This is a genomic window from Halosubterraneus shenae (assembly GCF_050510935.1).
Classification (GTDB): Archaea; Halobacteriota; Halobacteria; order Halobacteriales; family Haloferacaceae; genus JBDGPU01.
In genome coordinates this window covers 332,415-385,016 of the sequence record NZ_JBNLVO010000005.1, presented here as the reverse complement: position 1 = coordinate 385,016, position 52,602 = coordinate 332,415, and the positions used below count along the sequence as shown (strand labels likewise).

The 52,602-nt window shown below is 68.2% G+C and carries 56 protein-coding genes (1 of these 56 cut by a window edge); 26 read left to right on the top strand and 30 right to left on the bottom strand.

Features of this window, described 5'->3' with window-relative positions:
* Positions 1-492: 492 nt before the first annotated feature.
* Positions 493-1,371, top strand: coding sequence for a DUF7504 family protein (locus ACQE3M_RS13425; protein WP_430506136.1), 879 nt, complete (start codon positions 493-495; stop codon positions 1,369-1,371).
* A gap of 20 nt (positions 1,372-1,391) precedes the next feature.
* Here the strand turns inward: ACQE3M_RS13425 and ACQE3M_RS13420 are convergent, their stop codons facing one another.
* Positions 1,392-1,667: a hypothetical protein gene (locus ACQE3M_RS13420; protein ID WP_430506135.1), complete on the bottom strand. Its 276-nt coding sequence runs from the start codon at positions 1,665-1,667 to the stop codon at positions 1,392-1,394.
* Between the two features lie 199 nt (positions 1,668-1,866).
* Here ACQE3M_RS13420 and ACQE3M_RS13415 point away from each other — a divergent pair, with 199 nt between their 5' ends.
* Complete coding sequence (locus tag ACQE3M_RS13415) at positions 1,867-2,772, top strand: DMT family transporter (protein WP_430506134.1); 906 nt, start codon at positions 1,867-1,869, stop codon at positions 2,770-2,772.
* A gap of 24 nt (positions 2,773-2,796) precedes the next feature.
* Here ACQE3M_RS13415 and ACQE3M_RS13410 read toward each other — a convergent pair whose 3' ends face one another.
* A complete protein-coding gene (locus ACQE3M_RS13410) occupies positions 2,797-3,258 on the bottom strand; it encodes a VOC family protein (protein WP_430506133.1) in 462 nt (153 codons plus the stop codon).
* Positions 3,259-3,378: 120 nt separating this feature from the next.
* Positions 3,379-3,894 carry an SRPBCC family protein gene (locus tag ACQE3M_RS13405; RefSeq protein ID WP_430506132.1) on the bottom strand — a complete coding sequence of 172 codons (516 nt, stop codon included), beginning with the start codon at positions 3,892-3,894 and terminating at the stop codon, positions 3,379-3,381.
* Between the two features lie 120 nt (positions 3,895-4,014).
* Here ACQE3M_RS13405 and ACQE3M_RS13400 point away from each other — a divergent pair, with 120 nt between their 5' ends.
* Positions 4,015-4,941, top strand: a complete 927-nt coding sequence (locus tag ACQE3M_RS13400) for a DNA-3-methyladenine glycosylase family protein (RefSeq protein WP_430506131.1) — start codon at positions 4,015-4,017, stop codon at positions 4,939-4,941.
* Between the two features lie 120 nt (positions 4,942-5,061).
* A complete protein-coding gene (locus ACQE3M_RS13395) occupies positions 5,062-5,472 on the top strand; it encodes a DUF555 domain-containing protein (protein WP_430506130.1) in 411 nt (136 codons plus the stop codon).
* Positions 5,473-5,602: 130 nt separating this feature from the next.
* Here ACQE3M_RS13395 and ACQE3M_RS13390 read toward each other — a convergent pair whose 3' ends face one another.
* Positions 5,603-5,836: a UPF0058 family protein gene (locus ACQE3M_RS13390; protein WP_430506129.1), complete on the bottom strand. Its 234-nt coding sequence runs from the start codon at positions 5,834-5,836 to the stop codon at positions 5,603-5,605.
* A 148-nt stretch (positions 5,837-5,984) separates the two neighbouring features.
* On the opposite strand from ACQE3M_RS13390, the gene ACQE3M_RS13385 reads away from it, so the two are divergent.
* Positions 5,985-6,389 carry a translation initiation factor IF-2 subunit beta gene (locus ACQE3M_RS13385; protein ID WP_430506128.1) on the top strand — a complete coding sequence of 135 codons (405 nt, stop codon included), beginning with the start codon at positions 5,985-5,987 and terminating at the stop codon, positions 6,387-6,389.
* Positions 6,390-6,502: 113 nt separating this feature from the next.
* On the opposite strand, the gene ACQE3M_RS13380 is transcribed toward ACQE3M_RS13385, so the two are convergent.
* The 5 genes from ACQE3M_RS13380 to ACQE3M_RS13360 form a co-directional block, all read right to left on the bottom strand.
* A complete protein-coding gene (locus tag ACQE3M_RS13380; RefSeq protein WP_430506127.1) occupies positions 6,503-6,682 on the bottom strand; it encodes a DUF7836 family putative zinc-binding protein in 180 nt (59 codons plus the stop codon).
* An 85-nt stretch (positions 6,683-6,767) separates the two neighbouring features.
* The gene (locus ACQE3M_RS13375; protein WP_430506126.1) at positions 6,768-7,760 is read right to left on the bottom strand and encodes a transcription initiation factor IIB; all 993 of its coding nucleotides are present in this window, start codon (positions 7,758-7,760) and stop codon (positions 6,768-6,770) included.
* Positions 7,761-7,848: 88 nt separating this feature from the next.
* The gene (locus tag ACQE3M_RS13370) at positions 7,849-9,867 is read right to left on the bottom strand and encodes a DUF7282 domain-containing protein (RefSeq protein ID WP_430506125.1); all 2,019 of its coding nucleotides are present in this window, start codon (positions 9,865-9,867) and stop codon (positions 7,849-7,851) included.
* A 1,140-nt stretch (positions 9,868-11,007) separates the two neighbouring features.
* Positions 11,008-11,313, bottom strand: a complete 306-nt coding sequence (locus ACQE3M_RS13365; protein WP_430506124.1) for a DUF8036 family membrane protein — start codon at positions 11,311-11,313, stop codon at positions 11,008-11,010.
* Between the two features lie 150 nt (positions 11,314-11,463).
* On the bottom strand, positions 11,464-11,745 hold the full coding sequence (locus ACQE3M_RS13360; protein WP_430506123.1) for an ArsR/SmtB family transcription factor: 282 nt from the start codon (positions 11,743-11,745) through the stop codon (positions 11,464-11,466).
* A gap of 183 nt (positions 11,746-11,928) precedes the next feature.
* Here ACQE3M_RS13360 and ACQE3M_RS13355 point away from each other — a divergent pair, with 183 nt between their 5' ends.
* A complete protein-coding gene (locus ACQE3M_RS13355; protein ID WP_430506122.1) occupies positions 11,929-12,459 on the top strand; it encodes a GNAT family N-acetyltransferase in 531 nt (176 codons plus the stop codon).
* 13 nt (positions 12,460-12,472) lie between these two features.
* On the opposite strand, the gene ACQE3M_RS13350 is transcribed toward ACQE3M_RS13355, so the two are convergent.
* Positions 12,473-13,738 (bottom strand): M20 family metallo-hydrolase, encoded by a 1,266-nt coding sequence (locus tag ACQE3M_RS13350; RefSeq protein WP_430506121.1) that lies wholly within the window; start codon positions 13,736-13,738, stop codon positions 12,473-12,475.
* 216 nt (positions 13,739-13,954) lie between these two features.
* On the opposite strand from ACQE3M_RS13350, the gene dacZ reads away from it, so the two are divergent.
* Together dacZ and ACQE3M_RS13340 are read left to right on the top strand one after the other, a co-directional pair.
* Positions 13,955-14,767 (top strand): diadenylate cyclase DacZ, encoded by an 813-nt coding sequence (dacZ, locus tag ACQE3M_RS13345; RefSeq protein ID WP_430506120.1) that lies wholly within the window; start codon positions 13,955-13,957, stop codon positions 14,765-14,767.
* On the top strand, positions 14,767-15,639 hold the full coding sequence (locus ACQE3M_RS13340; RefSeq protein WP_430506119.1) for a mechanosensitive ion channel family protein: 873 nt from the start codon (positions 14,767-14,769) through the stop codon (positions 15,637-15,639). Before dacZ ends, ACQE3M_RS13340 begins: the two co-directional genes overlap by 1 nt.
* 28 nt (positions 15,640-15,667) lie before the next feature.
* On the opposite strand, the gene ACQE3M_RS13335 is transcribed toward ACQE3M_RS13340, so the two are convergent.
* On the bottom strand, positions 15,668-16,204 hold the full coding sequence (locus ACQE3M_RS13335; protein WP_430506118.1) for an acyltransferase: 537 nt from the start codon (positions 16,202-16,204) through the stop codon (positions 15,668-15,670).
* A gap of 187 nt (positions 16,205-16,391) precedes the next feature.
* A complete protein-coding gene (gene purD / locus ACQE3M_RS13330; protein ID WP_430506117.1) occupies positions 16,392-17,675 on the bottom strand; it encodes a phosphoribosylamine--glycine ligase in 1,284 nt (427 codons plus the stop codon).
* A 129-nt stretch (positions 17,676-17,804) separates the two neighbouring features.
* On the opposite strand from purD, the gene ACQE3M_RS13325 reads away from it, so the two are divergent.
* Positions 17,805-19,937, top strand: a complete 2,133-nt coding sequence (locus ACQE3M_RS13325) for a thioredoxin domain-containing protein (protein ID WP_430506116.1) — start codon at positions 17,805-17,807, stop codon at positions 19,935-19,937.
* A gap of 97 nt (positions 19,938-20,034) precedes the next feature.
* Positions 20,035-21,024 (top strand): acetamidase/formamidase family protein, encoded by a 990-nt coding sequence (locus tag ACQE3M_RS13320; RefSeq protein ID WP_430506115.1) that lies wholly within the window; start codon positions 20,035-20,037, stop codon positions 21,022-21,024.
* Between the two features lie 29 nt (positions 21,025-21,053).
* Here the strand turns inward: ACQE3M_RS13320 and ACQE3M_RS13315 are convergent, their stop codons facing one another.
* The 4 genes from ACQE3M_RS13315 to ACQE3M_RS13300 form a co-directional block, all read right to left on the bottom strand.
* Entirely contained in the window at positions 21,054-21,914 is an 861-nt protein-coding gene (locus ACQE3M_RS13315; RefSeq protein ID WP_430506114.1) for a hypothetical protein, read from the bottom strand.
* A gap of 312 nt (positions 21,915-22,226) precedes the next feature.
* Positions 22,227-22,688: an aspartate carbamoyltransferase regulatory subunit gene (gene pyrI / locus ACQE3M_RS13310; protein ID WP_430506113.1), complete on the bottom strand. Its 462-nt coding sequence runs from the start codon at positions 22,686-22,688 to the stop codon at positions 22,227-22,229.
* Positions 22,685-23,599 carry an aspartate carbamoyltransferase gene (pyrB, locus tag ACQE3M_RS13305; protein WP_430506112.1) on the bottom strand — a complete coding sequence of 305 codons (915 nt, stop codon included), beginning with the start codon at positions 23,597-23,599 and terminating at the stop codon, positions 22,685-22,687. Before pyrB ends, pyrI begins: the two co-directional genes overlap by 4 nt.
* Before the next feature lie 136 nt (positions 23,600-23,735).
* A complete protein-coding gene (locus ACQE3M_RS13300; protein ID WP_430506111.1) occupies positions 23,736-24,416 on the bottom strand; it encodes a ferritin family protein in 681 nt (226 codons plus the stop codon).
* 103 nt (positions 24,417-24,519) lie between these two features.
* Here ACQE3M_RS13300 and ACQE3M_RS13295 point away from each other — a divergent pair, with 103 nt between their 5' ends.
* Positions 24,520-25,782, top strand: coding sequence for an MBL fold metallo-hydrolase (locus tag ACQE3M_RS13295; protein ID WP_430506110.1), 1,263 nt, complete (start codon positions 24,520-24,522; stop codon positions 25,780-25,782).
* Between the two features lie 21 nt (positions 25,783-25,803).
* On the opposite strand, the gene ACQE3M_RS13290 is transcribed toward ACQE3M_RS13295, so the two are convergent.
* Positions 25,804-26,163 carry a 2Fe-2S iron-sulfur cluster-binding protein gene (locus ACQE3M_RS13290; protein WP_430506109.1) on the bottom strand — a complete coding sequence of 120 codons (360 nt, stop codon included), beginning with the start codon at positions 26,161-26,163 and terminating at the stop codon, positions 25,804-25,806.
* Positions 26,164-26,304: 141 nt separating this feature from the next.
* Here ACQE3M_RS13290 and mvaD point away from each other — a divergent pair, with 141 nt between their 5' ends.
* The gene (gene mvaD, locus ACQE3M_RS13285) at positions 26,305-27,300 is read left to right on the top strand and encodes a phosphomevalonate decarboxylase MvaD (protein ID WP_430506108.1); all 996 of its coding nucleotides are present in this window, start codon (positions 26,305-26,307) and stop codon (positions 27,298-27,300) included.
* Positions 27,301-27,338: 38 nt separating this feature from the next.
* On the opposite strand, the gene ACQE3M_RS13280 is transcribed toward mvaD, so the two are convergent.
* Together ACQE3M_RS13280 and ACQE3M_RS13275 are read right to left on the bottom strand one after the other, a co-directional pair.
* Positions 27,339-27,692, bottom strand: a complete 354-nt coding sequence (locus ACQE3M_RS13280) for a hypothetical protein (RefSeq protein WP_430506107.1) — start codon at positions 27,690-27,692, stop codon at positions 27,339-27,341.
* Between the two features lie 272 nt (positions 27,693-27,964).
* Positions 27,965-28,912: an alpha/beta hydrolase gene (locus tag ACQE3M_RS13275; protein WP_430506106.1), complete on the bottom strand. Its 948-nt coding sequence runs from the start codon at positions 28,910-28,912 to the stop codon at positions 27,965-27,967.
* A 50-nt stretch (positions 28,913-28,962) separates the two neighbouring features.
* Here ACQE3M_RS13275 and ACQE3M_RS13270 point away from each other — a divergent pair, with 50 nt between their 5' ends.
* Positions 28,963-30,303 carry a DEAD/DEAH box helicase family protein gene (locus tag ACQE3M_RS13270; protein ID WP_430506105.1) on the top strand — a complete coding sequence of 447 codons (1,341 nt, stop codon included), beginning with the start codon at positions 28,963-28,965 and terminating at the stop codon, positions 30,301-30,303.
* Between the two features lie 31 nt (positions 30,304-30,334).
* Here the strand turns inward: ACQE3M_RS13270 and ACQE3M_RS13265 are convergent, their stop codons facing one another.
* Positions 30,335-30,754, bottom strand: a complete 420-nt coding sequence (locus ACQE3M_RS13265) for a hypothetical protein (protein WP_430506104.1) — start codon at positions 30,752-30,754, stop codon at positions 30,335-30,337.
* Positions 30,755-30,837: 83 nt separating this feature from the next.
* On the opposite strand from ACQE3M_RS13265, the gene ACQE3M_RS13260 reads away from it, so the two are divergent.
* Positions 30,838-32,358 carry a DUF790 family protein gene (locus ACQE3M_RS13260; RefSeq protein WP_430506103.1) on the top strand — a complete coding sequence of 507 codons (1,521 nt, stop codon included), beginning with the start codon at positions 30,838-30,840 and terminating at the stop codon, positions 32,356-32,358.
* Positions 32,359-32,505: 147 nt separating this feature from the next.
* Here the strand turns inward: ACQE3M_RS13260 and ACQE3M_RS13255 are convergent, their stop codons facing one another.
* From ACQE3M_RS13255 to ACQE3M_RS13240, 4 genes are read right to left on the bottom strand one after another with little or no spacing between them, the layout of a single operon-like run.
* Positions 32,506-33,108 carry a DUF7122 family protein gene (locus tag ACQE3M_RS13255; RefSeq protein WP_430506102.1) on the bottom strand — a complete coding sequence of 201 codons (603 nt, stop codon included), beginning with the start codon at positions 33,106-33,108 and terminating at the stop codon, positions 32,506-32,508.
* Positions 33,105-34,025, bottom strand: coding sequence for an RsmB/NOP family class I SAM-dependent RNA methyltransferase (locus ACQE3M_RS13250; protein WP_430506101.1), 921 nt, complete (start codon positions 34,023-34,025; stop codon positions 33,105-33,107). Before ACQE3M_RS13250 ends, ACQE3M_RS13255 begins: the two co-directional genes overlap by 4 nt.
* A 51-nt stretch (positions 34,026-34,076) precedes the next feature.
* Entirely contained in the window at positions 34,077-35,438 is a 1,362-nt protein-coding gene (locus ACQE3M_RS13245) for an isochorismate synthase (RefSeq protein ID WP_430506100.1), read from the bottom strand.
* Between the two features lie 44 nt (positions 35,439-35,482).
* The gene (locus tag ACQE3M_RS13240) at positions 35,483-36,076 is read right to left on the bottom strand and encodes a sulfite oxidase-like oxidoreductase (protein WP_430506099.1); all 594 of its coding nucleotides are present in this window, start codon (positions 36,074-36,076) and stop codon (positions 35,483-35,485) included.
* A 191-nt stretch (positions 36,077-36,267) separates the two neighbouring features.
* Between ACQE3M_RS13240 and ACQE3M_RS13235 the strand changes: the two genes are divergently transcribed.
* The 4 genes from ACQE3M_RS13235 to ACQE3M_RS13220 all read left to right on the top strand — a co-directional run bounded on the left by ACQE3M_RS13235 (position 36,268) and on the right by ACQE3M_RS13220 (position 39,441).
* Entirely contained in the window at positions 36,268-36,483 is a 216-nt protein-coding gene (locus tag ACQE3M_RS13235) for a DUF7120 family protein (protein ID WP_430506098.1), read from the top strand.
* Between the two features lie 136 nt (positions 36,484-36,619).
* Complete coding sequence (locus tag ACQE3M_RS13230; protein WP_430506097.1) at positions 36,620-36,898, top strand: UPF0058 family protein; 279 nt, start codon at positions 36,620-36,622, stop codon at positions 36,896-36,898.
* Between the two features lie 143 nt (positions 36,899-37,041).
* Complete coding sequence (locus tag ACQE3M_RS13225; protein WP_430506096.1) at positions 37,042-37,695, top strand: DUF6517 family protein; 654 nt, start codon at positions 37,042-37,044, stop codon at positions 37,693-37,695.
* A 72-nt stretch (positions 37,696-37,767) separates the two neighbouring features.
* Positions 37,768-39,441: a rhomboid family intramembrane serine protease gene (locus ACQE3M_RS13220; RefSeq protein WP_430506095.1), complete on the top strand. Its 1,674-nt coding sequence runs from the start codon at positions 37,768-37,770 to the stop codon at positions 39,439-39,441.
* Positions 39,442-39,485: 44 nt separating this feature from the next.
* Here ACQE3M_RS13220 and ACQE3M_RS13215 read toward each other — a convergent pair whose 3' ends face one another.
* Both ACQE3M_RS13215 and ACQE3M_RS13210 read right to left on the bottom strand, forming a co-directional pair.
* On the bottom strand, positions 39,486-40,109 hold the full coding sequence (locus tag ACQE3M_RS13215; RefSeq protein WP_430506094.1) for an METTL5 family protein: 624 nt from the start codon (positions 40,107-40,109) through the stop codon (positions 39,486-39,488).
* A gap of 1 nt (position 40,110) precedes the next feature.
* Positions 40,111-40,518: a DUF7961 family protein gene (locus ACQE3M_RS13210; protein ID WP_430506093.1), complete on the bottom strand. Its 408-nt coding sequence runs from the start codon at positions 40,516-40,518 to the stop codon at positions 40,111-40,113.
* Between the two features lie 166 nt (positions 40,519-40,684).
* Here ACQE3M_RS13210 and ACQE3M_RS13205 point away from each other — a divergent pair, with 166 nt between their 5' ends.
* Complete coding sequence (locus ACQE3M_RS13205) at positions 40,685-41,635, top strand: transcription initiation factor IIB (RefSeq protein WP_430506092.1); 951 nt, start codon at positions 40,685-40,687, stop codon at positions 41,633-41,635.
* A 106-nt stretch (positions 41,636-41,741) separates the two neighbouring features.
* Here the strand turns inward: ACQE3M_RS13205 and ACQE3M_RS13200 are convergent, their stop codons facing one another.
* Positions 41,742-43,364, bottom strand: a complete 1,623-nt coding sequence (locus tag ACQE3M_RS13200) for a flippase activity-associated protein Agl23 (protein WP_430506091.1) — start codon at positions 43,362-43,364, stop codon at positions 41,742-41,744.
* A gap of 203 nt (positions 43,365-43,567) precedes the next feature.
* Between ACQE3M_RS13200 and ACQE3M_RS13195 the strand changes: the two genes are divergently transcribed.
* The 5 genes from ACQE3M_RS13195 (at position 43,568) to ACQE3M_RS13175 (ending at position 47,751) form a co-directional block, all read left to right on the top strand.
* Positions 43,568-43,969, top strand: coding sequence for a DUF7964 domain-containing protein (locus ACQE3M_RS13195; RefSeq protein ID WP_430506090.1), 402 nt, complete (start codon positions 43,568-43,570; stop codon positions 43,967-43,969).
* A 73-nt stretch (positions 43,970-44,042) separates the two neighbouring features.
* A complete protein-coding gene (locus ACQE3M_RS13190) occupies positions 44,043-44,477 on the top strand; it encodes a universal stress protein (RefSeq protein WP_430506089.1) in 435 nt (144 codons plus the stop codon).
* 98 nt (positions 44,478-44,575) lie between these two features.
* On the top strand, positions 44,576-46,603 hold the full coding sequence (menE, locus tag ACQE3M_RS13185) for an o-succinylbenzoate--CoA ligase (protein WP_430506088.1): 2,028 nt from the start codon (positions 44,576-44,578) through the stop codon (positions 46,601-46,603).
* Positions 46,604-46,629: 26 nt separating this feature from the next.
* The gene (locus tag ACQE3M_RS13180) at positions 46,630-47,292 is read left to right on the top strand and encodes a helix-turn-helix domain-containing protein (protein ID WP_430506087.1); all 663 of its coding nucleotides are present in this window, start codon (positions 46,630-46,632) and stop codon (positions 47,290-47,292) included.
* Between the two features lie 114 nt (positions 47,293-47,406).
* Positions 47,407-47,751: a rhodanese-like domain-containing protein gene (locus ACQE3M_RS13175; protein ID WP_430506086.1), complete on the top strand. Its 345-nt coding sequence runs from the start codon at positions 47,407-47,409 to the stop codon at positions 47,749-47,751.
* Between the two features lie 12 nt (positions 47,752-47,763).
* Here ACQE3M_RS13175 and ACQE3M_RS13170 read toward each other — a convergent pair whose 3' ends face one another.
* Both ACQE3M_RS13170 and ACQE3M_RS13165 read right to left on the bottom strand, forming a co-directional pair.
* Positions 47,764-47,976 carry a glycine zipper 2TM domain-containing protein gene (locus ACQE3M_RS13170; protein WP_430506085.1) on the bottom strand — a complete coding sequence of 71 codons (213 nt, stop codon included), beginning with the start codon at positions 47,974-47,976 and terminating at the stop codon, positions 47,764-47,766.
* A gap of 93 nt (positions 47,977-48,069) precedes the next feature.
* Positions 48,070-49,329 (bottom strand): MFS transporter, encoded by a 1,260-nt coding sequence (locus tag ACQE3M_RS13165; protein ID WP_430506084.1) that lies wholly within the window; start codon positions 49,327-49,329, stop codon positions 48,070-48,072.
* A gap of 188 nt (positions 49,330-49,517) precedes the next feature.
* On the opposite strand from ACQE3M_RS13165, the gene ACQE3M_RS13160 reads away from it, so the two are divergent.
* Both ACQE3M_RS13160 and ACQE3M_RS13155 read left to right on the top strand, forming a co-directional pair.
* A complete protein-coding gene (locus ACQE3M_RS13160) occupies positions 49,518-49,823 on the top strand; it encodes a UPF0058 family protein (RefSeq protein WP_430506083.1) in 306 nt (101 codons plus the stop codon).
* A 153-nt stretch (positions 49,824-49,976) separates the two neighbouring features.
* Positions 49,977-51,746 (top strand): DNA mismatch repair protein, encoded by a 1,770-nt coding sequence (locus tag ACQE3M_RS13155; protein WP_430506082.1) that lies wholly within the window; start codon positions 49,977-49,979, stop codon positions 51,744-51,746.
* Between the two features lie 4 nt (positions 51,747-51,750).
* Here ACQE3M_RS13155 and ACQE3M_RS13150 read toward each other — a convergent pair whose 3' ends face one another.
* Positions 51,751-52,602, bottom strand: partial view of an adenosylcobalamin-dependent ribonucleoside-diphosphate reductase gene (locus tag ACQE3M_RS13150; protein WP_430506081.1) — the 3' end only. The gene runs 918 nt beyond the window's last position; the window shows 852 of its 1,770 coding nt (coding positions 919-1,770); the start codon falls outside the window, past its right edge — the gene reads right to left on this strand; its stop codon occupies positions 51,751-51,753.

The window sequence follows — 52,602 nt, the reverse complement described above, 5'->3', positions numbered from 1 at the left end:
GCGTTCCGGGCAGTACTGGAGTGCGCGAGCCTCTGGGAGTGCCGGTTCGCCGCCTACCATTCATACTTACATTCATATTCGGTAGTCGGAGGCGTGGCGATTGTCGCGTCTCGCAGTGCGTTTTTATTCCGACGAGCGGCGGCGCTGTCGGCTGGTCGCACGTCGCACGGACGTTAGTTCGTCGCTAGCGACAGCGCAAGTGGAGTCGACGTGACCGCTGTCGTGGTCGATAGTTACGTCGCCTGATCGGGACGAGATCGCCAGTGCCGGTAGCAGGGTAGCGACGGCGTTGGCGGCCGAAACGGACAGCTGCAGCGACCGCGACAGCCATGCCGCGGCAGGGCGGCGCCGGCACGGACGCCCGCGGCGACACCGGTAGCGCTACTCGCACCGGTGGATCGGTAGCTCATGCCGCTCGCCGTTAGCCAGGAATCAGCGTTGATTTTCTCACCAGTATGTTTATGTCATATGGTCTCTGTATGACGGTACAAGATGCAACAGTCCCCCTTCGCGTCGGGCCGGAGCCACCTCCTGCTCGAACCGGACGATCCGACGAGCAGGGTCCAGCAGACTGGCGGCAGCCCAGGGGACCTAATCGCGGTACTGTACGGACAAAGCGCCGACGAGTGGCAACGACGCCAGCGGAACGAGGCAACGACGGATCCACGTCGAGAGGTACTGATCGACGTCGTGGACGTCGCGCGCGGGGCCGCGGCCGCGGGATCGCCGGCGACGCAGATGATCCCCGGCCGCGACATCGCCCTTCGCACCGTAGAGCGTCCGGTCGATCCGACGGACGTCATCGAATCGATCTGCTCGTATCTGGACACCGAGTCGACGAGCGAGGCAACCATCTACGTCGACGACCTCGGCGGCCTCGTAGAGGACGTCGGCGCCGACCGGGCCGTGAAAACGATAGCGTCGGTGACGGACCGTATCCGTGAGGTCGGCGCTCGCGGGGTCTTCGTTCTCGACCCCGAAACGGTACCGTCGGAAACCGTCGACCGCCTGAAGGCCGCCGTCGACGACACCCACGGTGACGAGAACGACAACCCGGACAGGGCTGCTATCGAACGGCTGCGAGAGGAGGAACCGACGAACTTCGGCTACGCACGCGGTCACTGGCGCGAGGCGCGCGCCGGGTTGGAGCGCTGTAACCGAAACTATCCGCAGGCTCGCCAGATCCACGAGGCGATCGACGACCCGGATACGTCGCCGCGGACCCTCGGGGCTGCGCTCAAGGCGCTCGTGACGCTCGGCGTGCTCGACACCTGGTCGGAGACCGTCGCCTCGACGCGATACGACCTGACGGCCTACGACCCGAAGCGGATGGAGAAGGTCGGGGCAGCACTCGACGCCGCGGACGAGTGACGACGACTCGTTCTCGCGACTTACGCCGTCGGATCTTCGAGCGCGGCGTCGACGACGGTTTCGTCCGGCCGAAGCGTCACCGTTCCTAACGACACGGTGTCGCCGGTTTCGTGTTCCTCGGCGATAGTCGACAGGACGGCTTCCTGATTCAGGCGCTCCCAGACGACCTCCTCGACCAGCGATTGAAACGCCTCCGGGTCGGTCCAGCCGGAGTCGACGTCGGAGGGAACGCGCACGACGAACCGCAGCTCGGTGTCGGTGAGGTGGACCCCGACGCCGAAGGTGTCTCCGCTCATAGTCATGCTACTGGACGCATGGGCAAAGGCGCACCGAACCGCTGGCTTCGAGGCGTCGCGGCCGGCGGCGACGACGCTGCCAGCGATGTTGCCGGCGACGTTGCCGGCAGTGGCAACGGACGCCACGGTAGCTCGCTGCTCACACGCCATGCGGGACGCTCCCGAAAGAGGTTAGTCGCCGAGGGCGAAGCACGGAGACGTGACGACGGCTTCTCCGGACGACGCGTCCTCCCCGGTCATCCCACCGTTCGCCGGGCTGTTGCTGGCGGTGATCGCGATCAGCACGGGCGCGATCCTCGTCCGGCTGAGCGAGGCACCGAGCGCCGTCGCCGCCTTCTATCGCGTGCTGTTCACGACGGTCCCGCTGCTCCCGGTCGCAGTCTGGCGATACCGCGAGGATTTCGCGAGGATCACGCGCCGGGACTTCGGATTTGCGACGCTGTCCGGCGTCGCGCTCGCGCTTCACTTCGCGGCGTGGTTCGAGAGCCTCGCCTGGACGAGCGTCGCAGCGAGCGTGACGCTGGTGCAGGCCCAGCCGGTCTTCGTCGCGCTGGGCGCCTGGCTCCTCCTTCGCGAGACGATCACGCCCCGAATGGTCGCGGGCATCGCGGTCGCCGTCGTCGGCATGGTCGGGATGTCCTTCTACGACCTCGCGGGCGGCGTGCTCGTCGGGCCGAACCCACTGCTCGGCAATGCGCTCGCCCTTTTCGGCGCGGTCATGGCCGCGGGCTACGTCCTCGCCGGACGGTCGCTCCGCCAGCGCGTCGCGCTCGTCCCCTACGTCGTCGTGGTGTACGGCGTCTGCACCGTGGCGTTGCTGGCGATCGTGCTGTGGCAAGGAGACCCGCTGACCGGCTACCCGGCCCGCGAGTGGTACGTCTTCGCCGGGCTGGCGCTCGGCCCGGGACTGTTCGGCCACACCGTCATCAACTGGGCGCTCGGCCACCTCGAGTCGAGCGTCGTGTCGGTCTCGCTGCTCGGCGAGCCCGTCGGCGCGACGCTGCTCGCCTTCCTCCTGCTCGCGGAGGTACCGACGGCCGCGACGGTCCTCGGCGGGGTAGTCGTCCTCGCGGGCATCTACCTGACGGCCGCGAGCCGCGCCTGAGCTCCGTGGCTGCCAGCAGTGTCCCTAGTGGAGCTTGAGCTCGACGCGTCGACCGTCGGGGTCACGAACGTAGGCTGCCCAGTCCCGGCCGTACGCCCCGTATCGCTTGTATGGTTCGTCGGCTTCGACAGCGTAGCCGGCCGCTTCGATCTCGTCGAGGAGGGCCTCAATCTCGGCCTCCGTCTCCATCTCGTCGGAGCGAACGAGCAGACAGATGTGCTCGCCGCCGATGTCGAAGGAATCGCGGTCGGCGGCGCGGTCGCCGCCGCCGTCGCCGTCACTTCCGCCGTCGTCCTCGTCGTCCGTCGGCACCAGGTGGAGGTGGCGACCGCCGGCGACGACGGCGACGTAGGGGACTTCCCCGGCCTCGTAGCGGTCGCGGTCGCGGACGGGTAAGCCGAGCAGGTCCCGGTAGAACGCGAGCGATTCCTCCAGGTCGGTGACGCGCAGGGCGACGTGATCGAGGTCGACGACGTCGATGGACATGTCGGTGTGCAACGGCTGAACCCTGATAAAACCGGAGTCGAGATCGGCCCCCGCGAGCCGCAAGACCGTCCCCGGGTCAGCCGTCGGTAGCGTGCCCGGGGCCTCACCGGATCTCGGCGGTCAGTCGCCGCCGACGCCGTCGTCGACGCCGCCGTCGCCCTCGAGCAGTTCCTTCGTGCTCGCGTGTCGCTGCCTGAACATCCCCTCGAAGCCGACCTTGGCGACGGGGCCGACGGCGTCGCCGAGGGCGCCGAACGGGAGGCGGTACTCCACCCTGTCCCGGAGGATCGTCTCGTCGCCGTCGGCGTAGAAGGAGTGGGTGTGCTCCCAGTGCCGGAACGGGCCGTTCTCCATGCTGTCGACGAAGTAGGCGGCCCCGGGCGGCGTCTCGCGGTCGAGGATCCGCGAGGTCCAGCGCTGTCGCGGGCCCACGCCGAACGGCCGGATCGACATCCGGATCGCGGTCCCCTCGACGAGCTCGTCGGGGTCCGGCTGCTCCTCGGGCCCGTGGACGGCCTCGACGCGGAGGTGCAGCCAGTCCGGCGTGAGCTTCTCGAGGCCCTCGATCTCCGCGTGGAACGCCCAGACCGCGTCGAGCGGTGCGGCGATACGTGTCTCGCGGGAGTACGTTGGCATACGTCATGTACGGTCCCCGGCGGCAAAAACCCACCCACGAGTCGATGGAACCGGCCGGCGGATTCCGCCGACGGCGAGGCATCGAAACGTCGAAACGGCGTCGGCCCGTCCACACGGGTAATGGAACGCGGCGAAATCGACGTCGCCGATCTGGCGGGGCCGTTCGACCTGCAATCGACCGTCGAAAGCGGCCAGAGCTACCTGTGGGACCGCACGGACGGGGAGATGTACGAGGCGCCGTACGCGCACGGCGGCGACGCCTGGTACGAGACGGTCGTCCCGCCGATCGAGGGCGTCAGCGACGAGCGCGCGGTCGTCCGCGTGCGCCAGACCGGCGGCGTCGACGACGGCACGCTCGAGTGGGAGTCGACGACCGACGCCGTCCCCCTCCTGACGCACTTGCTCAGGCTCGACGACGACCTCCCCACGATCCTCGGCGACACCTCCGACCTCGCGCTCTTGAACCGGGCGTACGACGAGTACCGGGGCATGCGACTGGTGCGCGACCCGCCGTTCCCCTGCCTGATCTCCTTTATTTGCTCGGCCCAGATGCGCGTCGGCCGGATCCACGGGATGCAAATGCGGTTGGCCGCGGAGTACGGCGACACGCTCGCACTCGACGGCGAGGAGTACGACAGCTTCCCGACCCCTGACCAGCTCGCCGAGCGGACCGAAGCGGAGCTCCGGGACCTCTCGCTCGGCTACCGGGCACCGTACGTCCAGCGGACCGCCGAGATGGTCGCGTCGGGCGAGGCCGACCCGGCTGACGCCAGGGACCTGGCCTACGAGGGCGCCCGCGAGCACCTGACCCAGTTCGTCGGCGTCGGCGACAAGGTGGCGGACTGCGTGCTCCTCTTCTCGCTCGGCTTCCTCGAGGCGGTGCCGCTCGACACCTGGATCCGGACGGCTATCGCCGACTACTACCCGGAGTGTGAGGCCGACGGCTACGCCAGCACCTCGGCGGCCATCCGCGAGCGCTTCGGCGGCGAGTACGCGGGGTATGCCCAGACCTACGTGTTCCACTACCTCCGCTCCGGCGGGGAGTAGGCGCCGCGTGCCGGCCGGTCCCGAACGCTCGCCGTGTGCGAGACGCCGCTTCGTCGCCGCACCGGGGCCGTCGCCCACGGGGGAACCTTCATACTCGTCGGTGCGGTACGTTCTCACACGATGGACTGTCGAGTTGACGTCGAGGCAGCCGTCCCCGTGTACGACGTGGAGACCGTCGACGAGGCCGTTCGCATCGCCATCTCGAAGACCGGCGAGATGCTGAATCCGGACCTCAACTACGTGGAGATCGACACGGGCACGCGGACGTCGCCGAGCGGCGAGGAGCTGGAACCCGCGTTCGTCGCCGCCGACGAGGCTCTCGTCGCACTCGAACTGGAGATGACCGTGTTCAACGTCGACCGCGAGGAACACGCGTCACGCATCGCCCGGAAGGAGATCGGGCAGCGACTCCGGAACATTCCGCTGAAAGTGCTGAACGTGGAGGAGTTCGACCGGGACGCAGCCGAGGAGGAGCTCCCGGAAGCGGCGACCCCGAACGCCGACGGCGACGGCGACGTCGACGGGGAGTAGGTCGCCTCCGGGTCGACGGTCGCGTGGCTGTTGGAAGTTGTACTGGTCTGAGGGAGGTTGTACTGGTCCGAGGAGTGAACGCGTAGCTACGCGGCTACAGCTTCGCGAGGAGTGTTGCAGATTCGAAGGCTCAGTCGGCGGTGGGAGCCAGCGGCTCCGATTCTTCGTCCTTCATCGGGGCCGTGATTCCCTTACTCAGTTTAAAAACAGCAGCTTTGTGGTCGGTTTTCGACTTGTGAATCGATGTCGGCTTTACTCCCATTTCCTCGTATGGTCCGAGTTCGAGGTCGTTGTCCCAGTGTTCACACTGCTTTCGTACTTCTGCGAGGAGGCCGTGTAGGTGAATGAGCTCCTGCTTCTTCATAACCAATCAGTCATAGCGACCGGAGGTTTATATTATTATCTTGAGAGAGGTTACCACGCACTCCTCGCGAGATGGCTCCTACCGGCCAAATCCGGGCCATTCCCGACGGGCCATCAACACTTAACAGCGTCCACGCGTATCCTCCGGCATGGAGTACGACGATCAGCTCGACCGTGCGCTCGAGGAGACGCCCGACATTCAGGGGGAAGAGAGCCGGTTCGAGGTTCCCGATCCCGAGGTCCGGACCGAGGGCCACGCGACCGTCTTCGAGAACTTCCAGGACGTCGTCGACCGGCTCGACCGCGATCCCGACCACCTGCTCCAGTTCCTTCAGGGTGAGTTCGGCACGAGCGCGAGCATCGACGAGAGCGGCCGCGCCCGACTCACCGGTGACTTCCGGGAGGACCGGATCGGCGAGGCCGTCGACGACTACGCGGGCGACTTCGTGATCTGTCCGGAGTGTGGCCTGCCGGACACGAAGCTCGAGACGGAACAGGGCGCCACGGTGATGCGCTGTGAGGCCTGCGGCGCGGTATCGCCGGCAGGCGAGTAACGAACTCGAACCGCAGAATCGACCGCAAAACGCGTTTTTCAACTCGTTCGACCGACGACCGGTCGTGGCGTGACGACGAGTCCGAGAACCGTCTGTCAGCGACGCGTCCGCCCCTACTGGAACTGCCGGACAGCTTCGAGGTCGCGCTCGCTCCGCATGAACTCCTTCAGTTGGCGGGTCGCGTGACAGTCGGGACAGCTGAAGTTCTTGCCCAGATCAGGAAGGTCGGCCGGGTTCTCTTCCCAGTCTTTGGTACACTCGGGACACTGGAGATGAACAAACGCTTCGGGCATACAGGGAACCAACTGCGGCATCCCTAAAAGATGCACCGGCTGTTTCGGGTCGCGTCGACCGCGCGACCGTGACCGCCCGCCGCGGTCAGGCCGGTGCCTCGACGTCGCCGTACTCGTCGCCCAGCAGCTCGCGGTAGCGGTTCCGGATCGTCACCTCGGAGACGTCCGCGACGGCGGCGGCCTGCTTCTGGGTTACCTCCTCACTCGTCAGCAACCCGGCCGCGTACAGCGCGGCGCCGGCGAGCCCGACGGGCGATTTCCCGCTCGTGATGCCCGCGTCCTTCGCCTCGCGGAGGAGGTTGCGGGCGGCGCGCTCGAGCTCGTCCGAGCAGTCGAGCCGCGAGACGAACCGCGGCAGGTAGCTCTCGGGGTCCGCGGGCGCGACCTCGAGCCCCAGCTCCCGGACGACGTAGCGGTACGTCCGGGTCAGCTCGATGCGCTCGACGCGACAGACCCGGGTCACCTCGTCGAGGCTCCGGGGGTTGCCCGCCTGTCGACCGGCCGCGTACAGCGCCGCCGTAGCGACGCCCTCGATGGAGCGGCCCGGCAGCAGGTCCTCGTCCAGCGCGCGGCGGTAGACGACGGAGGCCGTCTCGCGGACGTTCTCCGGCAGCCCGAGCGCGGAGGCCATCCGGTCGATCTCGCCCAGCGCCTGCTTCAGGTTGCGCTCCTTCGCGTCCCGGGTGCGGTAGCGCTCGTTCCAGGTCCGGAGTCGCTGCATCTTCCGTCGCTGGCGACCCGAGAGGGGCGTCCCGTACGCGTCCCTGTCCTGCCAGCCGATGTCCGTCGAGAGCCCCTCGTCGTGCATCAGCTTCGTCGTCGGCGCGCCGACGCGGGACTTCCCGTCCGGGTCCGCGGCGTCGAACGTCCGCCACTCGGGGCCGTGGTCGATCGTCTCCTCGTCGACGACGAGGCCGCACTCGGTACAGGAGGTTTCCCCGCGCGCCTCGTCGGCGTCGAGCCGGCCGTCACACTCCGGGCAGGTCCGCGTTCGCCCGCCGGACGTTGCCGGCTGCTCGATCGATTCGGGCTGTCGGTCCCGGTCGGTGCGTCGGTCGGTGGTTTCGAGTTCGGTCATGGGTATGAATGGCCGCGTTGTTCGGGGTCGGTCCGGGCGAGTCGTCGGTCGTGTCCTGAATAAAAACGCGACGAGGGCCGAAGCGGGATTACTGGCGACGCGTCGCGATCAGCGCCGCGGCCAGCAGGGCGACGAGGCCGAGGATGGCGCCGAAGCCGGGCGCGCTACTCTCGGTCTCGGTCGTCATTTCGGTCTCTTCCATGGTTTCGGTCTCCATTTCGGTGTCCTCCATCGTGTCCGTCGACGTCTCGGTCATCTCCTCCACGTTGACGTCGGCGGTGGTGATGACGGCGCCACCGGCCGCCACGTACGGCCCGTCAGCCTGGCCGTCCGAGCTCAGGAAGTCGTACGCCTGATTGCCGTTGGTGTCCTTGTGCGCCATCGGGATCACCGTCTCGTCCTCCTCGAGCGGCTCGTCCAGCGTGATCTCGACGTTCTCGTGCGTGCCGGGGCCGAGGTACTCGCTCGTGCCGCGGACGCTGTCGAAGACTGCGCCGTCGAGCAGGCTGGAGTCGTGAATCGTCACGAAGCCGCCGTCGTGCAGCGTCACTTCGTCGACGACGATGGTCTCGCCGTCGGGCGCGTCCTGGTTGGACGCGGAGACGAAGGCCGTGACCTGCGCGGTCGCCTGCGTCATCACGATGTTGCCGTTGGCCGTGTACGGGCCGTCGGCCTCACCGCCGGAGTCGACGAAGTCGTACTCCTGGTTGTCGTTGGTGTCCTGGTGCGCCATCGCGAGCAGCTGGTTCGTCTCCTGGATCGGCTCGTCCAGGGTGACGACGACCTCCTCGTGGTGGCCGGCCTCGAGGTACTTCGAGGTGCCAACGACGGACTCGAGCACGGCGCCCTCCTTGAGCGAGGCGTCGTGAATCGTTACGAAGCCACCCTCGCTCAGGTCGACGTCCTCGACGACGACGGTCTTCCCGTCGCTGGTCTGGTCGGCGAAGTCGACGGACGCGGAGACCGTGACGTCGTTCTGCTGCATCACGATGTCACCGCTGTCGGTGGTGTACGGGCCGTCGTCCTCGCCGTCGGAGCTCGGGAAGTCGTACGCCTGGTTGTCGTTCGTGTCCTGGTGCGCCATCGCGAACGGCTGGTCGTCCTCCTCGAGGGGCTCCTCGAGGGTAACCTCGACGTTCCGGTGAACGCCGGGCTCGAGGTACTCGCTCGTGCCGCGGATGCTCTCGATCACGGCGCCGTCCGCCAGCGTCGAGTCGTGCACCGTGACGAAGCCGCCGTTCGGCAGGTAGACCTCGTCGACGACGACCGTGTTACCGCCGGACGCCTGGGTGTCGAACGAGACGCTTGCCTCGTCGCTCAGCTCGACCTGTGCGGAATCGAGCACGGCCTCGTTGTCGGCGTTCAGGAAGGGCCCGTCCTCCTGCCCCTCCGAGGTCTCGAAGTCGTACGCCTTGTTATCGTTCGTGTCCCTGTGCGCCATCGGGATCAGCGTGTCGTCGTTCTGGAGCGGCTCGTCGAGCTGGACGCGCACGTTCTCGTGCACGCCAGCTTCGAGGTACTTCGAGCCGCGGATGCTCTCGAACGTCGCGCCGTCGAGGAGGCTGGAGTCGTGAACCGTCACGAAGCCGGCCTCCGACAGCTCGACGCGGTCGACGATGACGTACTCGCCCTCGCTCGGCTGCCCGCTGAACGAGACGCTCGCGGAGACCGTCACGTTCGCGGCGGACATTACGATGTCGCCGTCGGCCGTGTAGGGCCCGTCGACCTCACCGTTCGAGGAGACGAACTCGTACGCGCGGTCGTTGTCCGTGTCCTTGTGGGCCATCGCGTGGTACTGGCCGTCGTCGACGCTCTCCTCGAGCGTGACCTCGACGTTCTCGTGCGTGCCCGCCTCGAGGTACGTGGACGTGCCGACGACGCTGCCGAGCACGTTGCCCTCGGTGAGGGAGTTGTCGTGGATCGTCACGAAGCCGCCCTCGGGGAGGGTGACCTCGTCGACGACGATCGTGGACCCCCCGGAGGTTCCGCCGGAGAAGCTCACGGACGCCTGTTCCTGCGTCGATGCGGCGGCTACGCCTGCCGGGCCGGCCAGTGCCGACACGACGAGGACGAAAGCCATCGTCAATGTGAATGCGCGTTGGCGCATACTCAGGTGGATGAGGGTAACTTAAAAGAGGATTTTCCGAACTCCGGCCGTACTCTCACCCAATTTCGTTCCCAAAGTCGACCACGTCTGGGATTTTTGCTCCTTTGCGAGCGGATCTGCAGACCGGTTGCTGGCTCATTAGTGCAGTATATAAATGGAACCTGGCGAGCGGAGTGATCGCTGCCATGGGGTCCTGGTCATTCGAAGAAGGGTAAACAGGTGCAACCGCTGCTGCAGTTGATAGCAACGCGGACTCCTCGAAAGCCCTGATCGCTTTTTATATGCGGGTTTGCACAGGTGATTCGTTCTTGCTCTTACCAGCACCGCAAACACCCAGAAAGCCCTCCGCCGCTCGCGGTCGCTGTCCTCCAAATCGGAGATTTTCGGGCTCCGAGAAATCTTTGATTTCTCGCGACGCGACATATCTGCGGCTCTCCGCGGCGAAAGACGGTCCGGGCTGCCTGCAGTAGCGGGCTGCCGGGCTGCAACTTCCAGCCCTCCGTTCGCTTCGTCGCCGGCGCGCGACGCGCGCCGGCTGCCCGAGAGACCTCCGGTCTCTCGCTGCTCACGGAGACACCCCGCGGCGCGCCCATGCCCTCCCTCGCACGCGTTACTCGCGCGCGCCGGTCGCCCCGCACCGCACGCCGGCCAGCTGGCGATCGACGCCGGCCAAAGAACCGCCGCGAGCGACGCCCGGCCACCACTCCCGGGCGGGACTGAAAGGGGCAGTCGCTGAGCGGGACGCCCTGCGAAGCAAGCACTGAGCCGACGAACGAGCGAAGCGAGTGAGTCGGCGAGGCGCGCAGCGAGCAGCGCGACCGCTCAGCGGCTGGGGCTTTCTGGGCATGGTGAGTGGTGTCGCCAGCACCGATAGCCAACTTTGTTTATAAATACTAACGCTCGTGGGCCGGAACGTCCCGGGCATGCCGAGTGGTGTCTCCACCGACGCCAGCCGAATTTATTTATAAAGCGACTGTCTCAGCGACTGGCACTTGTCAAGCTGGCCGAATGGTGACTGTTGGTTTTGTGGGGAATGCCGAACGCTGTCGCTCGCAACCAGAACGCATCACACGAACACGGAGACGCCGACAGTCAAACACCAGGCCGGATGGAATCGAAGGACGCCGAAATCAAAAAGCCTCAATCCCAGGTGATCCAGACCAGTGCAGCGAGCCCGAACGTCTCCAGAACGTGGAGCAGCATCATCGCGCGCCACGCGACCGCGGGGACGGACGAGGAGAACCACGAGGATAGCATGGGATCCATCAGGTAGATGTACAGCGACAGCGCGTTCTCCGCAAGCAGGAAGGACCCGAACATGGCCAGCCCGAGCGAGTGTTTCGAGCGGAACTCGTAGTAGTTGCGGCCCCAGATCGCAACCAGAACGAACAGGAGGACGACGTTCACGCCGACCGCGAGGCGAGCGATATCGAACCAGAGACTCATCGTACTCTCCCTATCCTGTTGTCGGGTATAACGACTTTCCCAAATTCGTTCCGAATACGTTCCCAAATCGACCGATCTCGAACCCGCTTGCGGGCACGCCGGTCGACGGGCGCGCTATGCTCCACCCCGCCGGTTCTCGGTTGTCTAACCTTAGTCATCGTCCACCTGTTCGAAGATATCCTCGACCGTCTCCCAGTGCTGCCGGACCTGCTCCGTGGGCAGATAGACGGCTCCGTACTCCTCGCCGCTGTTCTCGACGACGCCGTTCTCCATTAGAACGTCGAGATGATGCCGGACCGTCTTGTAATCGAGGTCCAGATCCTCGGCTAGCTGGTTTGCGTTTCGCGGACGCTCCGCGACGGCACGAAGCAAGCGGACGCGGTTTCTGCCGCCACGCGTCCCGGTCAGCACGTACCAGAGCGCCGCCTCCATCTATGTACTACTCACCACGATGTAACGTAATTCCACCGCTTCCCGCGGTCGCGACCGACCGACTGACCGGCGGTTCCAACCGTGACCAACCGACTAGCCCAGCTTCGTTCGGTTCGTGAATCGACACGCGTGCCGTGGGGAGTGGCCACAAATCACGACCTGATCGGGGTTCTACGGGGGCTTATGACCGACGACGACGCGGAAGTAGCGGAGCTGACGGTTCGCAGAGCGAACGGGACGGACCTAGACGCGATCAGGGAAATCGCGAAGGCGGCCTGGCAGGACACCTACGAGGCGTTCGACGAGGCCGAGGTCGCGGCGATCGTCGACGACTGGTACGACCCCGCGGACCTCGAGGAGCGATTCGCGGCGCCCGACGAGCTGTTCCTCGTCGCCGAGATCGCCGATGGGCTCGTCGGCTTCTGTCACGGGTACGTCGGCCAGGAGGAGGCCGACGTCCTCCGGATCTACGTCCACCCCGACCACCAGCGCGCCGGCGTCGGGCAGTCGCTCCACGACGCCTTCGCCGACCACTGCCGCGAGGAGGGCGTCTCGGACCTCTACGCGTTCGTCCTCGCGGACAACGACGTCGGCTGCGGCTTCTACGAGGCGCTCGACTTCCGGGAGGTCGACACGGAGACGACGGAGATCCTCGGCGAGGAGTACGAGGAGACCGTCTACGAGCAGGCGCTCTGGCCGCCCGCGGAGAAGTAACCGGTCCCGGTAGCTACGTTTCGGTCGCGACGTCCGCCAGCGCGCCGGCGAGGACGCGCGTCGTGGCCGCGCAGTCCGCCCAGTCCGTCCACTCGCGTGGGTTGTGCGAGATGCCGTCCTGAGAGGGCGCGAACAGCAGCGCCGCGTCCGTCACGCTCGCGACGTGCATCGTGTCGTGGGCCGCGCCCGAGTGGAGGTCCATCGTTTCGAGCCCGGCGTCGTCGCCGGCGTGATGGGCCGCCTCCCGGAGGCGGTCGCTCATCGGTGTCGGCCGCAGGTCGAACGGGCGCTCGAAGCTCGTGTCGACCCCACGACTCGCTTCCAGCAGGCCGAGCGAGTCCCTGGCGGCCGCGACGATGGTCTCCATCGACTCGTACTCGACGTCGCGGACGTCGACGCCCATCTCGACGGCCCCCGGCACCACGTTCGTCGCGTTCGGCGAGACGTCGAGGGAGCCGACGGTCCCGACGGCCGACTCCGAGGATTCCGCGACCACGTCGTTGGCCGTGGCTTCGACGTCCAGCACGAACTCGCTGGCGGCCGCGAGCGCGTCGGTCCGTTCGTCCATCGCCGTGGCTCCGGCGTGGTTCGCCTCGCCCTCGATGGTGACCTCGCAGTGCGTGATCCCCGTGATCGTCGTGACGACGCCGGCGGCGGCACCCGCCGTTTCGAGGGTCGTGTCCTGCTCGACGTGGATCTCGTAGAAGGCGTCCCAGCTGCTCGCGTCGAGCGCCCCGGTGCCGCGGTAGCCGATGCGCTCCAGGGCGGCTTCGAGCGTCTCGCCCTCGTCGTTTTCGAGCGCGAGCGCCTCCTCGACCGTTCGCTCCCCGACGGCGACGGAGGAGCCGAGGAGGCCGTCGGCGAACGATTGCCCCTCCTCTTCGGTGAAGTTGACGACGAGGACCGGGCGGTCGGGCTCGACGCCGGCCTCCTGCATCGCGCGGACTGCCTCCAGGGCGCCGTAGGTCCCGAGCGGGCCGTCGAAGATGCCACCCTCGGGGACGGAGTCGACGTGGCTCCCGGTGGCGACCGGGGCGGCGTCCGGGTCCGCCGAGGGCGGGCACCACTCCCCGGCGACGTTGCCGACGGCGTCGATGCGAACGTCGAGGCCGGCGTCCTCCATCCGCTCCACGAGGTAGTCGCGGGCGCGCTCGTTCGCCTCGGTCCCGGTGAGGTTCGTGCGGCCGCGCTTTTCGGGGTCGTCGAACTCGACCTGACCGAACTCGGCGTTGGCTTCGAGGTCCGCGCGGAGACGGGCCTCGTCGACGGGTACGTCCATACCGGGACTGAGTCGGCCACCTAAAAAGGCGTGTCCGTCGCGGCCGTCGACGCGGGTCGGCTATTCGTTACGGTCGCCTCCGCCCGCGCCCGTCTCCGCCCCGCCTCCCCTCCGTCTCCCCCGCGTCCATTTCCAACCCCTCGGGCAGTCCTCCCGGAAACTGTTCGCCTATGACACAAATCCTTTATGAGCGCCCCTTGGTGTATCTAACCAGTAATGGCGTCACTACCCGACCTCCTCGGCGATATTGTCACGAGCGTCGACGCGGTCTTTCTCTTCTCCCCGACCAGCTCGCTGTACGATCGGTTTCAGGACTCCGAGGAGGAGGAGGTCGTTGTCGTCGCGCCCGACAACGACGTTGGTGCCGACGACTTCGTCGAGCTCCCGCTGGAGTTCGACAACGTGCGCGACCGGATCAAGTTCGGCATCCAGGGCGCAATGGACGCCGAGTACGTCAGCGAGGGCGACGACGTCGCCTGCAGCGTCTCCGTCTTCGGCGGCAACCAGGACTCGGTCATTCGCGTTCGGGTGGACGAAACGGTCGAATCCGGCATCTACGACCTGTTCGTCAACTCGCGCGCGGAGCCGGGCGTCATCCGCAACGTCTTCGAGGTCGCCGTCGAGCTCGGGAAGAAGGGGCAGAAGGGCAAACCGGTCGGCGCGCTGTTCGTCGTCGGCGACGCGGGCAAGGTGATGAACAAGTCCCGCCCGCTGAGCTACAACCCCTTCGAGAAGTCCCACGTTCACGTCGGCGACCCCATCGTGAACGTGATGCTCAAGGAGTTCTCCCGGCTCGACGGCGCCTTCGTCATCTCCGACTCCGGGAAGATCGTCTCCGCCTACCGCTACCTCGAACCCGCGGCCGAGGGGGTCGACATCCCGAAGGGGCTCGGCGCTCGCCACATGGCCGCCGGGGCGATCACGCGGGACACGAACGCGACGGCGGTCGTTCTCTCGGAGTCCGACGGCCTCGTTCGGGCATTTAAAGGTGGGAAACTGATCCTGGAGATCGATCCGGAGGAGTACTGATGCCCGTCCCGACACACCCGGCGGCCGCGTTTGCGCCGCTCGAACCCGCATCCGCTGCGCTTGCACTCGACCTGCCCGAATCCGGCGGCCTACTGCAGTCGACGGTCTGGGAGTATCTCGGCTTCGTGTCGACCCGCGTCTGGCTCGCGCTGTTCGTACTTCTTTTGGGACTCGTGTTCGGGTACGTCGTCGGCATCGTCAACCGCCGATTGCTCGAGCGAGCCGGCGTGCCGGACGCGATCGAGGGGACGGCGTTCGAGCGCACGGCCCGGGAGTTCGGCACCTCGACGGTGAACATCATCGCGAAGCTCACCAGCTACTTCGTCGTCGGCATCGCCATCGTCGTCGCGCTCACGGTCGCGGAGATCCAGTACGTCCAGCTGTTCTGGAGCGACGTCGCCACGTTCGTCCCCAGGCTGTTCGTCGCCGTCTTCGTCCTGATCGTCGGCATCGTCGTCGGCGACAAGGTCGAGCTGTACGTCACCGAGCGCCTCCGCGGGGTCAAGGTCCCGGAGATCGGCGTCGTCCCGACCGCCGCGAAGTACAGTGTGGTCTACGTGGCCGCGCTGATCGCGCTGGCCCAGATCGGCGTCGCCACGCTCGCGCTCACCGTCCTGCTGGCGGCCTACGCGTTCGCTGTCGTCCTCCTGACGGCGCTGGCGACGAAGGACCTGCTCGCGTCGGCCGCGGCCGGCGTCTATCTCCTCTTGAACCAGCCGTACAGCATCGGCGACGAGGTCGAGATCGACGGTCACCGGGGGATCGTGCAGGAAGTCGACCTGTTCGTCACCCACGTCGAGACCGACACGGAAGAGCACGTGTTCCCGAACCACGTCGTGTTCCGGCACGGGATCGCTCGCGTTCGGAGCTGAGCAGCTGGCTTGCCCCCGGGAACCCCGCTCAGCTGTCGGCGGCGTCCGGCTCCTCGGCGGCCTCGGACACGACTTCCGCCGGGACGCCCGCGACCGTGGTGTGGGCCGGCACGTCGTCGGCGACGAGCGAGTTCGCCGCCACCTGTGCGCCCTCGCCAACGGTGACGCCAGGCAACACGATCGCGCCGGCGCCGACCATCGCTCGGTCCTCTAAGACGACGTCGCCGAGTCGATACTCGTCCTGCAGGAACTCGTGACACAGCAGGGTCGCGTCGTAGCCGACGATCACGTCGTCGCCGACGGTGATCCGCTCCGGCCAGAACACGTCGGGCGTCGACTCCAGCCCCCAGGCGACGCCGGTTCCGACCGTGACCCCGAGCAGCGAGAGCAGCCAGTTCTTCAGCCGCAGGCTCGGCGAGATCCGCGCGAGAACGATGACGACGTAGTTCCACATCACGACCAGCGGCGATTTTGCGTCCGGCCACGACCAGAGCGAGTTCCGGGGGCCGCCGGTCCGCACGCTATTCAGTCGCTCACGTCGCCGCTCGTCGCGTTCGTCAGTCACGCCTCCTGCTTCTCGCTCGGGTAATAAAAGGATTGAGCGACCGGCGGTCGCCACGAACCCTCTCGGCCAACCATTTATCCGGGATGACGAAGCAAACGGCCCGTGACCCGACCGTCGCCCCGCGGGAGACGAGGTGGGAGCGCGACGCCCTCCCGTGGGACCCGAAACGTTTCACGTCGCCTGCTCGCTACTCGCGAAGTTCGGCCATATGGTCGATCCGCTGCTGGACGAGCTCCGGCTTGCCGATGTCGTGGCGGATCCGGAGCCCGTCGCCGGCTGCTGTGAGACCATCTTCCGCGACCTGCTCGGCCTCGGTGATGGTGTCGCCGAGTCCCACGACCGCGAACGACCGCGAGGTCGTCGTGTAGATGCCGTCCTCGCGCTCGTCGACGCTGGCGTAGAAGAGCCCGGCGTCGCCGACGTTCCCCTCGTCGACCTCGATGCGAGTCCCGGCGTCCGGGTCCGTCGGGTAGCCGTCGGGGACGGCGTACTTGCAAACGGTGGCCTGCTCGCTGAAGGAGAGCGACGGCAACGGGTCGCCGTCGCGCGCGGCCGTGATCACGTCGAGCAGCGGTGTCTCCAGCACCGGTAGCGTGTTCATCGCCTCCGGGTCGCCGAACCGCGCGTTGAACTCGACGACGCGCGGCCCCTCCGCGGTCAGCATGAACTGGCCGTAGAGGATGCCCTTGTAGTCGTCGAGGGCCGCCACGACCTGCTCCATGATGGCGACGGCGTCCCTGTAGTTGTCCGGGGTCATGAACGGGAGTTCCATCGTCGTGTCCGAGTACGAGCCCATCCCACCGGTGTTCGGGCCCTCGTCGCCCTCGTAGGCGCGCTTGTGGTCCTGCACTGCGGGGGTCGTTCGCACGTCGCCGTTGGCGACGAACGCCTGGATGGTGAACTCCTCGCCGACGAGTCGCTCCTCGAGGACGACGCCGTCGTAGTCGGCTCCACGGAGGTACTCCTTCGCCTCGGCAGCGGTGACCTGGTCGCCGATGACGCGGACGCCCTTGCCGCCCGTGAGGCCGATGGGTTTCACCGCCAGGTCACCGTCGTAGTCGTCGATGTAGTCGCAGGCGGCGTCGAGGTCCTCGAACACCGCGTAGTCAGGGCTGCCCGGGATGTCGTTGTCCGCCATGAACCGGCGCTGGAACGCCTTGTCGGTCTCGATGCGCGCGTCCGACTCCTGCGGGCCGAACGTATATATCCCGGCGGCGTCCAGCGCGTCGGCAACCCCGGCCGCCAGCGCCGACTCCGGGCCGATGATCGCCGCGTCGGCATCGACCTGCTCGGCGACGGCGACGATGTCGTCGACCGCGGTCTCGTCGACGTTCTCGAACGTCTCCGCGAGGGAGGCGATGCCCGGGTTGCGGTTGCTCGCACAGGCGTGCAGGTCGCAGTCGTCCGCCAGCGCCCGAGCGATCGCGTGTTCCCGGCCGCCGCCGCCGACCAACAGGACGGATTCCGTCATGTCTCCCCGATCTACGCACGGTAGTGTAAACCTTGCTCTTGTGTGGTGAAGATATATACACGATCGTGTCCTACACGACGTTCGTTCCCGAAGCGTCCTTTTTCATGGCCGGCACGATTACGATCCACCATGACAACGCCGACGGACCGGAATCGACTGGCCGACGAGGCCAGCCCGTATCTCCGGCAGCACGACGACAACCCGGTCAACTGGCAGCCCTGGGACGACGAGGCGTTCGAGAAAGCCAAGGAGCACGACGTCCCGGTGTTCGTCTCGATCGGCTACTCCGCCTGCCACTGGTGTCACGTCATGGAGGAGGAGAGCTTCGCGGACGAGGCGGTCGCCGAGCTGATCAACGAGGAGTTCGTCCCGATCAAGGTCGACCGCGAGGAGCGCCCGGACGTCGACAGCGTCTACATGACCGTCTGTCAGCTGGTCTCCGGCGGTGGCGGCTGGCCGCTGTCGGCCTGGTGTACGCCCGACGGCGACCCGTTCTACGTGGGGACGTACTTCCCGCCGGAACCCAAGGGCAACCGCCCCGGCTTCAAGCAGCTCTGCGAGCAGATCGCCGACTCCTGGAAGGACCCGGAGCAGCGCGCCGAGATGGAGAACCGGGCGGATCAGTGGGTCGCGGCCGCGAAGGACCAGCTCGAATCGGTTCCGGACCAGCCCGGCGAGGCCCCGGGGTCGGAGATCGTCGACGAAGCGGCCGCCGCCGGGATCCGCGCATTCGACAAGGACCACGGCGGGTTCGGCTCCTCCGGACCGAAGTTCCCCCAGCCGGGGCGGATCGAGCTGCTGTTACGGACGTACGCCCAGACGGGCCAGGACGCCGCCCTCGACGCAGCACTCGGCACGCTCGACGGCATGGCACGGGGCGGCGTCTACGACCAGGTGGGCGGCGGGTTCCACCGCTACGCCACTGACCGATCGTGGACCGTCCCACACTTCGAGAAGATGCTGTACGACAATGCCGAGCTGCCCCGAGTATACCTGGACGCGTACCGGCTCACCGGCGATCCGAGGTACGCCCACGTCGCGCAGGACACGCTTACGTTCCTCACCCGGGAACTGCAGCACGCGGAAGGCGGGTTCTTCAGCACGCTCGACGCGCGCAGCCTCCCGCCAGAATCCCGCGGTGCGTCCGGGGACGACCCCGAGGAGGGAGCCTTCTACACCTGGACGCCGAGCGAGGTCGACGCGGTCCTCGACGACCCCGACGCGTCACTCGTGAAGGACCGGTACGGTGTGACGAAGCGCGGGAACTTCGAGGGCGGCACCACCGTTCTGGAGGTTTCGGAAACCACCGACTCGCTGGCCGAGGAGTACGACCTCTCGCTCGAAGAGGTGAACGAGCGACTGATGGCCGCTCGAGCGAAGCTGTACGACGCACGCGAGGAGCGACCTCGCCCGGCCCGCGACGAGAAGGTGCTCGCGAGCTGGAACGGCCGAACCATCTCGGCGTTCGCGGCAGCCGGGCAGGTGCTCGGCGCCGAGTTCACCGACGTCGGCGAGGACGCGCTGGCGTTCGTGCGCGACCACCTCTGGGACGGCGAGCAGCTCGCCCGTCGCTGGCTCGACGGCGACCTGCAGGGGCCTGGGTACCTGGAAGACTACGCCTTCGTCGCCCGTGGCGCCTTCGACCTCTACCAGACGACCGGCGACGTCGACCACCTCGGGTTCGCGCTCGACCTCGCGGACGGCATCGTCGCGGAGTTCTACGACGAGGACGCCGGCACGATCTACTTCACGGCGGCCGACGGCGAGGAGCTGATCGCCCGTCCGCAGGAGCTGACGGACCAGTCCACCCCGTCCAGTCTGGGAATCGCAGTGGACCTGTTGCTGGACCTCGACGGCTTCCACCCGGACCGCGACTATCGCGAGGTGGCCGAGGCCGCGCTCGACACGCACGCGGACCGTATCCAGGGGCGACCGCTGGAACACGTCTCGCTATCGATGGCGGCCGACAAGGCTGCCCGCGGGAGTACAGAGCTCACCCTCGCGGCGGACGAGCTGCCGGAGGACTGGTGGGAGACGCTGTCGCGAACGTACCTGCCCGGTGCAGTACTGGCCCGCCGGCCGCCGACTGCAGCTGGGCTCGACGCCTGGCTTGAAACGCTCGGGTTCGATTCGGCGCCGCCGGTCTGGGCCGAGCGGGACGCCCTCGACGGCGAGCCGACCGTCTACGCCTGTCGGAACTTCAGCTGCTCCCCGCCGCGAACGGACCTCGCGGAAGCGCTCGACTGGTTCGGCGGCGAGTAAGTCGGCGGCTGCCACGTTACAGCAGACCGTCGTCGACGTGTTCTCAGGAGTTGAGCCAACGACCCATTTATATTTCAGCATCGCTATGTGGTCCTGTATGACACACCACAATACGGACGCCGAGGAGGCGTCCGACTACACCGTCGACTACCGACTCTCCGACAAGGAGTCGAACATCCACCGAGTCTGGGACAATTCGCTGGACCCGGTCCTCGAGGTCGAGGACGGCGACGTCGTCCGCTTCGAGTGTCGGGACGCCGTCGACCGACAGATCGACGTCCAGTCAGGCGTCGACGACTTCGCCGACGTCAGCTTCGACCCGGTTCATCCCCTGACCGGCCCCGTCGCCGTCGAGGGTGCCGAACCCGGCGACGTACTCGAGGTCGAACTCCTGGACTTCCAGCACAAGGGCTGGGGGTACACCGGCTACCTGCCGGGCGAAATGGGCCTCGGCCTGCTCCCCGAGGAGTTCCCGGAGGCGGGCGTGCACATCTGGGACCTCGAGGGCGACGTCGGCAAGTTCGTCAACGGGATCGAGGTACCGCTCGATCCTTTCCCGGGTGTCATCGGCGTCGCGCCGGGTGAGGACGGCGAACACGACACGCTCCCACCGCTCTCGACCGGTGGCAACATGGACGTGAAACAGATGACTGCGGGGTCGACTGTCTACCTCCCGGTCGAGACCGAGGGAGCGCTCTTCTCGACCGCTGACTGCCACGCGGCCCAGGGCGACGGCGAGGTGTGCGTGACGGGCATCGAGGCGCCGATGTTCGTGACGGCCCGGTTTAGCGTGCGAAAGGACATGGATATCGAACAGCCGCAGCTGGAAACGTCCGGCCCGTTCACGGCGACCGGCCACGACGAGCCGATGTACGCGACGACGGGAATCAGCGACGACCTGATGGACGCGACGAAGAAGGCGACGAGCCACATGATCGACCACCTTCACGAGAACCGGGACCTGACGCGTGGTGAGGCCTACATCCTCTGTTCGGCGGCGATGGACCTGAAGATCAGCGAGGTCGTCGACGCGCCGAACTGGACCGTGACCGCGTTCATTCCCGACAGTATCTTCCCGGACGAGTAGGACCGCGGTCGACGGGCCCGCTTGCGTCGCTACTCCGGGCGGTGGACTTCACCGCTCCGGGAGTCGGCGTCCTTCCGGCGGAGCGCGGCCGCCGCGTTCGACGCGTCGTAGCCGAGGAACACGTCCTTTGCGTACGTCTCGACGACCTCGACGGCCTTGACGAGATTGTCGAGGTCGACGTTGACGGCGTACAGTTCGACCGAGAAGGGCGTCTGCGCCGGGGCACCGTGGACGTCGTAATCGCCGCCGAGCAGCGTCCGGAACCCGCGGGTGATCGTCTCCAGCCAGTAGGTCGTGCTGTACTCCATGTCGTACAGCGGGATCACGAACTCGTCGACGTGCTCGCTGAGCGCCTCGACGTCCAGGCCGGCGCGCTCGTAGAGGTGCTCCGGGTAGGGGTCGGGGTACAGCGTGAGGAACGTGCGTCCGGGGATCCGCTCGTTCGCTTCGGCGACGAACTCGGTGATGACGTCCGCGCGCCACTCGTTGCGGTCGTCGAACTCGCTTTCGGCGAACAGCCGCTCGCAACGGTCGCAACGACAGTACCCCTCTCGCGGGAACCCGACGTCGTCGAGGCGCACGTCCTCGTTCTCCGTGGCACAGTCCTCGATGATCTCGAAGAGTCCCTCGCGGTACTCGGGATGGGTCGGACAGATGTACGCCCAGTCGAAGTAGTCGCGGTCACGGGTGGCCGGCCGGCCGCGCGCGTCGACCGGCACCAGGTCCGGGCTCTCCTCGGCCGCCGCGTTGTCGCCGAAGCAGGAGACCATGTTCACGGCGTTCGGTAGCGGCGCGGCCGCCCGCCCCGTGACGTCTTTCACCTCGTAGAAGCCGAGATCGAACTCGCCCATCTCGACCTCGTCCGCGTTCCGCGTAACGACCCCGTACATGCGTCGCTGTTCGTGACGGTCGCGGTTAAAAGAGGCGTCTCGGTGGGCGATCCGTCGGCATCGACCCCCGAAACGGAGACGCTACACCCAGGGATGTCGAACGCGACGACGGTTATTCGACTTCGACCGGTTCGTCGCCCTTGCTGAACAGGAAGTACACCAGAACCAGGAACGCCAGTACGAGGATTAGCTTGAGTTTCGAGCTCATACCCGTCATAACGAGCGGCGAGAGCTAAAAACTACCGCCGGGCGGCGGGTGGGGTGTGGTTCGAATGGGAGCGGTCGCGCGGTCGAACCGCGAGTTTCAGCCTCTCAGACGTCGATGTGCTCCGCGATGTCCTCGCGGATGATCTCCGAGCAGTAGCCACAGCGGACGCCCTCGGAGACGACGTCGAAGCGGGGACGGACCGGCTCGTCCTCGTTGGTGATACAGTTATGGTTCGGGCACGACAGCACGCCGGTGACCGAATCGGGGCGCTCGACGCGGTTCTTCTCGACCACCTCGTAGTCGCGGATGATGTTGATCGTCGCCTCCGGCGCGATGAGCGAGAGTACGTCGACCTCGGACTGGGAGAGCTCTCGTTCCTCGACCTTCACCACGTCCTTGCGGCCGAGTCGGTCGGAGGGAACGTTCATCCCGATCGAGACGCCGAACCCTTCGGATCCGTCGATGCCGAGGATCGCGAGCACGTTCAGCGCCTGTCCCCCGGTGACGTGGTCGATGACGGTGCCGTTGCGGATCTTCGAAACGCGGAGTTCTCGGTCTGGGCTCATTGGGTACCTCCGAGGAGAGTATCGAGCAGGGCCATGCGAACCGGGACGCCGTTGTGGGCCTGCTCGAAGTACCTGGCGTACTTCGTCTCGTCGACGTCGGGCGCGATCTCGTCGACGCGGGGCAGTGGATGCATCACGGTGAGGTCGTCGCTGGCGGCCTCGAGCGTCTCCGCGTCGATCTGGTACTCGCCGGCGACTTTCCGGTACTCGTTCTCGTCGGGGAACCGCTCGCGCTGGATCCGGGTGACGTACAGCACGTCCAGCTCCGGCAGGACCTCCTCGAGCTCGGTATGCTCGCGTACCTGTGCGCCGGCCTCGTGGAGGTCGAACCGTACCGAGCGCGGCAGTTTCAGCGACTCCGGGCTGATGAAGTGCTGGCGCGCGTCGAAGTTCGTCAGCGCCGCGGCCAGCGAGTGCACCGTGCGGCCGTACTTCAGGTCGCCCATGATCCCGACGGTGAGGTCGTCGAGGCCGTGGTCCTCCCGGATGGTGTGTAAGTCGAGCAGCGTCTGGGAGGGGTGTTGGCCGGCGCCGTCGCCGGCGTTGACGACGGGGACGTCGACGAACTCCGCGGCCAGCTTCGCCGCGCCCTCGCTCGGATGCCGGAGGACGATGGCGTCGCCGTATCCCTCGATGACGCGGACGGTGTCCGCGAGGCTCTCGCCCTTCTTCACCGACGAGGACTCCACCGACCCCATGTCGACGGTGTCGACGCCGAGGCGCTTGGCCGCGGACTCGAAGCTCATTTTCGTCCGCGTGCTCGGTTCGAAGAAGCAGAGCGCGAGCACCGACCCGGCGTGTCGCTCCCGGAACTTCCCCGGGTCGGCGGCGACCTCGCGTGCCCTGTCGAGTACCGCCTCCACGTCCGCTCGCGACAGCTGTGTCGCGCTGATGAGGTGGTCCTGACGCATTACCGAAGTAGCCGTCTGGCACCACCTTGAATCCCGCGGGTCCGGCCGCCCTCCGGGATATTCAGTATCGTGATCACCGGACGACGGTCGATTTCGAATATCGCATTCCGTCGCCAACTCCGCTCGGACGCCCCGCTCAACACACCGGCTTCGGGTCCATTCCCAGCTCCGTGAGCGCGGCCTCGTACTCCTCGTAGGCTGCGTCGATCGTCGCCACGGCCGCCGCTTCCGCACCCTGCCAATCGTCCTCGTCGCAGTGTTCCGCCAGCAACTCCAGCCCCGTCTCGACGTCCGCCTCGACGTCAGCTTTCAGCTCGCGGAAGAGGTCTGCCCGCGTCGAATCCGCCTCGTTGACGAAGAAGCTCACGTACTGGGTGTGTGTTCGCAGGCTCACGAGCCCCCGGCCAATCATCCCCGCGGCCACCCGCTCGACCGTGTCGGTTCGCTCCCGGAGCGACTCGTGGACGGCGCCGTCGCTCGCGGCGTCGTCGGTAACGTCATCGTCACCGTCTCCGTCTGCTTCCTCGACGTCGCCGCCGACGACTGCCTCGAGCTCGGCCCGAACGCGTTCGAGGTGCTTCCGTTCCTGGTCGGCGACGCGTTCGAAGACGGCTCGAACGTCCGGGTCGGCCTCGGCGTCGGCCCACTCGGCGAACGTGTCCCGCGAGGCGCGTTCGGCCGCGGCGGCGGTTCGCAACACTGCTTCCGTCGTCAGATCTGCCCCCGTCACCGCCAGTAGCAGCTTGTTCGAGCCGAGCCGGGCGAGCTCGGTGTCCGCGGCCGACTCGACCTGCTCGCGAAACGTGTCCGGGTCCATAGTCGGCGTCCGGCCGCGAGCGGGTTAAAACACGTCCCCGGAGGCGCCACCGAACGAGGCGTGCCGGGAGCAGGTTTTAGCCTGCCGGGTTCGTGCTCGACGTATGAGCGACACCGCCGCGATCTCCCCCGACGAGCTCGGCGACTTGCTAGCCAGCGAGGAAGGGTTCAGCGTGCTCGACGTCCGCGATCGGGACGAGTACGAGGAGTGGCGGATCGAGGGCCCCGGCGTGACCTCGAAGCAGGTGCCCCACGTGAAATTCCTCCAGGCGCAAGTCAACGGGGACCCGACCGAGCACGTGGAGGGACTGGCCGAGCCGATTGTCGTCGTTTGCGGCCGTGGAGCGGCCAGTGGGGAGGTCGCCGAGCAACTCCGCAAACACGGCGTTGACGCGCGAAATCTGGCCGACGGGATGGCGGGCTGGGCCCGGGTGTACCGGATCCGTGAACTCGGGCCGTCGCTGTCGGCCGCGGACACCGACTCCTCACAGCAGCCCGCCATCGCGGCCGCCGATACGACTGACTCCGGATCAGGCGCCGTAACCGACGCTGCGGTCGACGCCACGAACGATGCAGTCACCGTGTTGCAGTGTGACCGGCCGGCGTCCGGCTGTCTCGCGCACGTCGTTATCTCCGGCGACGAAGCCGTGGTGATCGACCCATTGCGCTCGTTCGCCGACCAGTACGCGGATATCGTCGCCGACCACGGAGCAGCACTCACGGGTGTCGTCGACACGCACGTCCACGCCGACCACGTGAGTGGGCTCCGGGCCGTCGCCGAGACGACCGGGGCGGCGCAATATCTCCCGTCCGGCGCCGTCGACCGGGGGCTCGATTTCGAGGCGTCACTGCTGTCGGACGGCGACAGCATCGCGGTCGGTGACCACGAACTGCGGGCGGTTCACGCCCCCGGCCATACTTCCGAAATGACCGCGCTGCGGCTATCGACGGCCGACCGTGAGCTGTTGTTCGGCGGTGATCTCCTCCTCCAGCATTCCGTGGCACGGCCCGATCTCGAAGCCGGAGCGGAGGGCACGAGGGAGCTCGCACGCGACCTGCAAGCGACGCTGCGGAACCGGATCTTCGCCCTGCCGGCCGAAACGCTCGTGTTGCCTGGCCACCGCGCGGTGGGTGAGCGGCCGGACGTCGGTGACATCTTCGGAGTGAACGTCGGCGACGCCCGCGAGCGGATCACCGTCGAAGCTGACCCCGATGCCTTCGCCGATCGGATCCTCTCGAACCTCCCGGAGCGGCCGACCAACTACGACGAGATCGTCGAGACGAACCTGGGACGCAAGGAACTGGACGAATCGGCGGCCTTCGAGGTCGAACTCGGGCCCAACAACTGTGCAGCGAGCGGGAACTGATCGCGACGGAGCGTCGTTCCGTCAGTCGTCGGCGGCGACGTCGGATCCGGGCTCCGCGTCGCCCGCGCCAGCCTCTTTGGCGACGGAGTCCTCGATCGTCGGCGGGTACTTGCCGCGATCGAGCTTCAGGTCCGATTGCGGCTGTGCCATACAGGTGAGCACGTAGTTCTCGCCTTCCTCCTCGGTCAGCCCGCGCGCCGTCGCGGCCGGCTGGTTCACCTCGCCCTCGACGACCTCCGCACAGCAAGCGAGACACATCCCGACGCGACAGGAGTACTCCTGGGCGATCCCCTCCTCGATGCATCGCGACAGGATGTTCTCCTTGTCGGTCACCTGGATCTCCTCTCCGGTGCCGACGAACTCGACGGTGAACTCGGTCATGTTCCGTCACTTCCGGACCCCCGAGCAAAACGTTTACCATCAGTTACGGCGCTCACGCGGTGTTTCGTCGCCCCAAGAACGACTGGTTCGACGGACTCGCGTTCCGCAACGACTAATCCGCCGCCGCTCAGTTGCGAGTGTATGAAAGCCACTGCGCGAGCCCATCCGATCCAGGGGCTCGTCAAGTACCACGGCATGCAGGACCCGGAGCTTCGGCTCCCCTACCACGACAGCATCAGCCTCTGTACGGCGCCGACGTCGTCGACGACGACCGTCGAGTGGCAGCCCGACGCCCGCGAGGACACGTTCGTCATCGGCGGCGAGGAGCTCGAAGGCCGGGAGGCGGAACGCGTCGAGATCGTCACCGACCACGTCCGCGAGCTGGCCGGCTTCGACCACGCGGTCCGGTTCGAGAGCGTCAACTCCTTCCCGTCGAACATCGGCTTCGGCTCCTCCTCGTCGGGCTTCGCGGCCGCGGCGATGGCGCTCGTCGAGGCAGCCGGCCTCGACATGACGCGCCCGGAGATCTCGACGGTCGCCCGCCGCGGGTCCTCGTCGGCTGCGCGCGCCGTGACGGGCGCATACTCGCAGCTCTACGCCGGGCTGAACGACGAGGACTGCCGGTCCGAGCGGCTCGACGTCGCCGAGGGGCCGGACGGCTTCCACCCGGAGGAGGACCTGCGGATCGTCGCCGCGCACGTGCCCGCGTACAAGGAGACCGAGGAGGCACACCGCGAGGCGGAGGCTAGCCACATGTTCGACGCGCGGATGGCCCACGTCCACCAGCAGCTCCAGCAGATGCGCGACTCGCTACGGGACGGCGACTTCGACGGGATCTTCGAGCTCGCGGAGCACGACTCGCTGTCGCTGACGGCGACGACGATGACCGGTCCCTCGGGCTGGGTCTACTGGCAGCCCGAGACGATCGCGGTGTTCAACGCGGTCCGTGAACTCCGCCAGGAGCAGGACGTTCCGGTGTACTTCTCGACGGACACCGGTGCCTCGGTCTACGTCAACACGCATGCCGACTACGTCGACGAGGTGCAGGCCCGCATCGACGAGATCGGGATCGAGACCGACGTCTGGGAGGTCGGCGGCCCGGCCGAGGTCCTGCCCTCGTCCGACGCGCTATTCTGATCGGCCTCGACGGCCTTTCGAGAACCGGAGCTCTCGGATCACCCGACGATCGAGCCGAAAACGGCTCCGCTACCGGAGCGTGACAGCAGGAGGATCGCGAGGAGTACCGACGTCCAGGCGACGAAGCCGATGCTAGCGGCACGAGGCCAGCTCTCACGATACCGCCACTTGACGACGGCGACCCAGACCAGCAACGGGACGAGCCGGCTTCCCAGTGACCCTGCTCCCAGCAGCAGGACCACGACGCCCCAGCCGCTCGCCCCAAACAGCGCCGTCACCGCGGCGTACGCGTAGCTGCGAGCACCAGCGACGACTCTCGCGGCGACGTACGTCGCGATCCCGCCAACGAGTAAGCCGACGGCAACGGTGACGAACGGCCCAGCGTGGGTCATGGCCACTGCTGCGTCGCCCGGACGCTTCAGCGCAGGGGCCGTCACAGCAGCGATCCGCCGGCACCGTCGGAGCCGTCGGACCCCCGTCGGCAACGGTCGGCAACGATCAGAAGAAATTGGCGTGGCGAGCAGGCGACGACAGCGACTCCGAACCGGCGTGTCGCACTCCCGCGAACCGGTCCGGAGCGAGACTCAGGTCATGGGGTACCTGGCTCGCTATCCGGTTTAAGGCTCCGTCCGTTGCGGGTCGGTCCCGACCGGTCCGGGTCCGACTACAGCAGCTCGCGGACGTCGGCGGCGACGGTGTCCAGGGCCTCGTCCGCGACGCCGACGTCGTCGCCCAGGCTGAGGAACCCGTGGGCCATCGCCGGATAGTGGCGATGCCTGACGTCGACGCCGTCGCCGTCGAGCGCGCTGGCGTAGGCGACGCCGTCGTCCCGCAGCGGGTCGAACCCCGCGGTGACGACGGTCGCGGGCGGGAGGTCCTCGTGTGAGTCCGCGCGCAACGGGGAGACGTACGGGTTGTGTCCGTCGACCGGGCTCCGGAGGTACTGCTCGAAGAACCACTCCATGTCCGCCCGGGTGAGCAGGGGGCCGTCCCCGTTCGCTGCGTACGAGTCCGTGTCGAACGCGTGGTTCGTGATCGGATAGAGGAGGAACTGCCCGTCGATGCTCGGGCCGTCGGTCCCGGCGCTGCCGTGGTCGCGAGCGCGAAGACAGGCGACGGCCGCGAGGTTGCCGCCGGCGCTGGTGCCGGCGACGCCGACCCTGTCCGGATCGCCGCCGAAGGCGGGGGCGTTGCCCCGCACCCAGTCGACCGCGGCCGCCGCCTCGTCGACGGCGACGGGGAAGGGGTGTTCGGGCGCGAGCCGGTAATCGACGGAAACGACGACGGCGCCGGCCCTGGTTGCGAGTTCCCGGCAGACGCCGTCGATGGAGTCGAGCGTCCCGAGCGTCCAGCCGCCGCCGTGGAAGTAGACCAGCGTCCGGGTCGGCGTCGCGGTCTCCGGACGATAGACGCGGACTGGGACCTCGCCGTGCGGGCCGTCGAACGAGAGATCGCGAACGAGGTCGACGACGGGGACGTCACCGCCGGCGAACACCTCGTCCTCGACGCGACGGGCGGCGGCGACGGAGAGCTGGTGCCACTCCGGGACGCCGGCGGCCTCGATCTCGTCGATCGCGGTCGCGAGCTGTGGGTCCAGTTCGGAAGCGCGCATGCGGCCACCGAGGCGGTGGGTCTTTAAAAATGGGCCGCCGATCTCCGGCGATGGCGGTGACTCTCCGGTACGAGGACGGCACGATCCGCGTCGACGCCGACGAGCCGCTGCCACCGCTACCGGGTGTCGAAACCGACCCACGGTCCGGAACCGCTCGCGCGCCCGGGTTTCGCTACGCCGAGATCGCAAAGGCGCTCGAGGTCGCTGGCGTCGAGGTCGACGACCGGGTGCTGGACCTCCCGAGCCTGTCGCTGTCGACGGCCTACGACCTGCGAGAGTACCAGGAGGCGGCCCTCGACGCGTGGCACGAAGCCGACGACCGCGGCGTCCTCGAACTCCCGACCGGCGCGGGCAAGACGGTCGTCGCCATCGGGGCGATGGTCGAACTCGGCGTCCCGACGCTGGTCGTGGTGCCGACGGTGGACCTGCTGGACCAGTGGCAGCGGGAGCTGGAGACCGAGTTCGACGTCCCGATCGGGCGGTTCGGCGGCGGCGAGCAGCGTCAGGAACAAATCACGGTGTCGACGTACGACTCCGCCTACCTGAAGGCCGGGGACGTCGGCGACGACTTCGGCCTCGTCGTGTTCGACGAGGCGCACCACCTCGGTGGCGAGGGGTACCGCGACGTGGCTCGCCTGCTCGCCGCGCCGGCCAGACTGGGGCTCACGGCGACGTTCGAACGCCCGGACGACGCCCACGAGGTCGTCGCCGACCTCGTCGGGCCGAAGGTGTACGACCTCGCAATCGACGACCTCGCCGGCGATCACCTCGCGCCGTACGACATCCGCCGCGTCGAGGTCGAGCTCACCTCGGCCGAGCGCGAGCGATACGAAGAACAGCAGGAGACCTTCGTCAGTTACCTCCGGGAGTCGGGCATGACGTTCACGAGCGGGAGCGACTACCAGAAACTGGTCAAGCGCTCCGGGTCGGACCCGCGAGCTCGCGAGGCGCTGCTGGCGAAGCAGGAAGCTCGCGAGATCATGATGAACGCGGACAACAAGGTCGCCGAGCTGGCCTCGATACTCGACCGCCACGCCGACGACAGGGTGATCGTCTTCACCGCGCACACGGACCTCGTCTATCGGCTCTCCGAACGGTTCCTGATCCCGGCGATAACGAGCGAAACCGGCGCGAAGGAGCGCCGGGAGATCCTTCGCCGATTTCGCGACGGCACCTACAGCCGCGTCGTCTCCGCCAACGTCCTCGACGAGGGCGTCGACGTCCCGGACGCGAACGTGGCGGTGCTGCTCTCCGGCTCCGGCAGCGAGCGCGAGTTCACGCAACGCCTCGGTCGGATCCTCCGCCCGAAAGACGACGGCGGCCGCGCGACGCTGTACGAACTCGTAAGCGCCGAGACTGCGGAGGAACGCGTCGCGAGTCGGCGACGGTAATTATCAGGGCTCGTCGCTCGTACCTGGGCGGTCAGTTCGACTCCACGTCGACCGAGAGCTCGCCGTCCCGCACGAACGCTTCGTGTTCGAGGTCGGTTCGAACATTCACGTCGGTCGTCTCGTCGGGAGCGACGGTGACGTCCTCGGTCGCCTCGACGCTCCGGTCCGGGCCGGTTGCGACCACGACGACCGTCCCACTCAGTTCCGTTTCCGCGTCGTTGCCCACGACGGCCTCGACGACGAGCTTTCCGGCCTCGCCCTCGAAGAAATCCCACTCGAGGATGAACAGCCCCGGCGTGTCCTCGTCCCCGTCTCCGGACCCTCCCGTCCCCGGCTCGCTCCGCGCGTCGTCCGCGCCCGGCGGCGTGCGGGGCCCCGACGGTGCGTACTCGGAGGTACACCCGGCGCTGACCGCCATGGCGACGCTCGCGAGCAGCGCACGTCGTCGCATACCCCTCCCTTCCCGCGAACCCACAAATGCGTTGTCCTCGTGGCTCCGTCGCCTTTTACCGGAGCGACCGCCAAGGGGCGTCCGTGCTGCGCAAGGACCACCTCCGCGTGTCCCGGGCTGGCGGCGGCTACCATCCACAGTTCGTCGACGAGGCCGCGGAGCCGCTCGCGACGCGCGTCCTCGACGTGTTTCGCGATCACGTCGGCGAGCGCCGCGGCGACCTGGACGACGCCCTCGACGCGGTCGAGGCCGACGTCGACGACTTCAAGCTCGTCAGGGGGCTGGCCGCGCTCCTCGAGCGCGAGGCGACCTTCGAGACGAAAGCGCCTCTCCCGCCGACCCGCGCGCGCCGCGTCGCGTTCGAGGCCGCGGAGGCGGTCGGCGTCGCCTCGTCGACGGACCGCGAGGGAGCGCTGGAACGAGCCGCCGACGGGCTCGGCGTCACCCCCGCTGCGGTCGACGACTCGCTGTACGCCGACCGGGACGAGAACCAGGTCCTGACCGGGTTCGATCCGCGCTGGGAGTCGCCGGAGCTCCTCCTCGAGCGGTACAACCTCTCGCTCGCCCAGACTGCGCTCTTCGACGCGACGGAGTTCCGCGTCCGCTCGGCCGACCCGAAACGCCTGGTCTCGGCGGTCAAGCGGCTGGGCCTCATGTACGAGATCCGGACCACCGACGCCGGTCGCGAGGTCGTCGTCACGGGCCCGGACGGGCTCTTCCGGCGAACCCGCCGGTACGGGACGGCCTTCGCCCGCCTGCTCCGCACCGTCGCGGAGGCCCCGGACTGGCGGATCGAGGCCACGATCGACGACCGCGGCACCGAGCGCACCATGACGCTCAACGACGGCGACGTGACAGTCCCCGGCGTGGAACCCCTCGCGGAGCCGAGCTTCGACAGCGGCGTCGAGGCCGACTTCGCGGGGCGCTTCCGGGCGCTCGACCTCGACTGGACGCTGGTGCGCGAGCCGGAGCCGCTCGAAACGGGGACGAGCGTGATGATCCCGGACTTCGCGTTCGACTACGACCACGCCGACTTCCGGGTGTTCTTCGAGGTGATGGGCTTCTGGACGCCGGAGTACGTCGAGAAGAAGCTGGGGCAGCTCGCGGACGTCGAGGACGTGGAGCTGATCGTCGCCGTCGACGAGAGCCTCGGGGTTGGCGAGGACATCGCTGCCCGCGACCACCGCGTCGTCACCTACTCGGGGACCGTCCCCATCAAGGACGTCGTCGCGGTCCTCCGTGAGTACGAAGCCGACCTCGTCGCCGACGCGTCGGCCGACCTTCCGGAGACGCTTGCCCCCGATGCCGACGTCGTCACGCTCGAAACGGTCGCGGCCAACCACGGCGTCGCGGTCGAGGCGATCGAGGACCGGACGTTTCCCGACCACGAACGCGTCGGGCGGACGCTCGTTCGCCCGGCCGTGCTGGAGGCGGTCGACGAGGCGATCAGCGCCGGCGACGCGCTGGCCGACGCGGAAACACTTCTCGACGAGTACGGAATCGAGGACACGAGTGCGATCCTGTCGGCGCTCGGCTATCGCGTCGAATGGGAGGGTCTCGGCGGCGGAACGGTCCGGACCAAGGACGCCTCCTGGACTTTTTAACTGATTCCGCACCACCCGGCGTATGCCCTGACGGACTGCCGCGCGGCGGGCTGCGGGTGCGCGACGCGTCGCCGCGCGTCACGGAGCGTCGCCTGTTCGCCACTCGAAAGCGACGGTGCTCCGGCTGTCGCCGAAACCCTGTCCGGCTTATTCCAGCGTTCCCAGCTCCTCGCGGCTGCCCTTCGGGATCCGGGATCGAAGCTCGCCGTGGAGGTACAGTCCCACGCCGATCGGCTCCACCTCGCCCGCGATCTCGTGGGCCGCGATCAGGTATCCCCAGTCGCCGTCCCAGCGCGGTAATTCCTGGTCCTCGCCGGCTGCGAAGGTCGTCGCTTCCGCGGGGTCAAGGACGACGACGTTGCTGGTCGCGTGGCGGCCGAACCTGGCCGCCCCGCGCGTCGTCGGCTTCCAGTGCTCTTGCCGGGTTCGCAGGATCGTCATGCCGACCGCCTCGATGTGGGTCGGGTCCGGCGCCTCGCCGTTGTAGATCCAGATCTTCCCGGCGCCCTTCTCCCAGAAGCTGTAGCCGTCGAAGACCGCTGGGTCGACGCCGAAGCGGGTCTCCCACCAGTCGACGACCTCCTCCCGCGAGGCGCGACCGGGGACGACCCGATCCGCGGCTGTCGCCGGCAGTCGGTCGAAGCGCTGGCCGTCGTTCGTCGGCTTTTCGTCCTCGGCTGCCGCGTCGTCGTCGGCGGCCCTGTCGTCGTCAGCGGCCGCGTCGCCGCTGGTCGGTGACTCGTCGCTCATGCCGACACCTCCTCGCCGACGCGGAGCTTCGCACAGAAGAAGCCACCCGTGTCGTTGTGGTGGGGATACACGCGGTGGGCCTTCCGGACGCTCTCGTCGAAGGAGGCGTCCTCCCACTCAGTGACGCCGGGGCGCGTCTCCAGCGGCAGGTCGAGCTCGACCAGCTCACAGTCCTCGGCGTCGAGGACGTGGTCGAGGACGGCCTCGTTCTCCTCCGGCGCGAAGGTACACGTCGAGTAGACGACGGTGCCGCCTGGCTTCGTCGCCTGCACGGCGCGGGTGAGGATGCTCTTCTGTATCCCGGCGATCTGCTCGACGTGCCCGAGCGTCCACTCGTCGAGGACGTCCGGGTTCTTCCGGCACGTCCCCTCACACGAGCAGGGGACGTCCACCAGCGACCGGTCGAACTCGTCGAACGCGAGCGGCTTCAGCGAGAAGTTGCGCGCGTCCTGATTCGTCACGGCGGCGTTCGTGATCCCGAGCCGCTCGGTGTTGTGTCGCAGGGCGGAGAGCCGACCCAGGTTGCTGTCGTTGGCGACGATCGTCCCCTCGTCGTCCATCGCGTCCGCGATCTGGGTCGTCTTGCTCCCGGGCGCCGCGCAGGCGTCCCAGATGCGCTCGCCCGGCTCCGGGTCGAGCGCGAGTCCGGGGAGGACGGACACCTCCTCCTGCCCGTGCAGCCAGCCGTGGAAGTACGGCCAGTTCGTTCCGGGGCTCCGGTCCGGGAGCCGGAACAGCTCGTCGTGCCAATCCACGGGCTCGAACGTGACGCCCTCGGCTTCGAGCGCGTCGGTGACGCGGTCACGCGTCGCCTTGATACCGTTCACGCGAACGACCGACGGGAGCGACCGGTCGCAGGCCGCGAGGAAGGCGTCGGGGTCGTCCACGAGCGGCAGGTACCGCTCTAACGGGTTCATACGCTCCCTTCAGCGGCAGCGGCTTTGTCGGTTTCGGAGGACCGTCGGCGGTCAGTGCCCGCCGGCAGGCTCACTCCCGCCGTCTGACTCGAGCTCGTCGAGGATCGGCCGGTACTTCAGCTGGACCTCGTCCCACTCGCGGTCCGGGTCCGAGTCGGCGACGATGCCGACGCCGGCGAACAGCGTCGCCTGCCTGGGTTCCACGACCGCCGAGCGCAACGCGACCGCGAAAGTTCCGTTGCCGGCGGCGTCGATCCAGCCGACCGGCGCGGCGTACCAGCCCCGGTCGAACGGTTCCGTCTCCCGGATCGTATCCAGGGCTGCATCGGGCGGCAGTCCGCCGACGGCAGGGGTCGGGTGGAGCGCCTCGACCAGCTCGAGGACGTGCTGGTCGCTCGCGAGCTCGGCCGTCATCGGCGTGTGAAGGTGCTGGACCGTCGCCAGCCGCTTGATCCGTCGCTCGCCGGTCGAGATCGAGGCCGTGAACGGGGACAGCTGGTCGCGGATCGCGTCGGCGACGAGCTCGTGCTCGTGAACGTTCTTCTCGTCGGCCAGCAGTTCGTCGGCGAGCCACTCGTCTTCGGCCGGCGTCTCGCCACGGCCGGTCGTTCCGGCGAGCGCCGCCGTCTCGACGGTCCGGCCCTGGAGGGACACGAGCGTTTCCGGTGTCGCGCCCAGGAACGCCTGGTCGCCGGTCGCGGGCTCCGTGAGAAACAGGTGACACTCCGGGTATCGCTCGTCGAGTCGTTCGAGCGTCGCAGCGCGCGAGAGCTCGCCGGCCAGCTCCGCGCGCAACGCCTGCGCGAGGACGACCTTGCGGAGCCGGCCGGACTCGATGTGGTCGACCGCGGAGTCGACGCTCCGCCGCCACTCCCCGAGCGTCGTCGTGCGATGCTTCGCCGCGATGCCGGGCCGAGGCGGTCGGGGGGAAGAAGCTGACGCGCCGTCGAGGTCGGCAGCGACCGCCGCGAGGCGTGCCCCGACGTCCTCGGCGTCCGCCTCGGGGCCGACCGCGTTCACCGTCACCCAGGCGCCGTTGTCCGCGTAGGTCACCTGCACGCGAGGGAGGACGAATCGAGCGCCCGGGAACTCCGTCCAGGGTTCGTCGTCGCCGCCCGCGGCGTGGAACGCGAAGCCGCCGAAGAGGCGCGGACACGCCGCCTCGGTGCCGGCGTGCACGTCCCCGGAGTCGAACAACGAGTCTGCCGCTTTCCGGATCGATTCGAACCGAGCATCCCCCGATGCGCGTAGCGTCGCCGCCGCTCCGCCGCCGACCACCGTGGCTTCCTCCGTCGCGCCCCAGACGGTCTTCGGGGCCGGAAGCAGGTCGAAGGCAGCCCGAAAGTCGGGCTCCTCGACCCGCCGCGCCCGACTGACGAGCGAGGGCTGGTCCGTGCTGCGCGGCGTTTCCATTAAAAAAGGCTCCGGGCCCTGGGCCCTTTACGCTAACTATCGAATTAGCTGTACCGCTCCTCGTTCCACGGGTTCGCCGTGTTCGAGTAGCCGCGCTTCTCCCAGTAGCCCCGCTCGCGCTCCGTGAGGAACTCCACGCCCGTCACCCACTTCGCACCCTTGTAGGCGTACTTGTGCGGGGTGACGACGCGGAGCGGACCACCGTGATCCGCCGGGAGGTCGTCGTCGCCGAAGCCGTACACGAACATGACCTCCTCGCGGTTGCAGTCCTCAAGGGGGAGGTTCGTCGTGTATCCGTCGAGCGCGTGGAACATTACCCCCTCGACGTCGTCGTCGACGCCGGCGCGCTCGACGATCTCGGGGAAGGTGACGCCCGTAAACTCGCAGTCGAACTTGCTCCAGCCGGTGACACAGTGGAAATCCTGGATCTGCGTCACCGAGGGGAGGTCGCGGAACTCCTCGTAGTCGTACGTGAGCTCGTTCTCGACGGCCCCCCACACCTCGAACTCCCAGTCCTCCCGGTTCCAGGAAGGGGTCCCGCTCTTCGAGAGCACGGGGAACCGCTCGGTCTTTCGCTGCCCGGCCGGAAGTCGGTCCTCGCCGAACTCCCGGTAGAGGTCGGTGACGTCCTGAGCCATACCCGTCATTCCGTCCCCATCCACGTATGAATATCGACTCCAGGCAGGGACGGGCCGGGTGGGTTCGGATTTGGCGAACCAATATTCTCGCTGCTTAAAGCAGAGTTTGCTTGTCTGGGATCGAAGTTTTCTCATCCTTGAATGATTGCCGCTATCTTTAAATACACCCCCTCGTTAAGCCTCAATAGAGAATGCCGAAAGTAGAGATCACCGTCCCCGAACACTTGGAGATGCAGATCGCCCAGATGGTCGAAAAGGGTGAATTCCTGAATCGCGAGGAGGCGATCGAGGACCTGCTGTCGACGGGCATGAAGGCGTACAAGACGAGCGGACCAAAAGAGGAGGAGGAGGGCCCGGAGTTCGAGGAGGAGAGCATGATGGGCCACGAGGACGAGTACGTCTTCTGACCGGTCGATTTTCCGCAGGATCTCGTCACCATCAGCGACCTCGTTCGCGGTCTGAGCGGTAGCTGCGGCGATTCTGTGCTGTGCGTGAGATGATTCCCCAATAACCCTTAAACGTCCCACTACCCTACCCATATTCATGCACAAGGACGAACTGCTCGAGCTTCACGATGAAATGGTGACGATCATGGAACACTTCCGTGAGCGCGAGGACGTCGACTCCGAACTCTTCGATCCCTACGAGGAGCTCGACGTGGACCCCTCCCACGTTCACAAGTCGAAGAGCGAACACAAACACGCCGTGTTCGTGCTGGGGAACGCGCTCGCGACCGCGATGAGCGAGGACGAGTTCTCCGACGCCGGCCGTGTCGGCAAGCGGATGAAGGAGCTCGCCGAAGACGCCGAAAGCCGGATCTAATTTCTCGACGCCCGGATCGATAGCGACTGTCCAATACTCCCGACTAGCGGCGGCTCACGGCCTCGGCAGCCGCGCCTTTTTAACTACTGTGTCCACGGCACGGACAGCGATTTATTGCTGGGGTGGTTGCGGTTCGTACACACATGCTTAGCCGCCGATCCTTCCTCGCGACGGCCGGAACACTCGCGCTCGCGTCGACCGCGGGCTGTGTCGACGCCGTCCTCGGTGACGGTGTCGAGGTCAGTGCCGCACCGTCGGCGGTCGCCGAGGAGACCGCCGCGGCGGCGAACTACGAGCGTGCGAGCATGGAGTCGACGGTGGTCGAGGAGCAGGTCGAGTTCGGCGGTCGGTCGCGGCACTTCCGCGCGACGACGTGGTTCACGACGTACGCCAAGGTCGTCGAGGACGACTCGCTGGTCAAGGAAGCCTCGCGGTTCGTGGCGGTGTCGACGCCGAGCAAGTCGATCGCGGGTCAGCAGCTCAACCCGATCGTCCACCTGGACAACCGGGAGCTCCTCGATCGGTTCTCGAGCCAGCTCGGCGGCAGTGGCGGGCTCGAGGACGTCGAACACCTCGAGGACGTCGCCATCGACAAGTGGGGGTCGTCGGTGACGATCAGTTCCTACGACGCGACCGTTCGCCGGGACGGGAACGCGACCCCGGTGACGCTGTACGTCGGGAAGGTCGCCCACGCGGGCGACGTGATCCTTCCGATCGGCGTCCATCACCAGCAGATCGACGACGCCGAGAACGTCTACGAGATGGTCCGCGGGCTCGAGCACCCGGTCGAGCCCTGAGTCGTCCGTCTCGACGGCGTCGACCCCACGAGCGATCCACGGTTTCATTAGTCACGGGCCGGACCTGCCCGTATGGTCCCGGAGTGGCTGCCCATCCACCGGCTCGCCGTCCTTCTCGCGCTTCTCGTCTCGTTCGGCATCGTCTACGCCGTCGATCGCCCGCGTGGCACCTGGGGGCGCCGGCTCCGGTCGCGGCTCCTGTTCGGCGTCCCCTGGGGGACGCTGCTCGCGATGGGGTTCGTCGTCGCCGTCTACCTCTTCGCGCAAGGTGGACTCGAACACCGCTACCGGCCGGTCGTCATCCCGTTTCGGGCATGGTCGTACCTCTACCCCGAGGGAATGCTGCTCGCGGGCTTTTCGCACGCGAGCTTCGGGCACCTCACGGGGAACCTGATCGGGACGCTCGTGGCCGGCTCCCTCGCCGAGTACGCGTACGGCCACTTCCCCCGGGAGCGCGGATCGGCGGCGTTCGCCTCGCTGCGGACCAACCCGTACGTCCGCGCGCTCGTGTTCGCGCCCGCGGCGATCCTCGTTACCGGGGTGCTGACGGCGCTGTTCGCGCTCGGCCCCATCATCGGCTTCTCCGGGGTCGTCTTCGCGCTCTGGGGGTTCGCCCTGGTCCACTACCCGCTCGGCGCGATCGTTGCGCTCGCGGGCTCGCGGCTCGTCGGACTCCTCTGGAGCGTCTGGCGGAACCCCGTCGTGACCGGCTCAGCCGGCCCCTCCTACGGGGGCCCCTGGTGGGCCGGTATCGCCGTGCAGGGGCACGCTGTCGGACTGTTCATCGGGGTCATCGTTGGGCTGTCCCTGCTCGAGCGGCGTGACGAGCGCCCGAGCGCGCTCCGGCTGTTCGCCGGCGGGCTCCTCTTCTCCGTCTCGCAGGCACTCTGGGCGGTCTACTGGTACCTCGGCAACGAGCAGTACGTGCTGTATCGCGGGATCGGGACGGCGCTCGTCGTGCTGCTCGCGGCGACGATCGCGGTTGCCGGCGCGGCGAGGGCGAAACCCTTCCTCGAGAAGTGGGCCGTTCCGAACCCGCGGACGTTCTCGGAGTCCGTCCGGTCCGCGACGCCGCGAACGGTCGCGTTCGTCGCGCTGCTGCTCGCGTTCGGCGCTATCGCCGGCCCGGCCGTGCCGGTCAACATGATGACGACGGCCGACGACCCGGTTCCGGGCGAGCCGATGCGCGTCGGGGGCTACGAGGTGACGTACGCCGAAGACGTCCCTAACGGGATGGTGTCCGTTATCGACGTCGAAGCCTTCGGCCAGTCGACGACGGTCAACACCTCCGGCGTGATCGTCTACAACGAGGAGCGCCACATCTGGCTCAACGCGATATCGAAGGGCCGGCTCGCGTTCAGCGGCACGAGCCGCGCCGAGCTCGGCGGGATCGGCTGGCGGGAGACGGTCACCGCGACGCGAACCGGCTGGCGCGCGGTCGGCGGCGACCCGACCTACCGGATCGTCCTCTCACACGAGGACCGGTCGGTCACGTCGTTCGTCTCCGGGCCGAGCCGCGCGGAGGCGACGATCGACGGCCGCAACGTCTCGATCGCCGCCGTCGACGACGGCTTCCGGATCCGCGTGACCCGAAACGGCACCGCGGACGCGGCGACGGCGCCGCTGCCGGCGACGAACGAGAGCGTGCAGGTCGGCGGCATCACCTTCGAGCGTGTCGAGAAGAAGCTGTTCGCTGTGCGAGGCGATACGCGCGTCAGGATCGCGAACGCCGAGACGTATCAGTAGAAACCTCGCCCGTTTGGGGGCGTACTCCTCCTTATCCGAGCGCCTCAGGCCCACTCGATGCGGAACACTTCGACGTCGATCTCGGTTTTGCGCTCCGTGTGATGGTCGAACTGGCGCTCCATCTCGAAGTCGGCGGCGAAGGCGTGGGTCACCTCGCCCCCGTTGTCGGCGGCGAACGACTCGACGAACTCCTGACTGCCGCTGTTGTGGACGGAGTATGAGACGTCGGCGATGTCGGCCGCGGTCGAGAGAAACTCGCGGTCGGCGTGTCGTTGGCCGGTCTGGGCACCGAACGGCGGGTTCATGACGACGGTCACTGGTTCGGCGATGTCGAGCGGCGGCCGCGTTGCGTCGCCGTGGATCCAGTGGACCGGCGCGGCGGCGCCGACGCGACGCTGGTTCCCCTGGGCAGTCGCGAGCGCGGTAGCGTCGAGTTCGACGCCGACGACCCGGGCCGGGCCGCGAAGCGCGGCGGCGAGGCCCAACATCCCCGTGCCTGTGCCGAGATCGACGACAGTCCGGGCTTCGATATCTCCCTGCAGGTCGGCAAGGTGTACGACGTGGGCAGCGAGTCCTGGTGGTGTCGGATACTGTTCGAGCGCTGCGTGCGGCTCCTCGAACCCGGCCACGACGCCGAGGCGGGTCTCGAGCGCCTGCCTGGTCGCCATCTCAGGCGGAGAGTTCGAGGTCCGCGTCGCCGGCGACCGAGAGTGCGACGCCCTCTCGGGAGGCGCGCTCCGCGAGGGCCGCGAGCGCGGGCTCGACCTTGGCGGGTTCGGCGACCTCGTCGACGGTGATCTCGATCCGGCCGGCGCCGAGGAACGCGGCGGCGCGGACGTGCGAGCGGAGGCGGTCGGCCTCCTGCTGGGTCTGGAGGGAGCAGTCCTCGGCGAAGCAGGCATCGACCGCGAGCGTCGCGGGCTGGAGGCCCTGCTCGGAGAGGTCGCGCTTGAGGTCGCGGAGGTATTCGGGGGCGGTCGATTCGAGGTCAGTCCCGTCGACGATGACGGGGTCGACGTCTGCGGGGCGACAACCGGAGATCGTTCGGGCCGTGGCCGCGGACTCGCTGGTGCTCATACAAGTCCATATGCAATGGTAATACAAAAGGCTTTGTGAATGTCTGAAGGTAATACTTCGGGACCGTCGTTCGGAGCCGTCACGGTACGTCAGATGAACACATTCGTGTGAATTATCTACATGCTGTCACAAAGTCTTAAATAAACTTGTGACCACAAATCTTATAATGGAACGTCCGACTCGCCAGCGCCAGACGGAGGAAACGACTGAGCAGGAATCGGACGAAACCCTCACCTGCCCGGAGTGTGATTCCTCGGAGATCGTCACCGACACCGACCACGAGCGGATCTGTGACGACTGCGGTCTCGTGCTGGACGGTCAGCAGATCGACAGGGGGCCGGAGTGGCGCGCGTTCAACCACTCCGAGCGCCAGTCGAAGTCCCGCGTCGGCGCCCCCGTGACGAAGACGATGCACGACAAGGGGCTGACGACGACCATCGACTGGAAGGACAAGGACGCCTACGGCCGGTCGATCTCCTCGAAGAAGCGCTCCCAGATGCACCGGCTCCGGAAGTGGCAGGAGCGCATCCGGACGAAGGACGCCGGCGAGCGCAACCTCCAGTTCGCGCTCTCGGAGGTCGACCGCATGGCCTCCGCGCTCGGCGTGCCCCGCTCCGTCCGCGAGGTCGCCTCCGTCATCTACCGCCGCGCGCTGACCGAGGACCTCATTCGCGGGCGCTCCATCGAGGGCGTCTCGACGGCGGCGCTGTACGCGGCGTGTCGCCAGGAGGGGATCCCCCGCAGCCTCGACGAGGTCGCGGACGTCTCCCGCGTCGAGCAGAAGGAGATCGGCCGGACCTATCGGTACATCTCCCAGGAGCTCGGCCTCGAACTGAAGCCGGTGGACCCGAAGCAGTTCGTCCCGCGGTTCGGCTCCTCGCTGGACCTCAGCGAGGAGGTGCAGGCGAAGGCGACGGAGATCATCGACGTCTCCGCCGAGGAGGGGCTTCTCTCCGGCAAGTCCCCGACCGGCTTCGCCGCGGCGGCCATCTATGCGGCCTCGCTGCTCTGTAATGAGAAGAAGACCCAGCGGGAGGTCGCCGAGGTCGCGCAGGTGACGGAGGTTACCATCCGGAATCGGTACCAGGAACAGATCGAGGCGATGGGCTTCCGCTAACGGCGACGGGCGACTCCCCCGAAGGTCGGTTCGCTGGCGCGTTCGCGGACGTTCTTTTAAGCAGTCACCCAACAGCAGCTGCGCTCAGAGAGCTCGCAGAGCGATCTCAGTTCTCGAGGAACACGACGACCTTCCTGTTCCAGAGCCCCAGCCGGAGCTCGCGACGCTCGTAGCCCGAAAGCCGCGAGTCGACGGCGGCCGCGTTCCCCGGATCGGTGATCACGACGGCGGGCGAGCCCTCCATCCGGTCCGGGGTCACGACGCTGCCCGTTTCAGCGCCGGTCCGCTCCACGTACCAGGGGAGCGGAAGCCGTTCGCCCCAGGCGTCCCGGGCGGCCTCGGGTGATATCGGCGGCTGGTCGGCGGTCGACTCGTCCGGGAGGTAGAAGCGGTCGCCGACGTAGACGATCCGCGGGTCGTCGCTGTCGGCCAGCGCCTGCTCCATGTCGGCGACGAGCGGCTCGAGGTCGTCGCTCGGCTGCGCGAACTGCGCGAGCGAGTTGCCGGCGGTCTGCGGGCCATACGCGTCCTCCGCGACGACGACGCCGGCGTGGGCCCCGACCGCGAGCAATACGAGCAGGGCTGCGGTGGCCCGGGCTGCGTCGCCAGCGGCCACGGACCGTCGGCCGTACCTCGCCAACGCGGCCAGCCCCACCCCGGCGGGGATCGCGAGCGGCACGAACACGTGGACGAGCGTCCAGGGGGCGACGGTGATGGCGACGACCGGGTAGCCGATCAACCCCAGCCCCGCCCAGATCGACGTGAACTGAACGATCGGGCGTGGACCGTCGCGGTCGCGCGTGCCCGGCAGCGCCGCGTACCGGTCCGCGAGAAAGCCGACGAGGGCCACGGCGAAGAGGAGTCCCCCAGTGCTCACCGTGGTCGAGAGGGCGTCGGTCACGTACGGCAGGAACTGGGTCCCCTCGCGACCGCCGACGAACACGCCGTAGAAGGCGTCGAGCGGCGCCCAGTACGTTCGCCGGGCGAACGTCAGTGGGTTCACCAGCAGCCCCCAGCCGCGCGGCGTGAACAGCAGCGCCCAGGTGCCGAGGAACACGAACAGCGCGCGAGCGATGGGCGTCGCACGGTCGAGGACCCACCGACCGCCCTCCCCGAGCGCGACGCGGGCGGATTCCCCCTCGCCGGCGACGCGCCGGTGGTCGACGGTGACGAACCCCGCGGCGACGACGAGCGCCAGCGTCGCGAGCGCGAAGCCCGACGCCCCGGCACCGACGGCGGCCGCGGCGGCCGCGGCGTAGAGCCACCGCCTGTCGTCCGTATCGACCCAGCGAACGGCGCAACCGACGGCCACGAGGGCCGCCGCCGCGAGCGGGACGTCACCGCGGAGGAAGCGGCTGTAGTAGAGCAGGACCGGCGCGAACGCGAGGACGACGGCGACGGCGACGGTTTCGTCGTCACGGAGCCGACCCCGGAACAGCAGCGCCGCGGCGGGCAGGGCGCCGCCGACGAGCGCGACCGGGATCCGGGCGACGAGATCCGTCGCGGGCAGGACGGTCAACAGCCAGCGTCCGACGACGTAGAGGAACGGCCCCCCCGCGACGGGGCGATATTCGTAGACCCCCGTCTCGGCGAACCGGAGGGTCCAGTAGCCGACGCGGGCCTCGTCCCAGTGAAACGGGCGGCTCCCGAGCCCAGCGAGCCGCACCAGGAGGGCGAGCGTAACGACGACCCCGACGGCGGCCGTGACGCGGTCCCGACTGCGAGACATGGCCACGCGTTTTGCCCCCGGAATAGTATGTTTTCGGTTCCCGGCCGACCGGCTCGACCGGCATCGGCGACGCGATCGACCTCGTCGGTGGTACTTGACGGGCGTCGCATGGTCGATGGCACCTGGTCGACGCCGACGCCGATTGCACGAGGCCGACAGGCCGGTTCGCAGCCCTCAAATCGCTCGGTCGCCGATGGGGAGGCATGTCCGTACTCTCGTCGCTGCCGGAACGCCCGCTCCAGGAATCCGAGGTCGTCTCGCTGAACCGATCCGAGGAACTCGAACTCGCGGTCGCAACGGAGACGAACGGCCCGACGGCCGGCCTCGTCGTCGCCGCCGACGACTGGGTGAAGGGCCTCGCGTTCGACGGCACCTGGGCGGACGGCTTCGAGGGTGACTGGACCGTCGTCGACACCGTGACCCTCGACGACGCCGAGCGATACGAGGGGCTCCAGCAGTGCGAGGACGCGGTTCGGGCGTTCCTGGGCGAGACCGAGACAGAATCGGCCGACGAAACGGCCGCGTCCGGTGGGGCCTCCGACGGCGGCGACAGCGGCGACGGCGACGGCGGCGGCGACGATGACGGCAACGGCGACGGCGACTAACGGGCACCGAGACCGAATCGGGCTGCGTTCGGGCAGTATTTTTTAAGCATATGCCGTCGTACCACTGCACGGCATGTACGACGAGATTCTCGTTCCGACCGACGGCAGTCCGGCAGCTGATGCGGCGATCGAGCGCGCCGTCGACCTCGCTGACAAGTACGACGCGCGAGTGCACGCGCTCTACGTCGTCGACGGCGCGGCCTACTCCACGCTGGAAGCCGGGTCGGAGATCGTGATCGAGGCGCTGGAAGCCGAGGGAGAGGAAGCGACCGAACGCGTCGCGGAGGCGGCCGCCGACGCCGGCGTCGAGGCTACCACGACCGTCACCACCGGCACGGCCTACCGAACGATTCAGGACTACGTCGACGACAACGACATCGACCTGATCGTGATGGGCACCCACGGCCGACAGGGGCTCGACCGCTACCTGCTCGGGTCCGTGACGGAGCGCGTGGTCCGCACCTCCGACGTGCCAGTCATGACGGTCCGGCAGGAGGAAGCGGACTAGCTGGCTGGCCACTCGGCGTGGCCGGCGCGGGAGCTGTGATCGGCCGGTCCTCGCCGGCGACCGCAAGCCAGTAGTACGGGCCCTCTAATAGCCCGGCAATGCGCGACTGGCTCTCTCACCGCGTCGCCGCCTCGCCGGACGCCACGGCGCTCGTGCGCGCGAGCGACGGCGAGGCCTGGTCGTACGCGGACCTCGACCGGCTCGTCGCGGAAACCGCCGGCCGGCTCGCGGCCGCCGGCGTCGACGCGAACGACCACCTCGGCGTGCTGCTGCCGCCGTGCGTCGGCTACGTCGGCCTCGCACACGCCGCGATGCGGCTCGGCGCCACCCTCGTCCCGTTCGGCGACGACCTGACCCCGCGAGAACTCGCCGCACGGGTCGAGCGCGCCGACCTCGACGCGCTCGTCTGCGGCGAGGAGACGGAGGCCGCCGCGGTCGAAACGCTGGACCGGCTGGACGGGACGATGGACGACGGGGGCGACGGGGCCGACGGGATCAGGGAGTCGGCGGCGCGTCCCGATCTGCTCTCCGTCGACGCCCCCGACCACGACGCCGTCGAGGCAGTTCACGACAACGATCCGGTGGCCCTCGACGAGCCGGAGTGGGCGACGGACGACCGGCTCTGCATCCTCTTTACGTCCGGCACGACGGGCGACCCGAAGCCCGTCGAGCTCACCGCCGGCAACGTGCTCTCCTCGGCCGTCGCCTCTGCGTTCCGCCTCGGCATCGACCCCGAGGACAGCTGGCTCGTCACGCTCTCCCTGCATCACATGGGCGGGCTCGCCCCGGTGTATCGCTCGACGCTCTACGGCACCGACATCGTCCTGCGCGAGGAGTTCGACCCCGGCGCGGCTGCCGACGACGTCGACCGCTACGACGTCACCGGCGTCTCGCTCGTCCCGACGATGCTCGAACGCATGCTCGACAGCCGCGGGACGCTCGCGGACTCGCTGCGCGTCGTCCTCCTCGGCGGCGCCCCCGCGACTGACGAGCTGATCGAGCGCTGCGAGAACTACTCGATCCCGGTCTTCCCGACCTACGGGATGACGGAAACCGCCTCGCAGGTCGCCACGGCCCGCCCGCAGGAGGCGTTCGACCGCGTCGGCACCGTCGGCCGCCCCGTCTTCTGGACGGACCTGACGGTCGTCGACGAGGACGGGACCCCCGCTCCTCCCGGCGAGACCGGCGAACTCGTCGTCGACGGCCCGACGGTGACGCCGGGCTACTACGGGAATCCGGAAGCGACCAGCGAGGCGTTCAGCGAGTACGGGCTCCACACGGGCGACGTCGGCTACGTGGACGAGGACCGCTACGTCTACGTGCTCAACCGCCGCGACGACCGGATCATCACCGGCGGCGAGAACGTCCAGCCGGGCGAGGTCGCGACCGTCCTCCGGGAGCACCCGGACGTCGACGACGCCGCCGTCGTCGGCCTCGAGGACGAGGAGTGGGGCGAACGCGTCGCCGCGCTCGTCGTCCCGACCAACGGCGACCTCGACGCCCGCCGATTGCTCGCGTTCGCCGACGACCGCCTCGCCGGCTTCAAGCTCCCTCGCACGCTCGGCTGCGTCGAGGAACTCCCCCGGACCCTGTCGGGCACCGTCGACCGCGACGAGGTCCGAGAGCGGCTGCGGAAGGTCGGCTTCGAGCCGGAGCGACCGTCCGGGGACTTCGACGCCGCCGGCTTCGAATCTGCCACCCCGGAGCCAACCGAATCGGCAGAATCGAGCGAGGACAGCCCTTCGGAGGACGGCCCATCCGAGAACGGCTCCTCCGACGACAGTTCCGAGGATCGAGGCACAGACGACCCCGGCACTGAGACCGACGACGTTGACACCAGCGACGACGTTGACACCAGTGACGACGTTGGCGCCGACGAGGACGGCGACACCAGCGACGACGTTGGCGCCGACGAGGAGGGCGACACCAGCGACGACGTTGGCGCCGACATCAGCGACGACGTTGGCGCCGACGAGGACGGCGACGTTGGCGCCGGCGGGGACGGCGACGTCGACGACGCGGACGCCGTATCCTCCACCGGCTCCTCCTCGAACGACTCCTCTTCGAACGACACCTCCTCGAATGGCGACAGCCCGGAGGACACGCCGAACGGCGAGGACGCTTAACAGGCCGCCGGTTGAAGCCCGAATCGATGCCGCAAGCGACGCTGTCGCTGTCGCCGCCGGACGGCACGCCCCTCCGTGACGTCGGGAGTCGGACTGACGCGACGCTGCACGTCGTGGGCGCGTCGTTGGGGTCAGCGCCACCGGCGCTGCTCGTTTCGTGTCGTGGAAGCGGCGCGAGCGACGCGGCCGAGCGTCTTTGCGAGCACGAGGCGACCCAGGCGGCCGCGACGTTGCGCGAGTCGGCGGACGAGGCGCTCGTTCACTGCCGGGGACCGTCGCCCTCGCTGGCCGCCGTCGCCGACGCGGGCGTGGCCTTCCAGCCGCCGCTCGTCGTCAGGGGCGCCCGGGCCGAGCTGAAGGTCCGGACGACCGACGACGGGCTCTCGGCGTTGCGGCGAACGCTCGAAGCGAGCGCCGTCGCGTTTGAAGTCCGGTCGGTTCACGCAAACCTCGAGTCGCCGCGACTGCTGTCCGACCGCCAGGAGCGCGTGTTGCGCACGGCGGTCGAGGCCGGCTACTACGCCGTCCCGCAGGACACGACTGTCGAGGCCGTCGCCGACGACCTCGACCTCGCCGTCTCGACGGTCAGCGAGACGTTGGCCCGGGCAGAGCGCCAGCTCGCGGGGCGGTACCTCCGGACGCGTGGCGAGCGGAGCGCCGGCGACGACGACCCGGACCCGTCCGGGTGAGCGGGCGACGTCGACCGGCCCAAAACGTGTTACGTAGCGAACGCCGTAGTGAGCACCGCACCCAGGGCTCGGCGGCGTCGCCGCCGAGCGCGACGCGGTCACAACCGATCCACCATGGTCGATGAACTCCCACCCGAGGACGTCGAAGCGAAGCTCGAGGAGGGCGACGTGCAGGTCGTCGACATTCGGTCCCCGTCCCAGTTCGAACGCGGCCACATCCCGGGCGCGATCAACGTTCCGCTGAGCGAACTCCCCCGTCAGGTCGACGAGGTCGACTGGGGCGACCAGATCGTCTGCGTCTGCCCGATCGGCAAGTCGTCCATCCAGGCCGCGAAGCTCATCCGGAGCTACGAGGGGGTCGACGAGGACGCACACGTCGCCAGCATGAAGGGCGGCTATCACGAGTGGGACGGCACCCTCGAGGAGGGGCCGTCCGACGTCGATTCGCTCCGAGAATAGGGCCGCGCGGACTTACTCTTCGCTCGACTCGCGGTTCCGAACCTGTTCGATCATCGAGCGAGCCGACACGCGCTTCTCGCCGACGGCGGCGCCGACGAGGCCCCCGAGCGCGGCACCACTGCTCGCGGTGCTCCGCCCGAAGAGTCCTCCCAGTCCGCCGCCGACAGCGGCACCGATGGCTGCGTAGCGAGCACGACTCAGGACGGTATCCAGTTTCTCTCCCATGTGTCGTCATTCGCGGGTCACAATGATAAGTGTACTCCCTTCCTCGGGTACCATCGAGGGTCCTCGCCGGTCCGAAAGCGGTGTCAGGTATCTTCAACCGGCCGCACGGGCACCGTTCTCGGCCGGCGTGACGTGTCGTTCCATGGCGACGACGGCGACCGCGATCAGCCCACAGACGACCGCGAGCGTCGGCCAGAGCGCCCAGGCGAACCCGTAGTCGAAGAACGCGCCGCCGACGGCCGAGCCGACGCCGAAGCCGAGCCGTTTTGCGACCTCCAGCAGCGAGAGCTGGGAGCCGCGGTCGTCGGCCTCGCCCAGGTCCGACGTCAGCGACGTGATGAGCGGTGCGTGCAGGATCTCGCCGAACGTCCGCAGCACGAGGAAGCCGCCGACGAGCGCGATCCCCGCCCAGTTCGGCACCGCGGGAACCGCCCAGATCGCGAGCATCGCCGCCGCCCAGAACCCGGCGGAGATGGCGAGCCCGCGCGTGCGCCGCCACTCCGTGACGGCGGCGACGAGGGGGAGCTGGAACAGCACGATGACGAGCGGGTTGAGCGTGTATAAGGTTCCGAGCTGCTCGGAGGAGAGCCCGAGCGACTCGGTGGCGACGACCGGCACCGTCGCCTGCATCTGCGCGTACATCACCGCGAAACCGACGTTGATCGCGGCCAGCGCGAGGATCCGGCGCTCGCCGATGGCCCGCCCCCAGTCGCCGATCGAGTCGCGGAGCGCGACGTTCGTCGTCCCCGAGTGGGCTCGCGGCACGAGCGCCACGAGGACGATGGCGAACAGCCCCGAGGTCAGCCCGTTGCCGATGAAGACGAGCAGGTCCGCGTAGGCATAGAGGATCCCGCCGACGACGAAACCGAGCCCGAACCCGGCGTTGTTGGCGACCTTCAGGAGGGCGTAGCCGCGGTCGCGCTCGTCGCCCTCGGTGTAGTCGGCGATGAGGGCCTGGGAGGCCGGGGCGTAGAGCCCGAGCGTCAGCCCCGCGGCGCCGGCCACGCCGATGAACGCGAGCGCGGGTGAGAGCGGCGTCGCTGCCGCGAGGTCGCCGACGAACGCGTAGGCGGCGAGCGTGACCGCCGACAGCGACATGCTCGTGGCCATCACCGGTTTGCGGCCGTAGCGGTCGGCCGCGTAGCCGCCGAGGGCGGTCCCGACAGCCGTCGCCACGTTGTTGGCGAGCAGGCCGATCCCGACCAGCGAGAGCGGGATGCCGACGACCAGGTGGAAGTGAACCGTCGCGAACGGGTAGACGAGCCCGGAGCCGAAGAGGTTGATCAGCTGGCCGAGGCCGACGACGTAGACGGGCCGCCGAAAGCCGCGGAGCGGAGCCAGGGGGTCGCGCACGCGGTCGACTCACGCGGGCGACCACCTCAACGCTCCGATCGCGGCCGACGCGGCCGGAACGCTCGTCGCTTATAAACTGCTCTCAGCCGAACGTAAACTGGAAGTACGGGGGCTGTGGCATGCGATGACGCACCTTTCTGTGGTTATTTCGGCAACGGATTTATCCGTATTCCGGCCCTCTTTCAGGTATGAAGAAGCGACAACTCATCCACTTCCACAGTCTCCTCGGCGAAGTCTCGAAGCACCTCTACGAGGGCGGCTACGTCGACGAGGACGACCTCGCCGACTACCGGGAGCTCGGCACGTCGCCGATGACGATGCAGGGTTCCCGCGTGGAGCACGAGGAGGCCGCGCTGGCGCTGGCCGACGCCCTCGCCGGCGCGCTCGAGGCGGACATGACTGCGGACGCGGACGCGGTGGCCGAGACGGATGCGGAGACAGCGACCCCCGAGGAAGCGGAGACCGCCGACGACGCGACCGCGATCGCCGCGTAACGACCTCGAGGGTTCTATTTTCGACGATGTGTGAAACTGGATAGCCATCGCTATCGGTGACGGTTCGCAGCGGACGCTCTCCTCGGCCACTGGGCCTCCACCGCACGCTGCCCCGGACGAAAACCCCAAGAGACCCGCCGAGAGTCCTCCGGTATGCGACTCGAGGACTACTGGGGCGTGGGCCCCAAGACGAGCGAGCAGCTGACGGCCGAGCTCGGCGTCGAGCGGGCCGTCGAGGCCATCGAGTCGGCCAACGTGCGCGCGCTCGTCGACGCCGGCATCTCCCGGGGCCGCGCGACGCGGATCCTCCGCCGCGCCAGCGGCGAGGCCGGGATGGACGTGCTCGCGACGGGCGACACCCGCTCCGTCTACGACGACCTGCTCTCGCTGGCGGCCGAGTACGCCCTGACCGAGCACGCGGGCGACCGGATCCGCGTCCTGACGCCGTTAACCGACCGCGACGCGATCCAGGCGCGGCTCGACGAGGTGCTCGACGCCCGCGACGCGTGGGAGGGGCTCGGCGCGAAGCAGCGCGCGAACGTCGTCGACGCCTTCGACGAGTACGACGCGGCCGGCGGCTCCGAGCGCGTCGCCGTCGAGACCGCCCTCGCGCTCCGCGAGGCCGGGCTGGAGGGCAACACGTTCGACGCGCTCGCCGACGTTGACCCCGACGCGCTCCGCGAGGCGGCCGGGGCCCTCGGCTACGTCCGCGAGACCGACGACGGTGTCGAGGTACTCGAGGGCGCCGACGACGAACTCGACCGCCTCCGCGACCAGCTCGCGGACGCCCGCGAGCTCGAGAACGCCGCCTTCGACGTCATCGACAGCGTCCGCGACGGCTCGGTCCCGGACTTCGAGGCCTTCAAAAGTGGCGTCGTCGACCACGTCGCCGGCCGGTCCGACATCGATCCGGGTCGCGTCCGCGACGCGGCCCCGGGCGAGGCCGTCGACGCCGCGGACTTCGTCTCCGGCACGCTCCGGAACCTCGTCGCCGACCTCGAGGCCGACGTGGAGGACCGGGAAGCGACCGTCGCGGCCGACCTCCGGGAGAGCATCGGCGGCGCGGAGGCCGACGTCGCCGCCGCCATCGACGCTGTCTCCGACGTGGCGTTCTATCTCTCGCTCGGCCGCTTCGCGGCGGAACACGACCTGAACCGTCCCGAGCTGGTCGAGGACGGGATCGCGGTTCGGAACGCACGCAACCTCTTCATCGGTGGCGAGGTTCAGCCGATCTCCTACGCGGTCGGTGGCCACGGCCTCCCGGACGAGGGGATGGCGGTCAGCGAGCGCCCGCCCGCTGGCGACCGCGTCTCGGTCCTCACGGGCGCCAACTCCGGCGGGAAAACGACGCTGCTGGAGACGCTCTGTGGCGTCGCGCTGCTGGCTGCGATGGGGCTTCCGGTGCCCGCGGAGGCCGCCGAGGTCGGGCGCTTCGACCGCGTCGTCTTCCACCGGCGGCACGCCTCCTTCAACGCGGGCGTCCTCGAGTCCACGCTCAACTCCGTCGTTCCGCCACTCGTCGAGGAGGGCCGGACGCTGATGCTCGTCGACGAGTTCGAGGCGATCACCGAGCCCGGGCGCGCGGCCGACCTGCTGAACGGGCTCGTCGACCTCACCGTCGACCGCGAGGCGCTCGGCGTCTACGTCACCCACCTCGCGGACGACCTCAGCCCGCTCCCCGACAGCGCGCGCATCGACGGCATCTTCGCGGAGGGGCTCACGCAGGAGCTGGAGCTCCAGGTCGACTACCAGCCCCGGTTCGGGACGGTCGGCAAGTCGACGCCGGAGTTCATCGTCTCCCGGCTCGTCGCCGACGCGAACGACCACACGGTCAGGCAGGGGTTCGAACACCTCGCGCAGGCGGTCGGCGAGGAAGCCGTGCAGCGCACGCTCTCGGACGCTCGCTGGTCGCCGGAGGACTGACGGGTCAGTCGGATTCGGCGTTGCTTCCGTCACTGCCGCCGTCCATCTCCGCCTCGAGCGGCACCCAGTCGCACTCGCTCGCGCACTCCTCCTTGAGGGGATCCTCGCCGAGGATCTGCTCCCGGCGCGACCCGCTCCGGAACACCGTAATCCCCTTCACGCCGAGGTCGCGAGCGAGCTCGAACACGTCGCGGACGTCCGCCACGTCGGCGTCGTGGGATATATTGACGGTCTTGCTCACGGCGTTGTCGACGTGCTCCTGGAAGGCGGCCTGGATCTCGACGTGGCGCGCCGGCGGCACGTCGTGGGCGGTGTGGAACAGCTCCCTGACGTCCTCCGGAATCTCCTCGACGTCCTGGATCGAGTCCTCGCCCCGGACGCGGTCCATGAGCTCCTCGGAGTAGAAGCCGCGCTCCTTCGCGACGTCGACGAAGCGGTCGTTCACCTGGTCGAGCCCGCCGAGCACGTGCTTCTCGTAGGCGACGCCGTACACCGGCTCGATGCTGGCCGAGCAGCCGGCGATGAGCGAGATGGTCCCGGTCGGTGCGATGGAGGTCGTCGTCGCGTTCCGGACCGGCTCGTCGTGGGTCGACTCCTCCCAGTTCGGGAACGGCTCGCGCTCGTCGGCGAGCTCCCGGGAGGCGTCCCGGGCGCTCTCGGAGATGAACGCCATCAGCTCGTCGGCGAAGTCGACCGCTTTCTCGGAGTCGTAGGGGATCTCGAGGTCGACGAGCGCGTCGTGGAAGCCCATCACGCCGAGGCCGACCTTCCGGTTCGCGGCCATGCGCACCTCGATCGCTTCGAGCGGGAAGTCCGAGCGCGTGATGGCGTTGTCGAGCAGGCGCACCCCGGTCCG

What these genes read in the sequence shown, in the direction of transcription:
- ACQE3M_RS13255 (WP_430506102.1), bottom strand. Translation starts at nt 33,108, where the DNA reads ATGAGCGACGAGTCACCGACCAGCGGCGACGCGGCCGCTGACGACGAC.
- ACQE3M_RS13205 (WP_430506092.1), top strand. Translation starts at nt 40,685, where the DNA reads ATGGAACGTCCGACTCGCCAGCGCCAGACGGAGGAAACGACTGAGCAG.
- ACQE3M_RS13160 (WP_430506083.1), top strand. Translation starts at nt 49,518, where the DNA reads ATGAAGAAGCGACAACTCATCCACTTCCACAGTCTCCTCGGCGAAGTC.
- ACQE3M_RS13325 (WP_430506116.1), top strand. Translation starts at nt 17,805, where the DNA reads ATGACAACGCCGACGGACCGGAATCGACTGGCCGACGAGGCCAGCCCG.
- mvaD (WP_430506108.1), top strand. Translation starts at nt 26,305, where the DNA reads ATGAAAGCCACTGCGCGAGCCCATCCGATCCAGGGGCTCGTCAAGTAC.
- ACQE3M_RS13225 (WP_430506096.1), top strand. Translation starts at nt 37,042, where the DNA reads ATGCTTAGCCGCCGATCCTTCCTCGCGACGGCCGGAACACTCGCGCTC.
- dacZ (WP_430506120.1), top strand. Translation starts at nt 13,955, where the DNA reads ATGGCGTCACTACCCGACCTCCTCGGCGATATTGTCACGAGCGTCGAC.
- ACQE3M_RS13290 (WP_430506109.1), bottom strand. Translation starts at nt 26,163, where the DNA reads ATGACCGAGTTCACCGTCGAGTTCGTCGGCACCGGAGAGGAGATCCAG.
- ACQE3M_RS13190 (WP_430506089.1), top strand. Translation starts at nt 44,043, where the DNA reads ATGTACGACGAGATTCTCGTTCCGACCGACGGCAGTCCGGCAGCTGAT.
- ACQE3M_RS13230 (WP_430506097.1), top strand. Translation starts at nt 36,620, where the DNA reads ATGCACAAGGACGAACTGCTCGAGCTTCACGATGAAATGGTGACGATC.
- menE (WP_430506088.1), top strand. Translation starts at nt 44,576, where the DNA reads ATGCGCGACTGGCTCTCTCACCGCGTCGCCGCCTCGCCGGACGCCACG.
- ACQE3M_RS13275 (WP_430506106.1), bottom strand. Translation starts at nt 28,912, where the DNA reads ATGCGCGCTTCCGAACTGGACCCACAGCTCGCGACCGCGATCGACGAG.
- pyrB (WP_430506112.1), bottom strand. Translation starts at nt 23,599, where the DNA reads ATGCGTCAGGACCACCTCATCAGCGCGACACAGCTGTCGCGAGCGGAC.
- ACQE3M_RS13200 (WP_430506091.1), bottom strand. Translation starts at nt 43,364, where the DNA reads ATGTCTCGCAGTCGGGACCGCGTCACGGCCGCCGTCGGGGTCGTCGTT.
- ACQE3M_RS13280 (WP_430506107.1), bottom strand. Translation starts at nt 27,692, where the DNA reads ATGACCCACGCTGGGCCGTTCGTCACCGTTGCCGTCGGCTTACTCGTT.
- ACQE3M_RS13375 (WP_430506126.1), bottom strand. Translation starts at nt 7,760, where the DNA reads ATGACCGAACTCGAAACCACCGACCGACGCACCGACCGGGACCGACAG.
- ACQE3M_RS13355 (WP_430506122.1), top strand. Translation starts at nt 11,929, where the DNA reads ATGACCGACGACGACGCGGAAGTAGCGGAGCTGACGGTTCGCAGAGCG.
- ACQE3M_RS13350 (WP_430506121.1), bottom strand. Translation starts at nt 13,738, where the DNA reads ATGGACGTACCCGTCGACGAGGCCCGTCTCCGCGCGGACCTCGAAGCC.
- ACQE3M_RS13155 (WP_430506082.1), top strand. Translation starts at nt 49,977, where the DNA reads ATGCGACTCGAGGACTACTGGGGCGTGGGCCCCAAGACGAGCGAGCAG.
- ACQE3M_RS13180 (WP_430506087.1), top strand. Translation starts at nt 46,630, where the DNA reads ATGCCGCAAGCGACGCTGTCGCTGTCGCCGCCGGACGGCACGCCCCTC.
- ACQE3M_RS13425 (WP_430506136.1), top strand. Translation starts at nt 493, where the DNA reads ATGCAACAGTCCCCCTTCGCGTCGGGCCGGAGCCACCTCCTGCTCGAA.
- ACQE3M_RS13245 (WP_430506100.1), bottom strand. Translation starts at nt 35,438, where the DNA reads ATGGAAACGCCGCGCAGCACGGACCAGCCCTCGCTCGTCAGTCGGGCG.
- ACQE3M_RS13270 (WP_430506105.1), top strand. Translation starts at nt 28,963, where the DNA reads ATGGCGGTGACTCTCCGGTACGAGGACGGCACGATCCGCGTCGACGCC.
- ACQE3M_RS13320 (WP_430506115.1), top strand. Translation starts at nt 20,035, where the DNA reads ATGACACACCACAATACGGACGCCGAGGAGGCGTCCGACTACACCGTC.
- ACQE3M_RS13360 (WP_430506123.1), bottom strand. Translation starts at nt 11,745, where the DNA reads ATGGAGGCGGCGCTCTGGTACGTGCTGACCGGGACGCGTGGCGGCAGA.
- purD (WP_430506117.1), bottom strand. Translation starts at nt 17,675, where the DNA reads ATGACGGAATCCGTCCTGTTGGTCGGCGGCGGCGGCCGGGAACACGCG.
- ACQE3M_RS13420 (WP_430506135.1), bottom strand. Translation starts at nt 1,667, where the DNA reads ATGAGCGGAGACACCTTCGGCGTCGGGGTCCACCTCACCGACACCGAG.
- ACQE3M_RS13250 (WP_430506101.1), bottom strand. Translation starts at nt 34,025, where the DNA reads ATGAACCCGTTAGAGCGGTACCTGCCGCTCGTGGACGACCCCGACGCC.
- ACQE3M_RS13410 (WP_430506133.1), bottom strand. Translation starts at nt 3,258, where the DNA reads ATGTCCATCGACGTCGTCGACCTCGATCACGTCGCCCTGCGCGTCACC.
- ACQE3M_RS13300 (WP_430506111.1), bottom strand. Translation starts at nt 24,416, where the DNA reads ATGGACCCGGACACGTTTCGCGAGCAGGTCGAGTCGGCCGCGGACACC.
- ACQE3M_RS13265 (WP_430506104.1), bottom strand. Translation starts at nt 30,754, where the DNA reads ATGCGACGACGTGCGCTGCTCGCGAGCGTCGCCATGGCGGTCAGCGCC.
- ACQE3M_RS13235 (WP_430506098.1), top strand. Translation starts at nt 36,268, where the DNA reads ATGCCGAAAGTAGAGATCACCGTCCCCGAACACTTGGAGATGCAGATC.
- ACQE3M_RS13295 (WP_430506110.1), top strand. Translation starts at nt 24,520, where the DNA reads ATGAGCGACACCGCCGCGATCTCCCCCGACGAGCTCGGCGACTTGCTA.
- ACQE3M_RS13220 (WP_430506095.1), top strand. Translation starts at nt 37,768, where the DNA reads ATGGTCCCGGAGTGGCTGCCCATCCACCGGCTCGCCGTCCTTCTCGCG.
- pyrI (WP_430506113.1), bottom strand. Translation starts at nt 22,688, where the DNA reads ATGAGCCCAGACCGAGAACTCCGCGTTTCGAAGATCCGCAACGGCACC.
- ACQE3M_RS13340 (WP_430506119.1), top strand. Translation starts at nt 14,767, where the DNA reads ATGCCCGTCCCGACACACCCGGCGGCCGCGTTTGCGCCGCTCGAACCC.
- ACQE3M_RS13370 (WP_430506125.1), bottom strand. Translation starts at nt 9,867, where the DNA reads ATGCGCCAACGCGCATTCACATTGACGATGGCTTTCGTCCTCGTCGTG.
- ACQE3M_RS13385 (WP_430506128.1), top strand. Translation starts at nt 5,985, where the DNA reads ATGGAGTACGACGATCAGCTCGACCGTGCGCTCGAGGAGACGCCCGAC.
- ACQE3M_RS13240 (WP_430506099.1), bottom strand. Translation starts at nt 36,076, where the DNA reads ATGGCTCAGGACGTCACCGACCTCTACCGGGAGTTCGGCGAGGACCGA.
- ACQE3M_RS13380 (WP_430506127.1), bottom strand. Translation starts at nt 6,682, where the DNA reads ATGCCCGAAGCGTTTGTTCATCTCCAGTGTCCCGAGTGTACCAAAGAC.
- ACQE3M_RS13210 (WP_430506093.1), bottom strand. Translation starts at nt 40,518, where the DNA reads ATGAGCACCAGCGAGTCCGCGGCCACGGCCCGAACGATCTCCGGTTGT.
- ACQE3M_RS13395 (WP_430506130.1), top strand. Translation starts at nt 5,062, where the DNA reads ATGGACTGTCGAGTTGACGTCGAGGCAGCCGTCCCCGTGTACGACGTG.
- ACQE3M_RS13175 (WP_430506086.1), top strand. Translation starts at nt 47,407, where the DNA reads ATGGTCGATGAACTCCCACCCGAGGACGTCGAAGCGAAGCTCGAGGAG.
- ACQE3M_RS13390 (WP_430506129.1), bottom strand. Translation starts at nt 5,836, where the DNA reads ATGAAGAAGCAGGAGCTCATTCACCTACACGGCCTCCTCGCAGAAGTA.
- ACQE3M_RS13315 (WP_430506114.1), bottom strand. Translation starts at nt 21,914, where the DNA reads ATGTACGGGGTCGTTACGCGGAACGCGGACGAGGTCGAGATGGGCGAG.
- ACQE3M_RS13365 (WP_430506124.1), bottom strand. Translation starts at nt 11,313, where the DNA reads ATGAGTCTCTGGTTCGATATCGCTCGCCTCGCGGTCGGCGTGAACGTC.
- ACQE3M_RS13400 (WP_430506131.1), top strand. Translation starts at nt 4,015, where the DNA reads ATGGAACGCGGCGAAATCGACGTCGCCGATCTGGCGGGGCCGTTCGAC.
- ACQE3M_RS13215 (WP_430506094.1), bottom strand. Translation starts at nt 40,109, where the DNA reads ATGGCGACCAGGCAGGCGCTCGAGACCCGCCTCGGCGTCGTGGCCGGG.
- ACQE3M_RS13170 (WP_430506085.1), bottom strand. Translation starts at nt 47,976, where the DNA reads ATGGGAGAGAAACTGGATACCGTCCTGAGTCGTGCTCGCTACGCAGCC.
- ACQE3M_RS13405 (WP_430506132.1), bottom strand. Translation starts at nt 3,894, where the DNA reads ATGCCAACGTACTCCCGCGAGACACGTATCGCCGCACCGCTCGACGCG.
- ACQE3M_RS13195 (WP_430506090.1), top strand. Translation starts at nt 43,568, where the DNA reads ATGTCCGTACTCTCGTCGCTGCCGGAACGCCCGCTCCAGGAATCCGAG.